This window comes from Glutamicibacter sp. (genome assembly GCF_032154645.1).
GTDB lineage: Bacteria > Actinomycetota > Actinomycetes > Actinomycetales > Micrococcaceae > Glutamicibacter.
Window position 1 is genome coordinate 1 of sequence record NZ_JALDXV010000007.1, and the last position, 57,671, is coordinate 57,671.

Genomic DNA, 57,671 nt, shown 5'->3' on the forward strand with positions numbered 1-57,671 from the left:
GCCCGGCGAGCTACCGAACTGCTCCACCCCGCGTCGGTAAATACAACATTACCAACCCGTAACGTCCAGTTCAAATCGAGAGTGCGTGGCGCTGGTCACCGAAAGCTACCGAGGGGCCAAACTGGAGCGATCCCATGCAGCACCTTCACCCGCAAAAGCCTGGTGGCAAAAAGAAAGGACGGAAGCGATTGCTTCCGTCCTTGCCACTTTCGTGGCGGGGAGAGGATTTGAACCTCTGACCTCCGGGTTATGAGCCCGGCGAGCTACCGAACTGCTCCACCCCGCGTCGGTAAATACAACTTTACCAATTGGAAAACTCCACCGCCACTTGAGATGACGTGTCCTTCATCACGGCGCAATCTTGAGTTGTTCGCCATCTTAAATTCAAACGGTTTCATCGGCGACTTCTTCGATGAGCTTATCACCGCGAATGATCCTACGACTTGGCATCGATTCGTCATCAAATACCGGCTCAGCCCTCTGGTAAGCATCCCAACGCCCAGACTCCAGAGATGCGAAAAGGACGGAAGCAGCTGCTTCCGTCCTTTTCGTTGGTGGCGGGGAGAGGATTTGAACCTCTGACCTCCGGGTTATGAGCCCGGCGAGCTACCGAACTGCTCCACCCCGCGATGACTAGTAAATTATTGCATCATCGCGGAGTGTAAAGCAAATCGGCATCCTGGCGTAGGACTCCCCTAGCCGTTGCCCCCATCGGTTGGAACCGCGGACTCGCTTGGTGCCTGGCTTGCGTTCTCCGGCGCAGGTGATTGATCATCGGCAGTCTTGCCGTTGATTGCATCGTCAGCTTCGGTTGCTCGCTTCAGAGCATCTTGGAGTGCTTCCTGAGACTTGCCGTAGGCTTCGAAGTCGCCCTTGCCCAGAGCTTCCTGTCCGGCCTGGATAGCGTTATTCGCGTCCTCCAGCGCCTTGCTCAGCTTCTCCTCTTCGGTCTGCGACGGTTGCTTGGTTTCATCCTCGCCGTCCTTCTTACCTGAATCACCGGTATCGTTCTCACCGGTGACGGCTCCGGAGTCGCCGCCGAAGACTTCGTCCAAAGCCTCCGACAATGTGTCAGCGAACCCGACCTGATCGCCGAAGGACACCAGGACCTTGCGCAAGGTTGGGTAACTGGTAGCGCCAGACGACTGAACGTAGACCGGCTGAACATACAGGATGCCTCCGCCGACAGGCAGCGACAGCAGGTTGCCGTTCTTCACCTCGGAAGCACCTTGACGCAGCAGGTTAAGTTCCGTCGTGACCTTTGTATTGGTATCGAAGTTCTGCTGCGCCTGACCAGGACCCGGAACAGCGGTATCCGTCGGTAGCTCCAGCAGCCTCAACTTGCCAAAGTCCTTGTCCTTCGTTCCTGCAACGCTGCCTGCATCTGCATTGGCCGACAGGAAGCCGAACATCACGTTGCGCTGCTGCCCGTTGGCAGATCCCGCCGGGATGAACGTCGAGGTCAACGAGAACGTCGCCTGGTCCTGGGTCGGCATCTTCAGGGACATGTAATAAGGCGGCTGCTTGACCTTGGACGTTGAAGTGGTCGGATCATCGGGAACCGCCCACTCGTCATTGCCCTGGTAGAAAGTTCCCGGATCGTCAACGTGGTACTTCGAGAGCACCTCACGCTGAACCTTGAACATATCTTCTGGGTAGCGAACATGCTCCATCAGCTCGGAAGACATGTCCTGCATGGGCTTAATAGTATTCGGGAACACCTTCTGCCAGGCCTTGAGCAGAGGATCTTCCGGGTCCCACGCGTAAAGCTTTACCGAACCATCGTAGGCATCAACCGTCGCCTTGACTGAATTTCGCAGGTAGTTCACCCGGTTATTCAACGCATTGATGTCCTGAGACGAGGTCAGCGAATCGGAAACCGCCGAGGCCAGCTGTTGCTGCTGCGCATATGGGAAGTTATTCGACGTGGTGTAACCGTCGATAATCCACTGCACGCGACCATCGACAATGGCCGGATAGGCGTTGGTGTCCAGGGTCAGGTACGGAGCAACCTTGCTGACGCGCTCCTTCGGGTCGCGATCGTAGAGGATCTGCGACTCGGAGTTCACATCATTGGAGAGCAACAAGTCAGTAGAAGCAAACTTCAGCGAATAGACAATACGGTTGAACATATTGCCCACGTTCGGGCCGCCGCTTCCCTGGAAGGTGTAGCGGGTATCCGGTGAGTCGCCGCTGGTACTCGGGCGGTCAAGTTCTCGATCGTCCCAGCCCTCGTCCGGACCGCCCACAATTGAATACTGCGGTGAATTTTCACCGAAGTAGATTCGCGGTTCGTATTTGTCATCATTGCTCAACGCGCCGGTGGTAGGAATGCCGCCAAGCATGAAGTCTGGGCGTCCGCCTGCCGCAACTCGGTTGCCGTAGGCTGCGACCAAGCCATATCCGTGGGTGTAGGAAATGTGCTGGTTGACCCATGTATCGGTCGGGGCAACATTGACCTCGCGGGCGGCGATGACCGTGTCCTCCACCTTGTTGTCCACCTTGTAGCGGTCGACGTTCAACGTATCGGCGAAGGTGTAGTAACCGCGGAACTGCTGAAGCTGAGCGAAGGCAGCCGATACCAAATTCGGATCCAGCAGACGGATGTTCGCCGTGGTTGCTGTTTCCTTGGCCAATGCGTTCTTCTCGGTATTTACAGTCGCGTCGTACTGCGTTACTTCGATGTCATCCAGGGCAAATGCCTGCCGTGTCATCTTAATGTTCCGGTCGATGTACTGGCTTTCCAGTTCACGCTGCGATGGGACTACCTGATACTGCTGTACCAGGAACGGGTAAATGCCTGCCGCAACAATCATGGTGACGACGAGCATAGCGGTCCCGATCAACGGCAGCCGCCAGCGGCCGGTAAAGGCGGCAATGATGTAGGTAATGGCAATCAGAACTGCAATGATTGCCAGAATCATCTTCGCGGGAATCACCGCGTGTACGTCTCGGTACAGCGCACCGGCGACGCGGCCGGACTGGTCGGTAAGGGTCTCGTATTGGCCGATCCAGAAGTTGACTGCCTGCAGAAGCAGGAACACGGCCACAACGATAGCTGCGTGGACACGTGCGGCCTTGCCGATCTTAATGCCGCCGCGTTCTTCAACTCGGATTCCACCATAAAGATAGTGAGTCAGCATGCCTGCAACGCCACTGAGCAGAACCACGGAAATGAGGAAGCCGTTGAGCAAGGCGATGAATGGCAACGAGAACATGAAGAAGCTCAGGTCAATGTTGAACTGGGGATCCGGGCTGCCCCATGCAGACTGGTTGAAGAACAACATGATGGTCTGCCACTGTCCGGCAACCGCAACTGCGGCGAAAATACCCACTACAAGTGGAATGCCAAACATCAAAAAGCGTCGAACTGGTTCCAGCTGGGACTGGTAACGAGACATCGAGCTTGGCTGGTGGCTGTCAGGTGCATACACCGGACGATGTTTGTAAGCCGAACGCATGGAGAACCACATAGGCACAGCCATCAGCACCAAAGCGATCAGGAAGATGATGATCTTCGCTACTCGTTCGGTCCAATAAACTTCAGAATAGCCAAGCTGGTTGTACCAGAGGATATCTGCGTAAAAATTGGACAAGAAAATAAACACCGCAACGATTATGACCACCGCAAATATGGTGATGGTCAGCGGTGAAACTTTCTTGCCCGAGGGCCTAGACGGTTGTTGTGGTTCGCGAGGCCGCGGCGGTGGCCCCCCGAACGGCGTATCCGATCCGTGTGACACTATCTATTCCTTACCTTTGATCCCTGACGCTTCATGAGGCGTCGGAACTCATCTACCAAATTCATTGAACTGCCATTACAAATTCCATTGGGTTCTGCGTACTTCGCATTCTTCCCACAGCGGACGGTAAAACCTATTTGCATGTCGTCATCCTGGCGGGGTTGGCTCCATTGGCAATGTCTTCCAAGGCCTGGCGCGCTTCCTTTAATGTCGAGACCTTAATGACGTTCAACCCTTCGGGAACACGTCCCACGACATCGGAGCAATTGTCAGCTGGGGCCAGGAAAATGGTGGCACCGCTTCGCTGCGCCGCAACCATCTTTTGTGCGATGCCGCCGATCGCTCCCACTTTGCCCTGCTGATCGATAGTTCCAGTACCGGCAACCTGATGATCACCGGCGATTGATCCTTCGGTGAGTCGATCAATAATTGCTAGGGAAAACATCATGCCGGCGCTCGGACCGCCGATGTTCTCAACACCAAACTTTACGTCGATCGGGAAGTCATGGCTGGTGTTCAACAAGACGCCGAGTTGCCTGTGCCCGCCCTCTCCGGGAGTAGTCGAGACCTGCACGTCCATTGTTTTGAACTTGCCGTTTCTATCTGGTCGTCCGATGGTTAAAGTGGAGGCTTTATCCCCCTGCTTATCTAGTTCCGCCTTCAGCTGTTCAAGCGACTCGATATCTTTGCCCTCGAACTTCAACAACCGGTCGCCGTTCTTCAGTACGTCTTTGTTTGTGTCAGTCGCGAACCCCGCAACGTCCAACCAGGTTTTGTAGTCATATCCCAATTCGGTCAAGGCTGCGGCAACAGCTTGATCCTGGGAGGAAACCATCTGGAAATCGTTTTGTTCAGATTGCTGGTCGGAGGTTACACCGCGGGGAATAACGGTTTCTTCCGGGGCAATATCCTTGGTGGGGTTGAAAAGTGCTTCGAGCACCACGGGAACGGTGACTCGATTATTTCCGCCGCCCTGAACGTAAACGGTCAGCATGTCTAGGACGCTTTCAGATTCATAACTTTTCGCACCGTCGATGGTAATCAGCTTCGTGCCATCAACTTCACCAAGCGTGTTGAGCACTGGGCCAGGTGAACGGATCACGAAATTCGTCGGTAGAAACATCATGATGCCAATCAAAAGCAGAGCGATGATACCCGCGTTCGTACGTTTTGCCCTCGCGGAACCGATGCTAGCACCACCGGAATCCACCGGACTGCTAGCTGAGATTATTGGTTCCTGTTCGTGCACGTGCCCTGCTCCTGACGAAAAAGTAGTTGCAGCAATGCCAATTCAGGCAAGGCTACTGTTAACCCTACTGAAGCCGAGCTGTGAATTTCATTAGGAACTCATGCGATTTGATGTGCCCAAAGCGAACTGTCGCTTTTGGGCCTATTAACTCAATGCTGTTCGCGGTACTTTTAACTACATGGCACAGAACCCTCCGAATAATCGACCTGACGACAACGACGACGAGAACACTCCGCAAGATCCTTTCTCTGCGATGTTTGGTCAGCTCTTTGGCGGCGGATTCAATCCAGATGACCTGCCTCCCCAATTGCGAGACGCATTAGGCGCGCAAGGAGATCCCGCCGCCATGCAGCGGATGATGCAGCAGGCACAGGCCATGATGTCGGCAATGATGAACAACAATGCCTCGGCTGGCCCAGTGAATTGGAAGCTTGCCTCCGACACGGCGCTGCAAGCCTATGCCAGCGATGACCCGGAGGTGTCAGTTGCCCGCCAAAGTGCCATTACCGATGCTTCCTACCTTGCGGACCTGTGGCTGAACAACGCCACTTCTTTCGAATCCGGTTCAATTCCCATTGAAGCTTGGACGCGTAAACGCTGGTATGACAAGACGCTGGCAACCTGGAAGAAGATTACCGAACCGGTCGCAGAATCTGTTGCCCAGGCGATCACTACGTCCATGAAGGACCAGATCCCTGAGCAGATGAAGGGAATGCTGGGCAACTCCGACCAGATGTTCAGGAACCTAGGCGCCAGCATGTTCGGAATGCAGCTTGGTTCCGCGCTCGGCGGTCTGGCCAAGGACGTACTCGGCGGCACCGACATCGGGCTTCCCCTCGCCGGTACCACCCCAGGAATTGTTGCAACTAACGTTGCAGCCTTTGGCGATGGACTGGAAATCCCAGAGCAGGAAGTTCTGCTCTATGTCATCTTGCGCGAAAGTGCGCATACCAGACTCTTTGATCGTGTTCCATGGTTGAGCTCCCAGTTGATTAGCGCCGTTGAAGCCTACGCCCGCGGCATCCACATCGACATGTCGCACATTGAAGAAGCTGTTCGAGACATCGATCCGTCCAACCCAGAAGCTCTACAGTCGATGTTGGGCGAGGGCCTGTTCAACCCGCAACGCACTCCTGCTCAGGATCGTGCCCTAGAAAACCTTGAATTGACCTTGGCTCTCATTGAGGGCTGGGTTGACCACGTCGTTTCACTGGCTGCACAGAACTTGCCATTCGCGGAGCATCTGCGCGAAACCATGCGTCGCCGTCGTGCTACCGGCGGACCTGCTGAATCCACGTTCGCGGCGCTGGTTGGCTTGGAGCTTCGCCCTCGCAAATTACGTGAAGCGGCGGCACTATGGGAGCACCTGCACGATGAACGCGGCATCGATGGACGAGACGCGGTCTGGGGCCACCCTGACTTGATGCCGACAGAGGAGGATCTGAGTGATCCGACTGGATTTACGAAGCGTCGCGAACTTGCCGCCCAGGAGTTCGACGATTTTGACGTTGCACTTGGCAAGCTTCTAGCTGGTGAATTCGACCAAAAGAATCCCGACGGTGCAGAACAGAATGATGATCCTGAGGATCCAAAAAACTAATTCCATATGAAAGCACTGATGGGTGTGGAACCTCGTTCCACACCCATCAGTGCTTTATACAGATTCGCTCAATTCCGAAGATTCGTCCTCCACGTCGTCAAATCCGGCTACCGACACAGTTTCACCTTGCTCATTGGCGTGGGCACGATATCCGGCACTAAATCCCGCAAGGAACTGGTCAGCCTCGACCCTGCGCTCGAAGCGGTTCAGCAGACGTTGAAATACTGGCCCGTGGCCGTCCCTGGGGGCAACCAGATGTGCCAATTCATGCACGAGCACATAGTCCTGCACCCATTCAGGAGTATGAAGCAAATTCGAAGAGAGCCGAATCGTCCGCTGGTGCAGGCTAGCCGATCCCCAACGTTTGTTCTGATTGGTGACCCATCGAACAGCAGTTGGACGAGCACGACCATCAAAATATTGATGATCCAAGCGCGTTGCCCTTTCGGCCAGTGCAACCTCATTCGACGTCGCTGCTTTGCGTGCCTTGGATTGGCGGTACTTCTTGATCATTTCATCAACCAGCATCCGCTCCGATTTTTCATCGAGTGTTGCGGGCACCTGGACAACTAGGCGGTCATCCCTCCACTGCGATGAAATCGTCTTCTTCCGCTTTGCCGAACGAACGATCCTCACTGGAATTTCATCGGCGGCTTGGAAATCGACACTGGTGGGTTGTGCTGGCATCTAAAATCCTTTGAGAACCGTTCTTGCAAGCGCTGCATATTGCTGCAACTGCCTATCCCCCATGCTCAGCGAGTAGTTCCAGAACGGCTTGCCCGTAGCGTTCAAGTTTGCTCCGTCCAACGCCGGAAATTTTCCCCAGCGCCTGCTCTGAGGTTGGACGGTGCTCTGCTATCGACATCAATGTCGCATCGGTGAAAATGACGAACGCGGGGATCGAATTCGCCTTGGCCACTTCTGAACGCCAGGTTCTCAACGATTCAAATAACGCCTCATCGTACGCAGCCGGACACGAAGCACAGCGTCGCAACTTTCGCTCTTTTGCACTGGTTAGGAACGAACCGCAGGTGTTACACACCGCCGGCGTCAGCTTTTGTTCGCGTCGTTTCGTCTGTGGCTGTTGGCGGCTGGAAACTTGTCGGGCCGATTTGATCCCGTCGAGGAACCTCGACGGGAACCTGTGTGCACGGCCGCCAGGAGTTCGAGCCAAGGACCACGAAAGGAAAAGACGAATACGTGCTCGGGTAATTCCGACATACAGCAATCGTCGCTCTTCATCGAAACCCGCCTGGTCTTTGGCATAGGTAATCGGCACCAGTCCGTCGCTCAGTCCCGCGAGGAATACGACATCCCATTCAAGACCTTTAGCAGCATGGAATGAAGCCAGAGTGACGCCATCCAGGGTTGGAGCATGCTGAATTGCAGCTCGTTCCTCCAACTCGCGGACAATATCATGCAAGGTGCACTTCTCATCCTGTGCCGTCTTGCCAGCGACCAGTTCATCGGCAAGCCGGACCAACGCGGACAGCGACTCCCAACGTTGGCGGACCGCTCCCGTCCCACCGCTAGGAGCGTTTGGTGAATACCCGTGCGAGGAGAGCACATCGCGAACCAGCTGCGTTACGTTTTCTTCCTGCGCCGATACTCCAAGTGCCGCACGCAGGGCAAGCATCCCTTCCTTGACTTCCCTGCGAGAGAAGAAGCGTTCGGCACCGCGCATAACGTAGGCGATCGAATTGGCGTTGAGCGCCTGTTCAAAGGCTTGAGATTGACCGTTGGTTCGGTACAGGACTGCAATGTCAGAGATATCTTGGCCCTGGCTGATCAGTTGTTTTATGCGTTGGGCAATTTCCTCAGCTTCATTCTCGTCATCGCTGCCCTCAAAGAATTCCGGCGCAGGTCCATGATCGCGCTGCGCGATCAGTTCTAGTGGTTCAGGCCAGGTAATGAACCTGTCTGGAACAGACGTTTCAATACGTCGCGTTGCAAGTACCTTGTTCGCTAGGGAAACTATTTCTGGCGTCGAGCGGTAGTCCCTAACTAGTTTGACAACTTTTGCCTCCGGAAAGCGGGTGCCGAAGTTTAGAAGGTAATCCGGTCGTGCACCGGTAAATGAATAGATGGTCTGGCTGGCATCTCCAACCACACACAGTTCATCACGAGACCCAAGCCATAGATCTAGCAACCGCTGTTGTAGGGGCGAGACGTCCTGATACTCGTCCACTACGAAATGACGGTACTGCTGACGAACGCTTGCCGCGACCTTCTCGTCTTCTTCCAGAATGGCGCTAGTCAGAAGCAGCACGTCTTCAAAGTCGATGACGTTGCGGTCGTCTTTGAGCTCTTCGTAGGTCTGAAAAATGCGCGCCATGCTCACCGGTGCCAACCCATTAGGCATTTCGCGACTTTCAACGATTTTTGCGTAGCTTTCAGGAGAATGCATGGACACCTTGGCCCATTCAACTTCGGCGGCCAAGTCCCGCACCATTGCACGATCGCTGGAAATCCGAAGTCGTCTGGCCGCTTCGGCGATAATTGGCGCCTTGTGCTCGACGAGGTTCGGGAGGCTGCCGCCAACTGCCTGTGGCCAGAAGTACTGCAACTGACGCAGAGCAGCGGCGTGAAAGGTCCTAGCCTGAACGCCCGGGGCACCAAGCTGACGCAGTCGGGTGCGCATTTCAGATGCGGCCCGGGTAGTGAAGGTCAGCGCCAAGACGCTAGTCGGGTTGTAGATTCCCGAATGTACACCGTGGGCGATACGGTGCGTGATGGCCCTCGTCTTGCCCGTGCCGGCGCCGGCAAGAATACATAATGGTCCGCGCAGGGTCTCTGCTGCCTGACGCTGCTCGGCATCCAGCCCCAATAGGAGGTCGTGGATGGGGGTGTTGGCAATCTGGCTCATCGGCCGGCAGCTTCCGGCAGTTCCTGTCCGTACCAGGATTTGATCAGGGCGTAGGCAATCGATACTCCGCGTGGAATTTCCAAGGACCCGGCACGAAGTTCAGCTTCAAGCTCTGCGCGGCTGAACCAGCGAAGGTCTCGAATTTCTGCCCCATCTGGTACCAGATCTGTGCTGAGCGCTTCGGCGCTGAATCCGAGCATGAGTGAGCGCGGCAGCGGCCAGGGCTGCGATCCCCGATAGGCCACGTCTCCGATGTGTACGCCAGCTTCCTCGAAGATTTCCCTGCGCACCGCCGATTCTAGAGACTCCCCTGCCTCGACAAATCCCGCAAGTACCGAGTACATGTGGGTACGGAAGTTAGCGTTGGCGCCCAGCAGGATGCGGTCTTGCTCATCAATAATCGAGGCGATGACTGCCGGGTCCGTTCGAGGAAATAGCTGATGACCGTTCGCTTCACAGCGTTGGTTCCATCCAGCAGCCGAGGGCTTCACCGGCGAACCGCACCGGGGGCAGAACTTTTCCGACCCAAGCCAGTTCGAGATGGCCTGTGCCTCGACGAAAAGTTCCATGTGGAGTTCGTTGAATAAGGTGAACCCTTCACGCAGTGAAATCCAGCGGGCGTCTGCGCCCAGTACGTAGTTATCCGAAAGGACGATGGCCAGAATGTAATTACGCGAGCGATGAGTTCCCAAAAACACTAAGGTCGTATCTTCTGTACGTTTCAACTCAGACCCTGGAACCAGATACAGCGCGTCGATGGTGGCGGCGGCGCCCAATTCACTAAGTAGCACAACACTCGTGGTTTCATCCTGTAACGCACGGGTAATCAATTCCGGGTTCTCTTGCTCCGTCAACGGTCGTTCAATCAATGATTGAGCAAAACTCAGCCCGGTAAGTGGTGAACGATATTTCTGTGCCAACGCCATACATCTAACCTAGTGCACTGTTAAGCCGCTTAACCTCCCAGCGCTCGGACTGTGCATAGATATGACGATGATTTTCGTCGCAACACTGGAAATTCCCAATGAATGCAGGGGACTCCCGTGCGTCATTCAACGATGAACCTTGGAATGTCGCATACGGTGGACATTGTGAAACGCACTGCTATGGAACTCGCCGCAATTGCCACCGCCGCTGTACCCGGGTTGTCCCCGGTGGGCTTTGCCGCGCTATCCGATGATGCAGAAGATTTTGATTCGGCACTGATCGTTGACGCGCAGAAACTGCGTTGGCGTGTACGCTCCCCTCGACACGATGAAGCAAGCATGCGATTGGAAGCCGAGCTGTCGGCACTGCGCGCATTTTCAGCCAAGGTCCGTGCAGGACTCCCCTTCGCGTTGCCGAGTGTGGCAGGAACTGTTCGTCAAGGTTCGCTGCGCACTTTTGTATACAAAGACCTGCCAGGCCGTGTACCAACGTTGGATGAATTGGTGGATGAAGGCAGTTCATTAGCCAAGGCGCTAGGCCAGTGCATGGCAGCAATTCACCAGATTCCGGACGAGTCGGTGGAGATCGCTGGACTTCCGACCTACACCGCAAATGAGGTCCGCCAGCGGAAGCTCAACGAACTGGATACCGCCGCAGCCACAGGTAAGGTCCCAAGCCGACTATTGCGTCGCTGGGAACACGCTATGGAAGACGTGGCGCTATGGCGGTTTAATGCGACAGTCGTCCATGGTGATTTTGACGAAGAACAGATCCAGATTTCCCACTCCAGCATTACTGCGGTCAAGGGTTGGACGGACCTGCATGTGGGAGATCCCGCAGATGACTTCGCCTGGCTTTCTGCCGTGGAGGATCAGAACTTCAGCGAGCGAGTTTTTGCCGCTTACGTCGAGGCACGCGGCAAGTCCGCCGACCCTCATATCATGCGCCGCGCTGCTCTGGCCGCCGAATTTGCACTGGCCCAGTGGCTGGTCAAGTCGATTGACAGCAAGGATTCAGAGCGCATTGCCGAAGCCGAGATGATGCTCAAGGAACTGGACCAGAACATTTCTGAATACGGTGGCCAGCCATTGTCAGTGGTCGAAGCCCCCCGCCCAATTAATGTTTCTACCCCGGAGTCTTTCGCACCGGCCAAGGAAGCTGCAGCGCAAGCCCCGCCGGAATCTGCCGCCAAGGTCGTTTCATTGCCAAAGCAGCAGAGCCCAACAATCAATACCTCGAAGGTTTCTGCACTCGGTGCCACTTCGAACGCTGAGGCTGACGCCGCGCTCAAGGCAAAGGAAACGTCGAAACAGCTGGACGAGCAAGGCCCGTCGGTCTCGAAACTCACGGACTCAAACTCAGCTGGTTCAGAGGCTCAAATGCCGAAGGTCGAGAAAATCGCTGTAAACGATGCTGCTACCAGCAAGCCAGCCGAAGACAAGGTTCAGAGCACCGAAACAGACAAGGCGGAAGTCTCGCCCTCCGATAATGAAACGAAGGACGAGTCCCCGAAATGAGTCGAACCGTTTAGGAGGCTAGGGAGCTGACGCTTCTTGGTCTCCTAGTCGTTCAAATGCCTCGGTAATCATCCGCTCAAGATCTTCTTCACTCGACAGGTGTTGTGCGTGGATCGTGATGCCAGCGGCCACGTAATAAAAGGCGGCCCCAATATTCTCTAGCGGGATTCCATGGAGTCTTGACCAGCCCAAGCGATACACGGCGAGCTGTACGAGCTTGCTTTTGAGATCCTTGCCCGAGGGTACTCGTCCAGTTTTCCAGTCGAGCATCAACCAGGTGCCGTCCTCCAGACGGAACACCGCGTCGATTCGCCCTCGAACAGCTACCGGTCCAACGCGTGTTTCCAGAGGTACCTCGACATACGCCGGCTGCAAATTGGCCCATTCGCTGTTGAGGAACGCTTCCTTCATCGATTCAAGATCCAAAGCATCATCAAGGTAGCTGTCTGCAGGTTCCGTGATGTCGCCAAGGTCCAGCATGGAAGTCTTTTCGTAGTAATCCTCGATCCAGGCGTGGAACGCTGTACCGCGGCGTGCAGCAAGACCTGGCCGACGCGGAACCGGCCGACGAAGGTTGGCCAACACTGCTTCTGGATCTTCGGCAAGCTCGACAAACATGGAAGCACGAACGTGCTCTGGCGGCTGCACATCCTGTTCTCGCTTGGCCAAAAAATCACGGTGCGCCAGCAAACGACGTGCTTCGGCAGCCCACTCCTGTCCCATGCTGGTGCGCGGTTCGTATCCATCGTCGACTTCCACCACGGCTTCGGCCATTTCTTCCAAGACCAACCGGCGCGAATAGGGCGCGGTCCCCTGAATGACGCCGCCGCTGATCTCTGGGCCGACCAAGGGGTCATAGGGCCACGTCGCCTCCAGCGGGGTCATTCTGCTCGGGTTTTGTTCCGGTGCATCTTCGTCATTAACCCATTCACCAATCTGTGCAGGCGGTTGCTCTCCAACAGTCAATGGCACCAATGCGTTGAAGAACAGCGAAGGTGGCGTTGGTTTGCTCCGACTTGCGGTCCAGATACTGCTGCTGCAAATCAGCAGGCTCTTGGCTCTGGTCAGAGCAACATAGGCAAGTCGTCGCTCCTCTTCAATGTGGTGGTCTTCGACCTCCGCATTGAACATCGATTCGGCTTCCATCAGCTCTTTTAATGCAGGTTGATCTGTATCCCATTGCGGCAGATCTTGGCTGTCGCCGCGAAGAGGCCACGGCAGCGCTTTATCACCGCTGGTCCAACGGTCTGATTTGCTGCCCGGGAACACCCCCTCGTTCATCGACATGACCGCGACGTTGTCCCATTCCAAACCCTTGGATGCATGAATCGTCAGCAGCTGCACCGCCTGCGGATCTGCATCTTCACCCGGTAGCGGTAGCCCTTTCTCCTTTTCTACAGCTTGTTCCAGCCACATCAGGAACCCCGCCAATTCAACCCTTGGCGCGTTGCGACAGTAGTCTCGGACCACATCGGCAAACGCATCCAAATTTGCTCTCGATTTTTCGGGCTCAATCCATGGCCGCGCGGCCACTTCGATGTCCAGATTCATGGCGCGCTCAACTTCACGGATCAACGTTTCAAGATCGTCGTTGGCAATCAAACGTAGGGCTGCCAACTCATCTCGCAGGGCAATCAACCGCTGGCGTCCCGCATCACTTAATGTTCTTCCCTCACTGCTTTCCCAACCCTCGGAGGGGAGGAAGTCCAAGGCCTCGATGAGGCTTGCAGAATCGTTGAGTTCTGCCCTGAGCATTTCGAAGTTCTCGTCCTGCGGGAGCGGCAGTTCCGGCTGGTTCAGCGTTGAGTTCAGCGCGCGGGTCCGTCGGCGCTCAAGCTGCCGGGACCAGTCGGCAAATGCCGAAAGGTCGGCGGCGCCCAGCCTCCACCTGGCACCTGCCAGCAGGCGCATCAGCTTGTCGGAGCGCAGCGGGTCAACCAAAACATGCAAGGTAGCTACCAGGTCGGTCAGCTCGGGAGTATTCAACAGCCCGGAGAGTCCAACGAATTGGTACTCGATACCTTTTTCTTCCAAAACTTCCGCCATGGCGGTGAGCTGGTTGCGATTGCGAGATAGCACGGCACTGGTTTTCAACGAACCGTCAGGGTTGGTTCTGCCCGCTGCAACGATTTGTTCGGCAATCTTCTGTGCTTCATCGCGCACCGTGGCGCAGCGGTTGAGCACGACCATTCCCGCTTGAGCGAATGCGGAAGGCTCAAGCGGTTTGACCGAGACCGGACCGCTGTTCCGTTGCCGTGCACCTGCAGTAATGGCATTTGCAGCGTCAAGCACATGAACAGTATTGCGCCAGGCGACGGTCAGGTGGTTGACGTGGGCTGGTTCCCGCCCTGTTTCATGAACGATCGGAAATTCTTGCGGGAATCGGAATAGCTGACCAGCACTGGCGCCTCGAAAGCCATAGATCGACTGATTCGGATCTCCCACGGCAGTCACCGGGTGTCCCTGGCCGTAAAGCTGGGAAAACAGCACCATCTGCGCATGAGAGGTGTCTTGAAACTCGTCTAGCAAAACGATCTTGTGGCTGGCCTTCTCGGCGAGCGCGGCTGCTGGTACTTCTCGGGCGATCTTGGCCGCATAGGCCACTAGGTCGCCGTAGTCCATGACACCGAGCTTCTTTTTTGCTTTGGCGTACTCCTCGGACAGTTCGGCAATTGTGGCTCGGGAAGCCAGCTTGTCCAGCAGTTTGAGTGCCGCTTGGGTGGGGTTCTTCTGCTTTTCGATGTCCATTGGCAGGGTACGCAGTCTCACCAGCAGGTCTTCGATCCATTGGTGTGCCTGCGGCGCAGCAACAAGATGCTCGGATGATTCTGAGCTGAAGGAGACGATCGCATCGATCAGCGTACTGGTGGCGCTGTTTAGATGCTGGTAGTCGCCGGTGTAGCTTTCAAGCACCGAATGGGCCAGCTGCCACGATTGGGCGGCTCCGAGCAGGGTGCTGTCTTCTTCCAGCCCCAGGCGGAGACCGTGGTCTTGGACTAGGGTGTTGGCGTAGGAATGGTAGGTAGAAACCACCGGATCGAGGAATTCTCTAGTCTCTTGATCACTGAGGAGTCCCGCCGCTACCAGCTGGGCGATTTTTGCACGGATGCGGATGGACAGTTCTCCGGCGGCCTTGCGGGTGAAGGTCACACCCAAAATTTCTTCCGGGCGCACCAGCTGGTTGGCGACGAGCCAGACGACTTTGTCTGCCATGGTTTTGGTTTTGCCAGACCCTGCGCCGGCGATCACCAGCATCGGCTCTAGCGGGGCCGCGATGATTTGCGCCTGTTGTTCGGTCGGCGGGAACTTTTCGCCCAGTGCTTCGGAAAGCTCTTGCGGGGTGTATTTGATCTGGCTCATCGTTCGGTGACCTGTCGTCCTTGTTCACATATCGGGCAGATTTCGGGCAGTGTGCAGCTACCCATCAGTCCCCCTGTTCCTGCCACATGTCTGGCGGTGAATTCCGTATGCCCCATAAGTTCGGCAGCTTCGATGATTAATTGGCGCGCCCAGTCTTCTTGATTGAGCGCCGGCTGTTCTCGCAGTGCTGGGCTCTTGGTCGAGGTGCCGACATAGACCAGTGAAGCTCCTGCCGGGTCATCGGATAGCCCTTCCGACTCCGCGAGGTCGCCCAGTGCTCCGAGCTGAATCGCGGTTTGATACACACCAAGCTGCGGGTGCTGAAGCACATCGTTCTTGCTTGGAGCGCTGGCACCGGTTTTCAGATCGACGACCGTAACCTTTCCCTGGGCGTCTGCCTCCACTCGGTCGATAATTCCACGGATTTCAACGTCAGGTCCATCGTTGGGGACGCTGACATTGAACTGAAGTTCACGGGCAATCAGGCGGCGCCCTTCCTGCCGCATGGCAACACAGTATTGTGCGAACTTCTTGAGCATCTGCGTTGCGCGGTCGAAGTCCCGTTGCCCTTCCCAGTTCTCCAGCTTTTCAAGTTCGGGCCATCGTTCCTCGAGGATCGCCTCGTATTCCGAACCACTGGCGTCCGGATGTTCTTCGGCGATTGAATGGATGAGCGTGCCTAAGGAAGCCGCGAAGTCATGGGCTGCGGTACCGCCGGCGCTCTGTACAAACCAGTTCAGCGGCGACTTGACTAGGGTCTCCACCTTGGATGGGGATACTCTTCGCGGATGTCCTTCGGCGACGACCGGTCCGTCGCTGCTTGGTTCCAGCAGGCCCCACCACTGTGATGGATCGGCTCCCCTGACGCTGCGTTCCTGGCCTGCGAGAGTGCGCAAAACATGGGTGGCGTCCTGGTAGAGGTCTGCAGGATCGAACTGTACCGGGGGCTGGGCGACACCGAGGCTCGCTGCTTTGGCCTGTTCAGCGGTACGACGGAGCTCGGCAACAAGCGTCGGTAGGGCTCGAATGCGCGGTACCGCTGTCAGTTGCCGCCCTTGCTCATCCGGCGGCTGCACCAAATCGAGGAAGGAGGAAGGCTGCGAGTCCTCATTATCCACTGCTGTACAAATCAGTTGTTCGCCAGCACGAGAGACCGCATTGGAAAAGCTGCGCAGTTCATCACTGCGAATTTGGCGGATCAAGTGGGTCGGCGTGCGCGTTGCAAGGAATTCAACGCCGTGTTCCACCGCGTCGCCCAGGGCGTTGGACCCCAACAGTTCGCCGCGTAGACGCAGGTTGGGCCAGGAGCCTTCCTGCAGCCCGGGAATGAACACCACTGGCCATTGTTTGCCGGCTGCGGCCGCGGTTGTCAGTACAGTCACCATTTGATTTCCAGCTGCACGGCTGGCCAGCGAATCCATCGGGAGTTCCTGGGTCAAGATGTGCTGTACGAACTGTTCGACGCTGGCACCTGGCAGTTGATCAACGAAGCGTTCGGCCGCCTGGAACAGCGAAAGCACCGCATCAAGATCGTGGTCTGCCCGCCGTGAGGTATTTCCGGTACCCAGCGCTTCCTCACGCCATACAGCTGAACGTCCTGAGGCCTCCCACAGCACCCATAAAGCAGTTTCCGGCGTTGCGGTACCGGTGGCGAGCTCTTTTTTCAGCGCACCGTACATTTTCAGCAGTCGTTGCAGGCCAAAACCAGGCTTGCCAAGATCTGCGGCGAGGTCTGGCTCTTCCAGACAGGCTTCAAGTAGTTCTTGGCTTGAGCGCTTGCCGCCGTTGGCGGCTTCCTGCTGGCGCAAGAGCTGGCGAAGACGCCGGATTTCAAGGGCTGTACTCATCCCATAACGAGAGAGCAGCAAACTGTGCATAAGCAGCGGATCATCGCTGACCGAGTCGGCAAATGCCAGCTGGAGCAGGTCAAGTAAGGGTCGCACCGCTCCTTCATCCTTGAGAGCAATTTCGGCAGGAGGTACCTGTACTGCGATGCCCTGGCCTTCGAGGAATCGGCTCATGGACCTGACTTGCGAACCGTTGCGTACGACTACTGCGATGTCAGACAGTTCTCGCCCCTCAAAAAGATTGAATTGCACGATGCGCTGAGCAATAAACCTCTCCTCCAGGGTTGAGTTTTCAAAACACAGCGATAGCGCGAGTCCTTGCTCTCCCTCATTGGATGAAACAACCGCGCGCCCCTTGGTGCCGGCTGACTGGGGAATGCGCTGGACCACGCGCTGCCAAGCCAGCGTGACGGCGGGGGCCATCCGGTGCCCCGTAGTCATCTCGATGACTCGGGCGGAATTTCCACTGCTGTAACGCTGGCTGAAGCGGTGCAGCTCATCGGCTCGAGCACCGCGGAATCCTTGAACAACACTGTCTGGTGCGGCGAACGCCACGAACGGGCGATCCCTGCCTAATAATTCCAGCAACCGGTGCTGCGACAGCGTTGCTTCTTGAAGGTCATCGACCAAAATCAAGGACAGCTTGTCGTGCTCCTCATAAAGAAAATTCTGGTTCTCCTCAAGAAGTTGTGCGGCCCTGGTGATCAGCCCTGCCGGGTCGAAGGCCTCGGCGTTACCCAGATCCAGAAGGTCACGATATTCCTGATAGAACAGCGCCGCGGCGACCCACTCTTCACGTTGCGTGCTGACTCCATAATCTGCAATATCTCCGGGATCCAACCCCAGTTCAGAAACTCGGTCAAAGAACTCTCGGAGTTCTTTGCGGAATCCCCGGGTTTCCACCGCGAGCTCGAGTTCGGCTGGCCAGCCGGGCCCCGGGGTCAGTCCCTGGGCATGCCCTTCAAGCAGACTGCCGATCAGCGTATCTTGTTCTGGTCCCGACAGCAGGCGGGGGGCACGCTCGATAAACGGCAGCAAGCCAGCAACGCGGGCCCGTCGGATCAAGTCGAAGGCATAGGCCGACCAGGTTCGCACCACCGGTTCGGTGAAGGTCCGCTGAGCCCTGCGACTGAGCTCATCGCGAATTGATGCGGCACTCAATCGGGTGGGTGCGATGATCAGCAAGGACAGCGGATCGGCCCCGGCGTCTAGGTGGGCCACCGCCGTATCAATGAGTGTCGTGGTTTTTCCGGTGCCTGGCGCGCCGAGGACCAAGACGGGGGCCTTCGACTGTTCAAGTCCGGCAACCAGTTCATCGTGGCTGACCTCGGTTTCCAACACTTCATCCATGCTCATAGTTGATCACCTGCTTCCCACATTTCAGCGTTGCCCAACGCGAGGCGCAGCCGATCAATCTTTTCCCATTGCGCAGCGGTGGGAATCCAACGCTTGGCGTTCATGCTGACCTTGCGATCCGGCGCCGCTATTGCCTCGCGCTCCCAATGAGTGCGGGCCACGGCTTCTAGTTCGGGAGCGATGGAACCGTTGGAGCGGATAATCCTCCACCATGGCGTCCCCGTCGGCGCACGGCCCATGGCCTTTCCAGCCTGGCGGGCTCCCCCGCTGCCAAGCAGTTCGGCAACATCCTTATAACTGAGAACGGATCCCGGCGGAACCATCTGCGCAAGTTGATGCACGGCATCCACGTAGTCAATTGGTATTTCAACCGATTCCTCGCTCATGGTTCTATTCTGCCAAGCCAATAGCGGCGTTCCACAATTGGCGCGTCTGTTCTTATCCTGTCCTGAGCTGGTTGTAGCGTTGAGATATGACTGAATGGCATAAGGGCCTCGCCGTAGGCTTTGATCTGGAAACTACCGGCGTGGATACTGCTACCGCGCGCATCGTCACCGCCTCGGTGGTGCTGCTCGACGCTGAGGGGACAATCGTCAATCAGCGCGAGTGGCTGGTTAATCCGGGCATCGAAATTCCGGAAGCAGCCACCGCCGTGCACGGAGTCTCCACGGAGAAAGCCCGGGCGGAGGGCAGCCCCGCTCCCCAGGCTGTTCGCGAAATTCTCGGACTGCTCAATTTTGCCTCCGAGCAGGCCCCGCTGATCGCTTTCAATGCGGCCTATGATTTTTCGGTCTTGTACTCCGAGGCCCTGCGCTACGACATGCCTCCGTTCATCCCCGGCAACGTCATTGATCCGTTCATCATCGACAAGCAGGTAGATAAGTTCCGCAAGGGCAAACGCACCTTGGCTGCTGCGTGCGAGCACTATGGCGTGGTACTTGAAAATGCCCACACTTCTTTTGCCGATGCGGTCGCCTGCGTGGCAGTTGGCCGAGCCTTGGCCGAAACCTACCCTCAGCTTCAAGTAGATCCGCAGATTCTTCACGGTTGGCAGATCGGCTGGGCTCGCGAACAGGCAGAAAGCTTCCAGTCGTACCTGCGCAAGAGCAAGCCTGAAGCGGTAGTCGACGGTGCCTGGCCTATCAAGGACAGCTGAAATACGAAGGAGTAAGGCACTTCACACTCTCCTGCGAGCTGTAACACAAGGTGCGATTTAAGTCATTCATTCATTTTTAGTCGTAATATCACGAAGCATATTCGGTTGCCTGCGTAATATCACCCAGTTTTAGGTCTGATGAACTTAGAATAAGGGCCATTCGGGCGATTTTGTTCGATGATGATTGAATAGAGGGTACTCTCTATACCCTTGAGAATCTGAAGGAACACGCCTAGTGATCACAGTTAGTGACCTGCGCAAGGTCTACCGCCAGGGAAACAACGATGTTGTTGCCCTGGCAGGAGTAAGTCTTGAAGTCCCCACCGGGAAAATTCACGGCATCGTCGGACATTCTGGTGCTGGTAAATCCACGCTTGTCCGTTGCTTGACCTTGCTAGACCAGCCAACCTCCGGAACCGTTGCCGTCAACGGCAAGGAACTGACGAATGTCAGCTCTTCGGAACTTCGCGACGCTCGTCGTCGTATCGGCATGGTGTTCCAGCACGCTAACCTCTTCGATTCTCGGACCACCGAAGAAAATGTCGGCTACCCGTTGGAGCTCACAGGGACGCCAAAGAACGAAATCAAGGCCAAGGTGGCTCAGCTGCTTGAGCTGGTCGGCCTGGCTAAATTCGCCAAGGCTTACCCATCTCAGCTTTCCGGCGGTCAGCGCCAGCGCGTGGGCATTGCCCGTGCGCTGGCTACCGATCCGGATGTGCTGCTGTGTGATGAGCCAACCAGCGCCCTGGATCCCAAGACCACCGATGAAATTCTGGAGCTGGTCAAGCAGTTGCGTGATCGGTTGAACATCACCGTGCTGATCATTACCCATGAAATGCACGTGGTGAAGCAGGCATGTGACTCGGTTTCTCTTCTTGAAGGCGGAAAGATCGTAGAGCACGGCGAGATTGCCGCTGTCATCGCCAATGCGAATGGACGCCTGGCAAATACCTTGCTCCCACTGCCTGGCGATGCGCCGCGTGCCGCCGGGGAAGGTGCGATTTTGGATCTGCTTTACACCGGGGATCAGGCAACCGAGCCTGTTATCTCCTCGGTAGCCCGCACCTTCAATATTGATGTGAATGTGTTGGCCGGCTCGGTGGAGCAGATGAGCGAACAGCAGTACGCCCACCTGCGCGTGCAGCTTCCGCTTGATGCCGACGTCGCCGCAATTGTTGATCACCTGAAGTCGAATGGTATTGCCGTGACCGTGAAGGGAACCAAGTAAATGTTTGATTTCCTCACCCCGACGGTCCAGAAGGCCATGCTCACCGCCACCTGGGAAACCATTGAAATGGTTCTCATTTCTGGGGTGATCACCGTAATTGTGGGCCTAATCCTTGGTATCTTGCTGCACGTCACGGGCAAGGACGGGCTCTCCCCTGTTCGCTGGTTGAACTTCATCTTGTCCGGAATCATCGTCAATATCACCCGTTCGATCCCGTTCGCGATCTTGATGGTGGCATTGATTCCATTCTCTGCATTCTTGGTTGGCACTTCGCTTGGCCCGATCGCCGCGACCGTGTCCCTGACCATCGGCACGGTTCCGTTCTTCGCTAGATTGGTTGAGACCGCCCTGCGCGATGTATCTTCCGGCAAGGTGGATGCCGCCTTGGTCATTGGTTCTACCAAGATGCAGATCATCCGCAAGGTGATGGTCCCCGAAGCAATGCCCGGCATTGTTGCGGCTGTCACCACCACCGTCGTCACGCTCATCGGCTACTCGGCCATGGCAGGCCTAGTCGGCGGCGGCGGTTTGGGTCGTATGGCGTACACCTACGGTTACACCCGCTTCAATCCGGAAATCATGATCCTAACCATCATCATCATGGTGATCATGGTGCAGCTGGTTCAGATCATCGGCGACTGGATCGCCCGCAAGGTCGACCACCGCTAACCAATTCGAACTTCCACCTACTCGACTGGTGGCTTCACGGCAGCCTCCTCGGACTGCCAATTACTCTAACTCGCATCCGTGCCTCACGGCTCGACCAAAAGGAAACAAGCAATGCGCAAAAAGCTAGCTCTTGCACTGACCGGTGTTGCCACCGCTTTCGCCCTGACCGCTTGCGGCGGCAGCTCCACCACTGCCGACCCTTCGGCATCCGCTACCCTGGACCCAGCAAACCCCACCGTCATCAAGGTCGGCGCCAGCCCGGTTCCGCAGTCTGACATCCTCAACTTCATCGATCAGAACCTTGCCAAGGATGCCGGCATCGACCTGGACGTTGTAGAGATCGACGACTACGTCACCCCGAACACTTCGCTGGCAGACGGCTCCCTGGACGCCAACTACTTCCAGACCGAGGCATACCTGAAGACCGAAACCGAAGAAAAGGGTTACAAGTTCGCCCACGGTGCAGGCATCCACGTTGAACCAATGACCGTCTTCTCGAAGAAGTTCGACAAGCCTGAGGATGTCACCGAGGGTGCCACCGTTGTGCTGAACAACGACCCAGTCAACCAGCTGCGCGGCATGCGCGTCCTGGAGTCGGCCGGCCTGCTCAGCAACCTGGCCGACGATGACTCGGTGCTCACCGTGCAGGACGACAAGGCAAAGAACCCTAAGGGCCTGAAGTTCACCGAAGTCAACGCAGAGCAGGTTCCCCAGTACTACACCAAGGATGATTCCGTGGACCTCGCGGTCGTCAACGGCAACTTCATCGTTCAGGCGAAGCTGAACAAGGATGAAATCCTGGCTCAGGAGTCCGGTGAGAACAACCCGAACGCCAACTTCCTGACCTGGCGCGAGGGCGAAGAGACCCCAGCTATCAAGAAGCTTGACGAGCTGCTGCACTCGGACGAGGTTCGCGACTACATGAAGAAGACCTGGACCGACGGAAGCGTTATCCCAGCGTTCTAATTTCTAGAACTCCAAGCTCCTGCGGGCCCCGGCATTGCGCCGGTACCCGCAGGAGTTTTCGTTAATTCTGTACACACGGCTTGATCGGTTGTTGGCGAACCAGCATCCGTTGATTCTCGAAGCTACCTCACTATAGAAATATTCGAGCCGAATTCAACCGATGCCCCATTCACTGGTTCCAATCCAACTCGGAGCGGTCCGCGAGCCGCCGGGGCCACATTATTGGGAAACCACAGTCGCTCGCGTTGGACAACGATCAGCAGACCATCGTGGCTCCCCAACGATGCAAAGGTCGCCGAAAGATTGTAAAAGATCGGGATATTCAGTTCCCGCGATAGGGTCGCGACCGCGTCTAAGACATCGTCGACGCCGATGCCTACTTCACTGATGGATAGCATTCGCGGCTTGCCGCTCCCCTCCTCTGCGGCCCCCGCATCGGCGTCCCGGGCGATGAGTTCCAAGATGATGCCCTCGGGCCCAAGAAAATACACCGACCGGGAGTTCCATTCGGTGCCGCCGTAGAATGTGTCTTTCCCGCCAACTGGAAGCAGTTCGACTCGCTCTGCTAGCCACGCATGCGCCCTTTCGAATTCCGAGGGCAGGATTCCAAAGGCAAGGTGGTGCACCCCAGCAAATTCTTCGCCCTGGGTAAGGAACAGCCTGCTTGAACCGATGGTGATTGCTGCGCCGTCCGCACTGGAATCAACGGGACATAGCAAGATGTCCCGGTAAAACGCAGCCGCCTTTGCGACGTCGCTGACGGTTATCGATACGTTGTCGATCTTCATTATTCCGCTGTGCCTCCTACCTTGTCCGGATGAATTGCATCATGGGTGCACAGTAGCTTAATGCCCGTTGTTGAACTAATAGCGGGCTTCGTTACGTCGTTGACTCCCTCCATGAGCGGAAAGGGAGCGTGATGCAAACCGCTGCGAACTTCCTGACGGGAATAAGGCGGTTGGCCATTTGGAAATTGATGGTGGTTTCGCTGTATCACGGGGACCTCGCAAGCCTGTTGAGCATCATGAAAGACATCGATCCACACGGAATCGATATCGAGAAACCAATACAACTAACTGCAGTTAGCTTGAGGTCAAGACCAGCCCGTTGAACTTCTAAATATTTCGTTGAAGATGTTTCGCGTTGAGAACCCACGGCAGGTTATTACAGCTCAGGGGCCCACGCGATATACGCGTGGGCCCCTGAATTGTCTTGCTGAACTTGTACTTAGGCCTTGGCGGCGGCCGCGGCCTTGGCAGCGGCTGGAAGCGCGGCGAAGATCTTCTCCATGGCTGCATCGTCGTGGGCTGCAGAAACGAACCATGCCTCGAACACGCTAGGCGGCAGGTAGACGCCGGAATCAAGCATCGAGTGGAAGAACGGTGCGTAGCGGAAGGCTTCCTGCCCCTGTGCGTCGGCGTAGTTGTGCACGCCCTTTTCAGAGGTGCCGAAGGCGACGGAGAACAGGGTGCCTGCACGCTGGATGGAGTGGTCAAGGCCCTCAGCGGTGAATGCCTCGATGATTGCTTCCTGTAGCGCATCTGACTGCTTGGTCAGGTGGGTGTAGACCTCGTCGGTGGCATGGGTCAGCTGGGCGATGCCCGCAGCCATAGCCACCGGATTGCCGGAGAGTGTGCCCGCCTGGTAGACGGGTCCCAGCGGCGCCAGGTAGTCCATGACCTCGGCGCGGCCGCCCAAGGCGGCGGTCGGCAGGCCGCCGCCGATGACCTTGCCGAAGGTGTAAAGGTCGGCGTTCCAGCCTTCGATCTTCCCGGTCAAACCCCAGTAGCCCGAGGAGGAGGCACGGAAACCGGTGAGCACCTCGTCCACAATCAGCAGCGCGCCGTGCTTGGCGGTGGTGTCCTTGAGGAACTTGTTGAAGCCCTCGCCCGGGGTCACCACACCCATGTTGCATGGTGCGGATTCGGTGATAATGGCTGCAATGTTTGCACCGTGCTCAGCGAATGCCGCTTCGACTGCTGCGCGGTCGTTGTACGGCAGCACTAGGGTTTCGGCCGCGGTGGCCGCGGTGACTCCTGCGGAGCCCGGCAGGGCCAGGGTGGCAACACCAGAACCGGCATCGGCCAGCAGCGAGTCAAGGTGGCCGTGGTAGCAGCCGGAGAACTTGATGATCAGCTCGCGGCCGGTGTAGCCGCGGGCCAGGCGCACGGCGGTCATAGTGGCCTCGGTGCCGGTGGAGACCATGCGTACGCGCTCCACCCCGCCCATGCGGTCCTTGATCAGCTGGCCCAGCTTTGCCTCATCCGGGGTAGAGGCACCGAAGGACAGTCCGTGGTCTACCGCGGCGTGCACGGCTGCCTGAATCTCGGGATGCGAGTGGCCCAGCAGCGCCGGACCCCAGGAGCAGACCAGGTCCACGTATTCCTTGCCGTCGGCATCGGTCAGGTAGGCGCCCTTGGCACCGACCATGAACGGTGGGATGCCGCCGACCGAACCGAAGGCGCGCACCGGGGAGTTCACCCCACCTGGCATGACCTCGCGGGCCTGGGCGAAGAGCAGTTCTGAGTTGGACATGAAGTCTATTTACCTTCCTTGAGCCAGCCGGCGACCTCGGCTGCGTAGTACGTAAGAATCTGTTCGGCGCCTGCGCGCTTGATGGAGAGCAGCGATTCAAGCACCGAGGACCTGCGGTCGATCCAGCCATTGGCGCTGGCGGCCTCGATCATCGAGTACTCTCCGGAAATCTGGTAGGCGGAGACCGGGACCGGGGAAATGTCGGCGATGTCGCGCACGATGTCCAGGTAGCTCATGGCCGGCTTGACCATGATCATATCGGCGCCCTCAGCGATGTCCAGCTCGGCCTCCATGACAGCTTCGCGGCGGTTGGCCGAGTCCATCTGGTAGGTGCGGCGATCGCCGGTCAGCTGCGAGTCCACCGCTTCGCGGAATGGGCCGTAGAAGGCGCTGGCGTATTTGGCGCTGTAGGCCAGGATCGCGGTGTCCTGATGGCCGGCCTCGTCTAGGTACTGGCGGATGACGCCGATCTGGCCGTCCATCATGCCCGACGGGCCGAGCATGTGGGCTCCTGCCTGCGCCTGGGCCACAGCCATCTGCCCGTAGATTTCCAAGGTGGCGTCGTTGTCAACGTTGCCCTTGGCATCCAGCACGCCGCAATGGCCGTGGGAGGTGAATTCGTCCAGGCAGACATCGGACATGACGACCAGCTCGTCGCCGACCTCCGCGCGAACTGCCTTGATGCCTTGATTGAGGATGCCTTCCGGATCGATGCCGGCGCTGCCGTTCTCGTCGCGGTCCTCGGGGATGCCGAAGAGCATGATCCCGCCCAGGCCCTTGGCTGCGGCGTCATTGGCGGCGGCCTTCAACGTATCCATGGTGTGCTGGTAGACACCCGGCATGGAGCTGATTTCCTTAGGCTGGCTCAGGCCTTCACGCACGAAGACCGGCAGGATCAGCTGGCGGGCGGCCAGCTCATTTTCTGCCACCAACCGGCGGATGGCAGGATTCTGCCGCAGTCGGCGCGGACGATGCTGTGGGAAACCCATGGCTTCTTCTCTCCAGTTTCTTCTGACAGGTATATACAAAGTTTAGTTGGATGCACGCAGCAGCTTTGCCGCGGCGGCCGCGATCCCCCGGGGCCCGGGGTCCTCCGCCACCGCGTGAACCGGCAACGCCAGGGCACGCAGGGCTGCGGCCGTCGGTTGGCCGATGGCAATGGTTCTGCACTGCGGGGGCAGGCTTGCACCCGCCAGTTGGACGAAGCGCCGTGCAATGCTCGGGGCGGTGAACACGATCAGATCCAGTTCACCGAGCACCGCCGGGATTTGCTCCGGGGCGATGCTTTGGATCCCCTCGGGCGCCGGACGCCGGTGCACTTCCCGCGCCGCCGGGGCGTGGACCGTGCGGTAGGCGACGGCCTCGGTGACGAACACCTGCTGCTCGGCAAGTCCCTGGGCAAGCGTGGTGCTGGCCAGGTCGCCGTGCGGATAGAAGATCTTCGCACCTGCTTCCGGCCGCCAGCCAGCAAGCATTCCCTCCGCCGACTGCACCCGCGGTCTGAAGGCAGGGTCCAACCCCAAAAGCTCTTTGGCTACCTGCGCGGTCTTGGTTCCCACCACTGCCAGCTTCAGCTCCGGACCCAACTGGCGGCAGTCCAACAGCTGCGCCAGCACGTAGACGGTGTTGGCGCTGGTCACCACCAGCCAGTCGAAGGCGCCGGCGCGAAGCCGTTGGCAGGCCGCCTCAAGTTCCGCGGTGTCCTCCGGCCAGATGGCCGCAATGAGCTGGGCACACCGCGAGGTGATGCCCAGCCGAGTGAATTCCCGTACCGTGGCCGCGGCTCGCGCCGCATCGCGCAGGATCAGTGCGTTGGCGCCCATTGCGGCGGCTAGGCCAGCCCTGCAACGACTGCGGCGCCGTCGGCCAGCATCTGCGTGGCAAGCTCCCGGCCCAGTTCCATGGCGGAGGCAACATCACCCAGCGCCGTCCTGGCGCTGCGGCGCATGACCTCGGAGCCGTCCGGGTTGCAGGCCACCGCGTCGAGGATCAGTTCCTGGCCCTCAACCCTGGCCAATGCACCGATCGGTGCAGCGCAGCCGGCCTCTAGGGTTGCCAACAGCGCTCGCTCGGCCTGAACCTGAAGCCGGGTGTGCAGGTCGTCGAACTGTTCTAGTGCGGCGTCCAATTTCTCGTGGCCGGTCCCCGCAGTGCGGGTTTCAAGGGCCAACGCACCCTGGCCCGGGGCGGGCAGCATGATCCCCGGATCAAGGTATTGCGTGATGTGCTTCTCCAGGCCCAGTCGGCGCATGCCTGCGGCGGCCAGGATTACCGCGTCAAGGTCGCCCTGGGTGGCGCGCCCGACGCTGCCGTCATCCAGCGTATCCCCCACGCCCTTGACCCGGCCCAAGCGGGTGGGCACATTGCCGCGGATGTCAACGATCTGCAGGTCGCTGCGGTAGGCCAGCAACTGGGCCGCACGGCGCGGCGAGCCGGTGCCGATCTTCGCGCCCTCGGGCAGCTGGTCCAGGGTGAGCGCATCGCGGGAGCACAGCGCGTCGCGCACATCCTCGCGCTGCGGGATGGCAGCGAGCACCAGCCCCTCGGGCTGGGCGGTGGGCAGGTCCTTCAGCGAGTGCACCGCAAGGTCGCAGCCGGCATCCAGCAGGTGCTGGCGCAGGGCCGCGGCGAACACGCCGGTGCCGCCCAAGGTGGCCAGTGAACCGGTCACTACATCGCCCTCGGTCTTCACCAGCACGGTCTGAACCTCAAGGCCGGAGATCTGCGCCAGCGCATCGGCGGCCCACCCGGTCTGGGTGGTGGCCAGTGCGCTGGCGCGGGTGCCTACGCGAAATGTTTCGCTCATGCCTGCGGCACTCCCACTTCGGAGTCCACGGCGCCGATGGTCGGGCGCAGGGTTCCGTCAAGTGCCGCCTTTTCGCAGCAGCCAGGGCGGCAGACGTCGAACCATGGACCGCCCTCGACCACCGAGCAGCGGCCCCCGCGCAGGGCCTTGCCATCCGCGCCTGCCAGGCGCTCCTCGACCAGGTCGATCAGTCCGGAGACGAAGGCCTGGTGGGTGCCGGGGGTGGACACACGATCGAAGGCCAGGCCCAGCTCCGCGCAGGTGTCCTTGGCCTCGGTGTCCAGATCCCAAAGCACCTCCATGTGATCGGAGATGAAGCCGATCGGCACCACGACGACGCCGTCCACGCCTGCGGCGGCGTCTTCCTCCAGCGCATCGTTGATGTCGGGTTCCAGCCACGGGGTGTGCGGGGCGCCGGAGCGGGACTGGTAGACCAGCGAATGCTCCAGGCCCGCGGCTTCCTCCACATTGGCCAGGATGTAGTTGGCCACCGCGCGGTGCTGCGTGGTGTACAGGTTCTCATCCAGCGTGGCGCGGATGGCCTCCGGGCCGGCGGCGTTGGCGTCGGACATCGGGATCGAGTGCGTCACGAAGACGATCTTGATCCGTCCCTCGGCCTTGCCGGCGGCCGCAAGCTGTTCGCGGACTGTGGCCAGCGAGGTGCGCAGCCCGTCAACGAACGGGGTCACGAAGGCAGGGGTGTCGAAGAACTGGCGCAGCTTGTCCACTTCCACCACGCCCTCCAGGTTCGTGGCGCGCAGGCCCATGCCCAGATCCTCGCGGTACTGGCGGCAGGCCGAGTAGCCGGCGTAGGCGCCGGTGCCCATGAGCAGCACCTTGCGGTGGCCGTCGGCGGCCATCTGTTCAAGGGTGTCGTTCACGAATGGATGCCAGTTGCGGTTGCCCCAGTAGATCGGCAGGTCGATGCCGCGGGCTGCAAGCTCGGCTTCCAGCGCCGCCTTCAGCGCGCGGTTTTGGGCGTTGATCGGCGAGACGCCGCCGTTCTTGCGGTAGTGCACCGCCACTTCTTCCAGCCGCTCATCGGGGATGCCGCGGCCGCCGGTGACATTGCGCAGGAACGGGATGACGTCGTCCTGGCCCTCTGGTCCGCCGAAGGACGCCAGAAGGATCGCGTCGTAGGCCTTGGGCTCCATGCGGCCGTGCTCGTCGTAGCCGGTGCGCGGGTCGAAACTCTGGGTCACTGCAGTACCTCAAGTGCCTCGGCGGCGGAAATGCGGCGCCCGGTGTAGAACGGGGTTTCTTCGCGCACGTGGTGGCGCGCCTCGGTGTAGCGCAGGTGGCGCATCATGTCGACCAGGTCGATCATGTCGTCGGCCTCAAGGCAGATCTGCCATTCGTAGTCGCCGAAGGAGAAGGCAGCCACGGTGTTGGCCAGCACGTTCGGGAACTCGCGGCCCAGGATGCCGTGGTCGCGCAGCATCTTGCCGCGGGCCGCAGGGTCGATGGTGTACCAGTCGTGCGAGCGGACGAACGGGTAGACGGTCATCCATTCCTTGGCTGCGATGCCGCGGGCGAAGGCCGGCGAGTGGTCCTTGGCGAACTCGGCCTCACGGTGAACGGCCATGGTGGAGTAGGCGATCTCGGTGCCTTCCAGCAGCGCCGAACGGCGGATCTGGCGCATCGCGGACTGCAGCAGCTCGGCCGCCGGGCCGTGGACCCAGATCATGATGTCGGCGTCTTCGCGCATGGCGGAGACATCGTAGATGCCGCGCAGGGTCACGCCCTGTTCTGCAAGCTTTTCGGTCAGCGCGTCGAACTCGGTGGCAGCGGCAGCGGAGCGCTGGACAACCGCCGAGCGCTTGAAGATGGTCCACAGGGTATAGAAGAAGGTCGGATTTTCACCAGCGTTTTCGCGTTCGCGAATGACTGGTGAATTGTGCTCCGGTGCGTTGCTCACTTACTGTCTCTCCTTGATCAATTGATCTGAATTCGGTCTTAAAGTCTTTAGCTGGCGCTGATGGCTACCGCACCGCGGGCGTGGTTGATGACCCGAGCCAGCCCGGTGCCTGCCAACCAGGCACCAACCACGTCGAGGCCGTGAATTTCTGCGGTTGCGGCGCGGACCTGGCTGCGGCGTTCGACTGCCGCAGTTCCCTGCAGCGGAACCATGTCGCTGAAGCGCGAGACCGCGCTGCCCAGGACGTCCTCCGGCTGCAATTGAACACCCAGAATCTTTGAGGCGTCTTTGATAGCCTCCTCGATCAGTGCCGCGTCGTCCCCGCCGGCTACCAGTTCGTCCGCTTCGCCGATGCGGCCGTAGGACAGGCGCACCACGTGAGTTCCCGGTCCGCTCTGCTCCCCCAACCACGGCCATTTAGCACTTGAATGGGTCAGCGCCTTGGCGTGCACCGGTGCGTTGCGGGCCACCAGTACCCCCGAACCGCGCGGAGCGTCGTCAAGCTCCGGCTTGTCAACCACCAGGATGGCTAGGGCGATCGCGTTGGACTGGTTCTCGGCGGCGATCTGCTTCACTTCGCCGAGCAGTGGATTGAGCAGCGCAAGGGCCGGCTGCGCCTCGGTGGCGATGACCACCCGGTCGGCCTTGAGCTCCTGGCCCAGGGTGTGCACGGTGAACGGCTGCGCCGCAGCCTTATCGCGGGTGATCGAGGTGACCGGCGAGTTGCGCACCAGCAGCACCCCTGCCTTGCTCAACCGTCCGGTCAAGGCTTCGATCAGCGTGTACATGCCGCCGTCAAGGCCCGCCACGCGGGAGCCGGCCGGGGCCGAATCCTGCAGCGCGGTCACGGCACGGGCCAGGGAGCCGGTTTTCTGCATGGCCTCGCGCAGTCCCGGCGCGGCGGCGTCGATATCGATCTGCGCCGGGTCCGTGGAATATACGCCGTTGACCACCGGGGCCACCAACTCGTCAAGCACCGCCTGGCCCATGCGTGAACGCACCACTTCGGCCAGCGACAGTTTTTCGGTAGCCCATTTCCTGCTCATCGGGGTGATCAGGTCGGCGGCGGCGCGGACGGTGGCGGCGCGTCCGATGATATTGCGCACCTCATCGGTGCGCACGGTGCCGGGGATGCCCAGCAGCGCGGTGGCGGGCAGCGGGTTGGCCAGCAGCTTGTCGTTCTCCGCGTGGATCAGCCAGGCGCGCTCACCGGAGGTCTGTACGATCGCTTCGCCCAGGTCGAGCTCGTCGAGGTAGTTGGCGACGCTGCCGCCGCGGACCGCGAAGGACTCCGCCCCGGCGTCGAGAAGCAGACCGTCCACCTCGGTGCGGCGCACGCACCCGCCGAAGCTGTCGGCGGCTTCCAGCACCGTCACCCGGTAGCCGGTTTGGCGCAGGTCGCGGGCCGCCACCAGTCCTGCCACGCCGCCGCCGATGACAATCGCGTGGGGCGCTATGGCCTCCGACTGCTTGGCGGCGGCGCGCTTGTGCACCTGTGCCTCGGTGGCTGCACGCACCTTCTCAAGCAGCCGCAGTGCATGTGCCGCAGCATCCGTGGCAATGTCTCTGCGGACCTTCGGCCCAGGGGCCTGGGATTCCGCCGCCGGCTGGTTTTCGCTGCGCTGGTCCTTGATCACGTACCGATGCACCTTCTACCTTTGAGTTTTTGTTGCTGCCTGTAGTTCCTAGCTTAGTCCGCTGGTCCTACAGCGAATGAATGAGCTCGACCACCTTGGTCAGCACCGCGGGGTCAGTGGTCGGCGGAACTCCGTGGCCCAGGTTCACCACATGGCCGCGCGCACCTTCACCGGCGGCAACCACCTGGCGCACATGGGCTTCGAGCACCTCCCACGGTGCGGCAAGCAGCGCCGGGTCGATATTTCCCTGCACCGACACACCGGTGCCCAGTCGTTCGATGGCGGTGTCCAGCGGGATCCGGTAGTCGACGCCCACGGTGTCCACACCCACGTCGCGCATCGCGGTGAGCAGCTCGCCGGTGCCGGTGCCGAAGTGGATCAGCGGTACGCCGAGCTCGCGGACGAAGTCCAGCGCGCGCGATGAATAGGGTGCGACGTACTTCTGGTAGTCGGGCAGCGAGAGCGAACCGGCCCAGGAGTCGAAGAGCTGTGCGGCGGAGGCCCCGGCCTCTACCTGTGCGCGCAGGAACTTGCCCGACGCGTCGGCGGCCCATTTCATCAATCCGTCCCAGACCTTGGGGTCGGTGTGCATCATGGTGCGCGGGCCCAGGTGGTCGCGGCTTGGCTTGCCCTCCACCATGTAGGCGGCCACGGTGAACGGCGCGCCGGCAAAACCGATCAGCGGGGTGCTGCCCAGTTCGGCGACCGTCAATGCCACCGCCTGGCGGATCGGTTCCAGCGACTCATCGGTCAGCTCTGGAAGGTTCGCCACCTGTTCCTTGGTGCGGATCGGGGTGTCGAGCACCGGGCCAACTCCCGGGACGATGTCTACGCCGATGCCCGCAAGACGCAGCGGGATCACAATGTCGGAGAAGAAGATGCCCGCGTCGACCTTGTGACGCCGCACCGGCTGGAGAGTAATCTCACTTGCCATGGCTGGGTCCAGGCATGAATCAAGCATGCTCACACCTTCGCGCAGCTTCATGTACTCGGGCAGGGAACGGCCTGCCTGACGCATAAACCACACCGGGTGGTGGGACGGCTTGCGGCCGGTCAAGGCCTGGATCAACGCGGAATCTTGGGTACGTCCATCGATCATCGGATGGTTCTGCGACAGAGTCATGCTTCAATTCTGCCAACTGTTGCTCGCAAAAGCCCATTTGACGCCAACTTGTTCACGCAATGGTGAGCCATATGACCCCTCTCAGACCTGCTGTCTTAGGCAAACCTGCGTTGTTTTACAACCCATAGAAGATTATTCTTGGGACATTGTGGTTTTCTTTTCTCTTGTCGCATCGCATTCGCAGCTCGACCTTGAGACCGTGGCACAAATTAGCGCCTCGGCCAGCGGGCTGGCCGCTGCCTCCGTTAACGACTCGACCGCCATCAACGGCGCGGTCGTGTTGGCTACCTGCAACCGTTTTGAGGTGTACGCAGACGTCGAGAACGTCGAGGATGCCGCCGCGCACCTGGTCAACCAGCTCGCAGACAGTGCAGATCTGCAGGCAGATTTCCTGGCTCGGCAGCTCACCGCGCTGGAAGGCGACTCGGTCATCGAGCACCTGTTCTCGGTGGGTGCCGGACTTGATTCGGCGGTAGTCGGCGAACGTGAAATCGCCGGACAGGTCCGCCGGGCGCTGACCCAGGCTCAACAGGAAAAAACCACCACCAGCGGCCTGACCAGACTCTTCCAAAACGCCACCCGCGCCGCCAAGGACGTGGGCACCAATACCAACCTAGGATCCCAGGGCAAGTCGGTCGTTGCAGTGGCGCTCGACCTCGCCGAAGAACTGACCGACGAAAACACCGCCTGGGCCGAACAGGACGTTGTGCTCTTCGGCACCGGATCCTACGCCGGAGCCACCATGGCCCTGCTCAAGGAGCGCGGCGTCGAGCGCATCTCGGTCTATTCCAGCTCCGGACGCGCGGCCGAATTCACCGCCAAGCGCGGCGGCTTTCCACTGACCGAAGAGCTGCTCCCCCAGGCCCTGCGCGAGGCCGACATCATCGTTGGCTGTTCCGGCGGCGGACACCGCCTTGACCGCAGCTTCCTTGAACAGGTCAGGGTGAAGAACCATCCACTGGTGGCCATCGACATGGCCCTGTCCCATGACTTCGACCCGGCGCTCGTGGAAATGGCCGACGTCAACCTGATTACCCTTGAGTCGGTGCGCATGGCGGCCCCCACCGATCAGGCGCTGGCGGTTCACGCCGCAAGCCGGATCGTGAAGAAAGCGGCCAAAGAGTTCTCCAATGCACAGCGCGAACGCGAGGCAGACTTCGCCATCGTCGCCCTGCGCCAGCACACCAAGGCGGTCTTGGATGCCGAAGTTGCCAAGGTCCGGGCGCAGCACGGCTGCACCGCCGCCGCTGAAGAAGTTGAACTTGCCATGCGGCGCATGATGCGCCAGCTGCTGCACATCCCCACCATGCGCGCCCGCGAATTGGCGGCCGAGGGACGTACCGCTGACTATGTCGCTGCCCTTGAAACCCTGTACGGCTTGGAACTGAACGAGCCCGAAGAGCCCAAGGCGGCGCCCCTGCCCGCCGAATGCCCAGCCGACGCAGAGACCCGGTCCGCGTAGCCTTCCACGAAACTTTCGTGACGAATTCCACATTATTCGTGAAGCGTGGAATACTACTTGCAAGTAGGCCCCGTAATCCGCGAAATGCAAGATGACGTGGACGGGGCCGCGAAGCAGGTGGAAAGGTCGTAGACGTCATGGGTGAAATAGAAACGCTCAAAGGCAAACGCACACAACGGATGCCACGAGAAGCGCGTCGCCGACAGCTTCTACAAGCAGCCCATCAAGTTTTTGTAGCCAACGGCTACCACGGGGCATCGATGGATGAAATCGCCGAGGTTGCCAAGGTATCCAAGCCAGTGCTCTATCAGCACTTCCCGGGCAAACGCGAGCTCTACCTGGCGCTGCTCGATTCCCACCTTGCAGATTTCAGCAAGCAACTCGATGACGCAATCCGCTCCACCAGCGACAACCGACAGCGCGTCTTCGCCACCATCAACACGTACTACCGGTACATCAAGAGCGAATCCCAGGCCTACCGGCTGATCTTCGAATCGGATGTACTTTCCGATCCGCTGATCGCTGCCCGCATCGAAGAGTTCAACAACAACTTGGCGACGTCGATCTCGCGCGTGGTGGTTGAGGACACCGACCTGAACGAGGAGGAGGGGCTGCTCGCCGGTCGTGCACTGGCTGGCCTCTCGCAGGTATCGGCACGCTACTGGGCCACCACCGACGACGCGGTGGACCAGCACACTGCGGTGGATTTGATTTCCCGTTTAGCTTGGCGCGGAATTTCTCAGTTCCCCAAGGAAAAGTAGCTAAGTTAAAGACAGAGAGCCCTCGAAGCAGGGCGCAGCATCTTTGGAGAGGATCACCAAGAATTATGGAAATCCGCATTGGCATTGCGAATGTTGCCCGCGAAGTCGTACTAGAGTCCGAGCTGAGCAACGCAGAAGTCAACGAACAGGTTGCCAAGGCTATTGCCGAGGGTTCGGTACTCTCGCTCAAGGATCCAAAGGGCCGCGAAGTTCTTATCCCAGCCGCAGGCATCGCCTACGTTGAGGTCGGTCCCGAAGAGGTCCGCCGCGTCGGCTTCGCACAGTAGCAGCAGCTGCCGCAATACAGACAAGAGTCATCGGCTGATGACCACCGACCGGTGGTCATCAGCCGATCACTTTTTTAGTGCCTACGAAGCTGAACAGCTCGAGGATTCCTTCGTTGTTACCTCATGAGCCGCCGGATCCTGCGATAAGCTCAAGCTCACCGGTGCATCTGCCAAGCGCTAGAGTGCTGGTGCTTGGGGTTCCACCTAAACCGTAGAGGTATCGCGTTGGCTGAAAGGCAGGAGGCAGATGATCGAACGAAGCATTCGTCGTCCGCAGAACGTCCCCACCCCGGACCTTGCGGCGCTACTGCACGAACTTGAGGCAGAGTTTGATGTGCCCGCAGACTTTGCAGCAGAAGCACTTCACGCAGCGGAACGGGCTGTCGAAGACCTTGAGCTGCCCGAGAACGACGACACCGATATCCCCTTCTTCACCATTGACCCGCTCGGCGCCACCGATCTCGACCAGGCGATGTATCTGGAACGGACCGATTCGGGGTACCTGGTCCACTACGCAATCGCCGACGTCCCTGCATTTGTTGAATTGGGCGGCATCCTCGATGAGGTCTCGCGCCGGCGCGGCCAGACCTTTTATTTGCCGCAGCGCAAAATCACGCTCTATCCCCCGCTGATTTCCGAAGACCAAGGCTCCCTGCTTCCCGAAAAGCTGCGCAGGGCATTTCACTGGAAAATCTGGTTGGATCCAGACGGCTCCCTGGACAGGGTCGAGCTGACCCGTACTACGATTCGTTCACGGGCCCAATTGGATTATGAATCGGCTCAGGCGCAATTCGATGCGAACCGTGGCGGCGAACAGCTAGCGCTGTTGGCGGAAATCGGCACCGCACGCCTCACCCAGGAACGCCTGCGCGGCGGGGCGTCGCTGAGCCTGCCGGATCAGGAAATCGAACCAGACGGTCAGGGCTATAAGCTCGTGAGCCGCACGCCCCTGCCGTTGGAAGAATTCAACGCACAGATCTCTTTGGTGACCGGCATCGGCGCCGCCCGGCTCATGCTTGCCGCTGGTGTGGGTATCCTGCGCACCATGCCAGCGCCGGATCCCAAGGATCAAGAAGCCTTCCGTGTGCAGGCCTCCCTGCTCGGACGCCCGTGGCCTCAAGACCTCAGCTACGGCGAATACCTGCACGCCCTGGAGCTGGAGGATCCAAAACAGCTTGTCATCATGCATCGGGCGGCTTCGCTGTTCCGCGGGGCCGACTATCAAATCATCAACGGTCAAGATGAAGCAGAGCTCATTCAGGCGGCATTGGCCGCTCCCTATACGCACACCACCGCCCCGCTGCGCCGCCTGATCGATAGATTCGCGCTGCTCACCTGCCATCTCATCTCCACCGGGACGCCGATCCCCGGACAGCTGCGCAGCGCCATGGCCGAGCTGCCAGAACTCATGCGAGCAAGCTCCGCCGCAGCCAACCGAGCCAGTCGAGCTGCTGTTGACCTGCTTGAGGCGTACACCATGCAGCACCGCGTCGGCGAACAGTTCGAGGCGATCGTGCTTTCAGGTTCAGCGGCCAACGGCGATTCAACCACGGGCAACGGCAAATCCAAAGCAGGGCAGTTGCAGTTGGTCAGCGAGCCGATCACCGGCAGCTTCACGGGTGCGGGCGAGCCGGGAACGTTGGTGAAGGTGAAGCTTGTTCTGGCTGATCCCAAGAGAAGAAAAATTCATTTCGAAGTTGTGGCTTCGAACTGACGAACAGTTGATTTCAAGCTGAACCAGTTATGCTGTCATTATCACTAAATAGGATGCCCGATCGCACAGGGCTGATATAACGACCAGTTACCTGATGACTTCCCAGCGGTCATCTTCAAGCGACGTCCACCGAATCAGGCGCGTTGCGTGCACAAAGCGATCGGCTCCGCTGGACCCGCACCGCAGGCTATGAGGCCCGGTGCCACAACGAAATGAGAACTCAGAGATCGTGAGCGAAACGACGCTAACGGCAGATGCTGCCGATACCCCCGATGAGAACACCGCCACCCAGGCGCCGCAGCAGAGCTTTGCAGACCTCAATGTCCGCGAAGACATCGTCGCTTCCCTGCTCGAAGCGGGAATTGAATACCCCTTCCCGATCCAGGCGCTGACCCTTCCGGTGGCCCTGGGCGGCAACGACATCATCGGCCAGGCCAAGACCGGCACGGGCAAGACCCTCGGCTTCGGCATACCCGCCCTGCAGCGCGTGATCCGCGAGGGCGATGCCGGCTACGAAGGCCTCGAACACCCGGGAGCCCCGCAGGCGCTGATCGTTGCCCCAACGCGCGAACTGGCCATCCAGGTCGGCGCCGACCTTGCTGTGGCTTCAAAGCATTCGGGCATTCGCATCACCACCATCTACGGCGGCCGCCCCTACGACGAGCAGATCGCGGCCTTGAAGGCCGGCACCGATGTGGTCGTGGGCACCCCGGGGCGTTTGATCGACCTGAACCGCCAGCGCATGCTCAACCTGAAGCAGGTGCGCACCGTGGTTCTTGACGAGGCCGACGAAATGCTGGATCTGGGCTTCCTGCCCGACGTGGAGCGCATCCTTGCAGCGCTGCCCCCGGTACGCCAGGCAATGCTCTTCTCCGCCACCATGCCGGGCGCCGTGATCACCATGGCCCGCCGCTACATGTCCCGCCCGACGCACATCCGCGCGCAGGATCCGGAGGACGACGGCTCACTGACCAAGCGCAACATCCGCCAGCTGGTCTACCGCGCGCACAACCTGGACAAGGACGAGATGGTGGCCCGCCTGCTGCAGGCCGAGGGCCGCGGCAAGACCATCATCTTCACCCAGACCAAGCGTTCGGCGGCCAAGCTCTCCGATGAACTGGTGGACCGCGGCTTCAACGCCGGCTCGCTGCACGGCGACCTCGGCCAGGGTGCGCGCGAACAGGCGCTGAAGGCCTTCCGCTCCGGCAAGGTCGAGATCCTGGTAGCCACCGATGTGGCGGCCCGCGGCATCGACGTGGACGACGTCACCCACGTGGTGAACCTGCAGTGCCCCGACGATGAGAACACCTACCTGCACCGCGTCGGCCGTACCGGCCGCGCCGGCAACACCGGCACCGCGGTGACCCTGGTGGACTGGGACGATGTGCCGCGCTGGTCGCTGATCAACAAGGCCCTGGGCCTGAACGTGCCGGATCCGGTGGAGACCTACTCCTCATCGCCGCATTTCTTCGCTGACCTTGAGATCCCGAAGGGCACCAAGGGACGCCTGCCGCGCGCCAAGAAGAGCGCCGCCGCGGAGGGCGACGGCTCGCCGCGCGAGTCCTCCCAGCGCACCCCGCGCCGCCGCAACAACTCGCGCAGCCGCACCCGCACCGTGAACGGTGAGAAGCAGAACCGTGAGGATGCTTCAACGCAGGGCGGCGACCGCCACGGACACTCGAAGGGTAAGCAGGACCGCCCGGCCCGCGAGGCCGAGCGCCACCGCGAATCCCACCGTTCGGGCGAACAGTCGGGCTCAGCTGAAGAGGGTTCGGCGCAAGCACGCCGACGCCGTCCCCGCCGACGCACCCGCAGCACCGAAGGCGGAGCGCAGGACTAGCCTGCGTCCCCATCCGTATTTTTGAAAGGATCGAGTCCCTACGGTGCTTGTTCAACCCCAAGATCCACCGTTGTCTTCACCGGAAGACGGCGCTGAACCCTCGGTGTCGTCCCCGGCTGAAGAGAACACTGTGTTCTTTGGCGATAATATGTCTGTCCTTTCCGCCCTCCCGGATCAAAGCTTCACCTTGATCTACGTGGATCCGCCGTTTAACACCAAACGCAAGCAGACCCGTTCGGAGCGCACCATGGTGCGTGCCGAGGAGGGCGAGGGAACCCATGTGGGTTTCAAGGGCCGCAGCTACACCACCGAACTCGGCTTGGAGCGTTCCTACCATGACAGCTTTGACGACTACCTGAGCTTTATTGAACCGCGGCTGCTCCATGCCCACCGGTTGTTGGCAGAGGACGGCACCCTGTATGTGCACCTCGATTACCGCGAGGTGCACTACGTCAAGGTGCTGCTCGATCAGATCTTCGGCCGCGATTGCTTCCTGAACGAACTGATCTGGGCCTACGACTACGGTGGACGCGCCAAGAGCCGCTGGCCTTCAAAGCACGACACCATCTTGGTGTATGTGAAGAATCCGAAGAAGTACCACTTTGATTCGGCGGAGGTCGATAGGGAGCCGTATATGGCCCCGGGGCTTGTCACCGAGGAAAAACGGGCCAAGGGCAAGCTGCCCACCGACGTTTGGTGGCATACCATCGTCTCCCCCACCGGTAAGGAAAAGACGGGATATCCGACGCAGAAGCCCGAGGGCATCCTGCGCCGGATCGTCACAGCGTCCTCGCGCCAAAACGACTGGGTGCTCGATTTCTTTGCCGGCTCGGGCACCACGGGTGCAGTGGCCGCGAAGCTCGGCCGCAACTTTGTGCTGATCGACCAGAATCCTGAAGCCATCGAGGTCATGCGCCAGCGCCTGCCTGAGGGCACAAGGTACATCGAATCCTAGAGCAGGGCCCGGCTTCCGGTTCCCTGCTCCACAATCCGTTCAAGCATCTTCGGCTCGGTGAGATTCTCACCGAGCCGATTGAGCTTTCCGGTGCCGTGGTAGTCCGATGATCCGGTGACAATCAAATCGAAGCGCTCGGCCAGTTCAAGCAGCTCGTTCTTGCCCGCCTCGGTGTTGTCCCGGTGATGCACCTCGACCCCGCCCAGACCCGCCTCGATCATCTCGTGAAAGGTCGAGTCGGGGACGACCCGACCACGCAGGGATGCCTTGGGATGGGCGAACACCGGTACGCCGCCGGCGGCGCGCACCAGCCGCACCGCCTTGGCGGGTGAAATCGCCGGATGCGACACATAGTAGCGCGAGCGGGAAGAGAGCATATTGGCAAAGGCCTCATTGCGGTGCGCGACGACTCCCGCAGATACCAGGGCGTCGGCAATATGGGGGCGGCCCACGGTGGCTCCCGGCTGGCAGTGCGCCGCCACCAGGTCCCAGGAAATCGGATAGTCTTCCGCGAGTCGTTCGACGATGCGCTGGGCGCGCACAATGCGAGAATTGCGGGAAATTTCAAGTTCGTCCAACAACAGCTGGTAATTGGGATCCTGCAGGTATGACAGCAGGTGGACGCTGATCCCGTGCTGATCCTGGCAGGTGATTTCCATGCCGGGGACGAAGCCAATGCCAAGCCGCTTCGCAGCATCTCGTGCCTGCTCCCAGCCGCTGGTCTGATCGTGATCGGTCAATGCAACTACATCCAGGCCGGCCGCCGCGGCGGCGGCGATCAGCTGGGCTGGTGTTTCCGTGCCGTCGGAGACATTTGAATGAGTGTGCAGGTCGATACGCATACTCTAGGTTATCCTGAGCGCTGATTCTTTGGCGGCATACAGCAGATGGTGACACACTGGAAGCTATGACCAATCAAGTTTCATCGCCTTCGGGCAGCGACCAGCCATTGGAAGACCGAGTGAATAACCGTTCCCAGCGTCCTACCTCTGAATCTTTCAAGCAGTTCATGGCCTCCTCATGGGCCGCTGATACCTCCCAGCTTCCCGCCGAAGACCCGGCAGCAAGCTATGCAGCAGCCCGCCGCGCCAAGCTGTCCTCGGCTTTCCCGGGCGAACGTCTGGTCATCCCCGCCGGCCCGCTGAAGGTCCGCTCGAATGACACCGACTACCGCTTCCGCCCCCATTCGGCCTTCGCGCACCTCACCGGCCTGGGCGTTGACCACGAGCCCGACGCGGTGTTGATCCTGGAGCCAACCGACGACGGCGCGGGCGACGGCGGCAGCAACCATGCAGCCACCTTGTACTTCGCACCGATGGCCGGCCGCGACAGCTCGGACTTCTACCTTGATTCCCGCTCCGGCGAATTCTGGGTGGGCCCGCGCCCTACCCTGAGCACCATGTCCGCCCGCACCGGCATGCCCACCGAATCCCTGGAGCAGCTGGAACTTGCGATCACCAAGAACTCCGGCCCGCAGGCCCTGGGCGGCACCCGCATCCGCCTGCTGCGCGCGGTGGATTTGAACGTCGAGGCGCTGGTCGACACCTCGCGCATCAACACCAGCCAGGACCTTGAGGCATCCGACGCGCTGGACAACCAGCTCTCCGAATTCGTCTCCGAACTGCGCCTGATCAAGGACGCCTATGAGGTGGCAGAGCTGCGCAAATCGGTCAACGCCACCATCGTGGGCTTCGAGGACGTAGTACGCAGCCTGGACAAGGCCGTCGCCCACGAACGCGGAGAACGCGTCGTCGAGGGTGCATTCTTCGCCCGCGCCCGCCTTGAAGGCAACGACCTGGGCTATGACACCATCGCCGCCTCGGGCAACAACGCCACGATCCTGCACTGGATCCGCAACAACGGTGCCGTCAACGAGGGCGAGGTGCTGCTGCTGGATGCCGGCGTGGAGGCAGACTCGCTGTACACCGCTGATATCACCCGCTCCATCCCAGTTTCCGGCAAGTACACCGAGGTCCAGCGCCGCGTCTACGAAGCCGTGCTCGACGCAGCCGACGCCACCTTCGCCGCGGTCAAGCCGGGCCTGAAGTTCCGCGACCTGCACCAGATCGCCACCCGCGTACTGGCCGAGCGCCTGTCCGAGTGGGGCATCCTGCCGGTATCTGTAGAGGAAGCGATGGATCCCGAAGGCCAGCAGCACCGCCGCTGGATGCCGCACGGCACCAGCCACCACCTGGGCCTCGACGTGCACGACTGCGCCCAGGCGCGCAGCGAGCTGTACCTAGATTCGGTGCTGGAAGAGGGCATGGTCTTCACCATCGAGCCGGGCCTGTACTTCAAGAAGGAAGATCTAGCGATCCCCGAAGAGTACCGCGGCATCGGCGTGCGCATCGAGGATGACATCCTGGTCACTGCCGACGGCGCCGAGTCGCTCAGCGCAGCCCTGCCGCGCACGGCGGACGACGTCGAGGCATGGATGGCACAGCTGCGCGGCTAGCAGCAGCTTCCAGCCGCAGGCAACGGTCGGCCACCCAGCACGGGTGGCCGGCCGTTGCCTGTTTAATCGCGCCACGCAGTAGATACAGCCCAGGCCCTCAGCAATCTGCTGAGGGCCTGGGCTGGTCGTGAATCTGCGGAAGGGAAGCTAGGCGTCCTTGTTGCCCTGCTCATCCTTTGTCTCGGCCTGTTCCGGGGCATCTGCCGGGGCTGACGGCGCGGAGGCCGGCTGGCTGACGGTTGGTTCTTCCTGGGCAAGATTCGGGGCGGGCCGCGCCTGGTTGTCCTGGGCTGCGCCCTCCTGAGCAGGCTGAGCAGGCTGAGCAGGCTTGGCCTCCGGGGCTTCGGCAGGGGTGGTCTCCACGCGGACTCCGTAACGCGGGCGGCCGTCCGGCAGGTCGGGGAACTGGCCGTTCGGGCCGTCCTTCTTCGCTTCGGGCTGCGCCGGAGCGGCGGTCCCCTGCGCCGGGGCGGCCGGTTGTGCCGGCGCCTGCTGCGCCATCGGCTGCTGCACCGGTGCGCTCGGCATCGGCTGCTGCGGGCGCATCGGCAGCTGGGAAGCCAGCGTGCGGGCGGCCTGCGCGTGCTCAAAATCGACCACTACGTCAAAGCTGGTGGCGACGAATTGGCTGGAGGAAGCGAAGTCGCGCTTGCCTCGACGGGTGGAGTAGCTGATCACCCCGGCGATCATCCAGATGGCCATGCCCAGACCGACGGCCGAAAGAATCTGGTAGACACCGTTGTTGCCGCCGGTAAACAAGGACATGAGAAGGCCGACGAACAGGCCCATCATGGCACCCTGTGCGGCGCCGGCCAAGGCAACCTTCGGATAGGAGAGCTTGGCAGTCACGCGTTCAACCGTGCGAACGTCATTGCCGACGATGGTCACCGAAGCCACCGGGAAGTCGTTGTCGGCAAGGTAGTCGACAAGCTTCTGGGCGTCGAGGTAACTGGTGTAGCGACCCAACAGCTCACCGCGTGGCAGTCCGTTGGCGCTGATCGAATTTACTCCTTGTGGCGAGGTCATACTTATATTGTGCATTGGATTGCTGTGATTGCGCCCAGTTGTGAAGCCGGGATCACTGTGGGCGAAAGAAACCTTGGCATCATGTGTCCCTGCGCACCGCAACTATCGGCTGTGCACGATAACCTAGAAGGGTGAGCGCTCAAGTGTCTAAAATCTTCGTCGCCCGTCTGCTCGGGCTTGACGTCTTCGACCCCTTGGGCGACCGCCTAGGACGCTTACGCGACGTCGTGGTGGTCTCCCGCGGCCCCAAGAAAGCCCCTGCCTGTGTCGGTTTGGTGGTGGAAGTCCCCGGAAAACGCCGAGTCTTCGTTCCGATGACCCGCATCCAGTCCATGGAGTCCACACAGATCATCTGTTCCGGCCTGGTGAATATGCGCCGTTTCCAGCAGCGCGGCCAGGAGACCCTGATCGTTGCCGAAATGTTCGACCGCGTCATCACCTTCGTGGACGGCAGCGGCAAGGGCGTCATCGAAGACATCGGCCTGACCCAGACTCGCCGCGGCGACTGGGAGATCAACGAGTACTACGTCCAGCGCGGCGAGGCCAGCACCTCGCTGCTGGGCCTGCGCAGCCGCAAACGCGACAAGGTTTTGGTGTCTTGGGATGACATCCGCCACGGCCAGCGCAGCGAACCGCAGGCGGCAGATACCTTCGTGGCCACCCACGATGACATGAAGGCCGCCGACTTCGCCGACGCCCTGCATGAAATGAATGAAAAGCGCCGTCTTGAAATTGCCGCGCACCTGCAAGATGAGCGACTGGCAGATGTGCTTCAGGAACTCCCCGACCGCGAACAGGTACAGATCCTCTCCGCGCTGGGCCTGGAACGCGCCGCCGACGTGCTGGAGGAAATGGATCCGGACGACGCCGCCGACCTTTTGGCCGAGGTGTCCGAGGAAACCAAGCACCAACTGCTGGATTTGATGGACGAGGACGAGGCGAAGGACGTACGCCGACTGCTGGCCTATCCGGAAGGCACCGCCGGTTCGATCATGACACCCGTCCCGGTGATCCTCACCCCTGAATCCACCGTGGCGGAAGCCCTGGCCTCCGTGCGCCTGGAGGAACTCTCCCCCGCGCTGGCATCAACCGTCTTTGTGGTTCGCCCGCCCCTGGAAACCCCGACCGGCCGCTACCTGGGCCAGGTCCATATTCAGGCGCTGCTGCGTACGGCCCCTCCCAATCCCTTGGGCGACATCTTGGATACCGAGCTGGAGCCGATGTCAGATCTTGCAGACATTCAAGAAGTGGTCCGCCACCTGGCCACCTACAACCTCACCAGCGTTGGGGTAACCAACAAGGAAGGCCGGCTGGTCGGCGCCATCACGGTTGACGACGTGCTCGATCACATCCTTCCCGACGATTGGCGTTCCCAGGACGCCTAAAACTTTCGAACCGCGCTAGCGGTTCGCCCTCCCTGCCCAGGTGCGGGGCATGCAATGCAGAGAACAGCAGCAAAGGAGTTCACCGGTATGGCTGAACAGCGCAAGACTAGTGGCTTGGACACTCCCCTTGCAGCCCGTAAACGCTTCTGGCCGAAGTTCTCCCCCGACCCGGACGCCTTCGGGTCCACCACCGAGAAGTTCGCCCGGTTCATGGGCACCCCGCAGTTCCTGCTCTACATGACGGTGTTCTGTGCCTTCTGGCTGATCTGGAATACCTACGCCCCGGTACAGTGGCGCTTCGACGATGCGACCATCGGTTTCACCGCCTTGACCCTGATGCTCTCCCTGCAGGCTTCCTACGCCGCGCCGCTGTTGCTGCTCGCGCAGAACCGTCAGGACGACCGTGACCGTGTGGCCCTGACCGAAGACCGGGCCCGCGCCGAACGCAATCTTTCGGACACCGAATACCTCACCCGTGAGCTTGCGGGCCTGCGCCTGGCACTGCGCGATGTAGCCACCCGCGACTATGTCCGCTCCGAGCTGCGCAATGTTTTGGAAGAGCTGCTGGAAACAGCCGACGGTGAAGAGCTGAACCTCCGGGCTAAACGTAAGAACAAGGGCGGTACTCCGCAGACCGGGCTGATCGAAGTGGTGCAGCCTGGCCAAGGTACTAATCGAAAGAATGACCAGAAGTGAGCGCAGCTGAGCAGATTTCCCATGACCGGCTGATTCAGGCGCTGAACTCGGTCATCGACCCCGAACTTCGCAAGCCCATTACCGAGCTGGGCATGGTGGCGGATGTCGACGTGCAGGATTCCACCGCGGCGGCCAAGATCCTGCTGACGGTGGCCGGATGCCCCCTGCGCACAACCATCGAGAACGATGTGCGCGAGGCACTGCTTGAACTAGACGGCGTCGAGCAGGTCACGGTGGAATTGGGTGTCATGGATCCGCACCAGCGGGCAGCACTGCGCGAGCAGCTGGCAAGCCGCCGCACCCCCTTCTCCGACCCCGCCTCGCTCACCCGCGTCATCGCCGTGGCCAGTGGCAAGGGCGGCGTGGGCAAATCTTCGATCACCGCGAACCTAGCCACCGCGCTGGCCGCCCAGGGCCTGAAGGTGGGATTGATCGACGCGGATGTACACGGCTTCTCCATCCCCTCGCTGATGGGCATCACCCAGAAGCCCACACGGGTGGACGACATGATCCTGCCTCCGGTGGCCCACGGGGTCAAGGTCATTTCCATCGGCATGTTCTTGGATTCTAATCAGCCGGTGATCTGGCGAGGTCCGATGCTGCATCGCTCCCTGGAGCAGTTCCTTTCGGATGTCTACTTCGGCGATCTAGACTTTTTGTTCCTCGACCTTCCACCTGGCACCGGAGACATGGCGATTTCAGTCTCCCAGCTGCTGCCCAATAGCGAACTGCTGGTCATCACCACCCCTCAGTCGACCGCCACCGAGGTGGCAGAGCGTGCGGGGACCATTGCGCTGCAGACCAAGCAAAAGGTCATCGGCGTCGTGGAAAACATGAGCTACCTGCAGCTTCCGGATGGTTCGCGCATGGAAGTCTTCGGTTCCGGCGGAGGAGAGAAGCTCAGTGAGTCTCTCAGCGCGCAGCTGGGCTACCCGGTGCAGTTGCTTGCCCAGCTTCCATTGGAAGAGTCGGTGCGCGTGGGTTCAGATCAGGGCTTGCCCGTGGTCCTGAGCAACTCCGTGGCTCCGGCGGCGCAGGCGCTGCAGGATCTGGCCGCCCGATTGGGAAGTCAACCCCGCGGATTGGCCGGACGTTCACTACCCCTTTCGGTGTAGCTGGCAGATCTTAATACAGGAAAATCCCGTCCACGTGGACGGGATTTTCCTGTATTTAAGTGTGGAGGCAGATTCTAGGTGGCCTCATTGTCAAAGGGCGCAGCCTCGTTGACCGCCAGTGGAGCCTGGGTCAAAGCTTGAGTCGCAATGGCTGTGCGCACCGGCGCCGGCTCGGGCTTGCCCTTGGCTGCATTCAAAGCGTCGTCAAAATCGTCAACGAGCGCTTCTTTGATGATGCGTCGCGGATCGTATTGCCGTGGGTCAAGCTTGCGCCAATCCATGTCGGCGACCTCGTCGCCGACTTCTTCACGCAGTTGCTCCTTGGCACCATTGGCCATGCGGCGAACTTCTTTAACCAAATTCGCCAGTTTTTTGGCATACTCGGGAAGTTTCTCGGGGCCAAGAATGACTACCGCGAGGATGGCGAGAATAATAAACTCGCCACCATTTATACCTAGAAAATCCACGTAATTAAGATTACCTTGTCCAAATCAAACAGGCTAAGCCGGAACGCCTCAGCGCGTCGAAATACTACCCCTGTGCAGCAACACGTCGGCCGAGCGGCAGCAGCGGCAATGAAGTGGTTTTCGGTGCCCGAATCGCAGGATTCCGGTGCGCCAGTGCATCCCGGAGCATCGCGCGGCCGCGGTGGATACGCGAGCGGACGGTACCTAATTTCACATCAAGGATTTGTGAAACTTCCTCATATGAGAAGCCTTCAAGATCGCACAAGACGATGGCCGCGCGGAATTCTGGACTCAGTGCCTTCAGCGCCGCCTGCACATCGACATCAAGGTTGTTGAATTCAAAGTAGCGTTCGGGAGAAGGGGCGGTACCGGGCATCCGATCTTCTGCACCTTCGGCGAAACGATCGAAGCGGATCTTGCTCTTGCGCCGCGCCTGATCCAGGAAAAGGTTAGTGGTGATGCGGTGCAGCCACCCGCCCATCGTTCCAGGGGTGTAACCGTCCAGGGCGTTGAATGCACGAACGAAGGCCTCTTGGGATAGGTCTTCGGCGTCTTGGCGGTTGCCGGTCAGCCGGTAGGCCAACCTGAATACCTGTCCACCGTGTTCATTAACCATCTGATCCCACGACGGCACGGTGGTTTCCGGGTGCGTCAGGGTGGCAGTTGAGCCATTTCGTGTGCTGTTCACACTTAAATTATGTTCGTCCAAGCTGAGTTACAGCTAAGAATCGCCTGCGCAGCGGTTAGCAACCACGCCTTTGCGACGAACCGAAGTACGATTGATGTGTCCCGTTACGCACGATTTCAAGGACTTATCCTCAATGCCTTCGATGAATTCAGATCTTCTTGCGTCCTGGAGCTTTAGCCAGACCCAGGTTCATGAGAAGGAATCTGTCGCACCCCTCCGTGAACGTTCAGCAGATTTGGGGGTTCAGTGCATCGATCCTGCGGGACGATCAATGCTGCAGCTACTGTGCACCCTGCACAGGCCGAAGAACATCGTTGAAATCGGTTCGGGGGTAGGCGTTGCTTCCTTGGCGATGCTTGAGGTGCTGGGACGTGAGTCCACGCTGACAGCAATCGAGTCCAGCCTTGAACATGCCAACGCCATGCGCCAAGGTCTGCGCGAGGCCGGCGTCCCTTCAGCTCAGGCGCGAATTATTCATGAACGTGCGGAGAACGTCTTAGCACGCCTCGCGGATCACGCCTACGACATGGTGCTCATCGATGCTGGCGGAGAGCTGCTGCTTGAATATGTGGCCGAGGCCAAGCGGCTGATTGGCCCTTCCGGGGTCATCATCGTGAACAATGCCTTCGACCATCACAAATTACCGAAGCCAGCGGTGCGCCAAGCTTCGACCGTCGCTACTCGCGATGCATTGCGGATGCTGCGTGAAGATCCGCGCCTCATCACTCACCTGCTTCCCAGCGAGCAGGGGCTCTTCGTCGCTTCGCTGTTGCCAGCGGGCGTCCGCCGGTAGCATGGGGCAAACAAAAAGGACCGACGATCGTCGGTCCTTAATGGTGCAGCCCTTGAACTGGGCTGAGGATCATAGCTAGTCGGTAACCTCAACCAGGCAATTGCGCAGTTCGGTCGCTTCATCGTTGTTCAATTCAACGACAAGACGTCCACCGCCATCGATTGGCAGACGCAAAATCAGGCTTCGCCCTTCCTTGGTGACTTCCATTGGACCGTCGCCCGTGCGTGGCTTCATCGCAGCCATGTAAGCTATTCCCTTCGTCTATCGATTGTACGCAGCGCATAAATTTACTACGCGAACAATCTATTGCCTGGTTCTACTTCAATCTTATTATGTCTCTGAGTAGGGACCACTTACCTCTTATTATTGCTAATTTTGATCAGTGTCGCTAATCACACGCCGTGAACTCAGCTCACGAATTTCATTTTCGAGTCGGGTGATCTCCGCGGAAAGCACGTCCAAGGTATCGTCGACCTGGTCGCAGCGATAGCCCCTCAGGCCCAGTGAGAACTTCACTCGCTCGATGTCGGCTGCCCGAGGATGTTCCGGCAGCAGTACCGGCGGCAGGGAAGCCTGAGGCTCCGCCAGGCCCACAATCGGTTCCGAGACCACCTCGAAATGCCGACCCGAGTCGCTGATTTTTTGGTGCCGGGTGAGCAGCAACGCGGCGGCGCCGATCACCAGCAGGGCGAGAACAATAAGTAAGAATGGCACAGTATTATCTGCCTGCTAGTCGTTCGGCAGCCGCCTCGTTCATCGCTTTGAATACGATATCCACCGCTTCGTCGGGATCGTCGGTCAGCGTGAAGAGATCAAGATCTTCGGGAGAGATGCAGCGCTGCGTCGCCACGGTGTTTCTCAGCCACTGGACCAAGCCGCCCCAATACTCGGTGCCCACCAGAACAATGGGGAATGAGGTAATCTTCTTGGTCTGCACCAAGGTCAATGCTTCGAAGAGCTCGTCGAGCGTTCCGAATCCGCCGGGAAGCACAATGAAGCCCTGGGAGTACTTCACAAACATGGTTTTGCGCACGAAGAAGTAGCGGAAGTTCATCCCCTTGTTAACCCATGTGTTCAACCCGGTTTCAAAGGGAAGTTCGATGCCAAGCCCTACTGACAACCCATCCTTATCCGCCGCGCCCATGTTCGCAGCTTCCATGGCTCCCGGGCCGCCTCCGGTGATCGTGGTGACCCCGGCTTCCGCAAGACGCTGGCCGATGCGGTAGGCCTGTTTGTAATACGGGCTGTCGACGTCGGTCCGGGCGGATCCGAACACGGCAACGGCTGGTCCGGTGTCGGACATTGAACCAAAGCCGGAAACGAATTCGGATTGAATGCGTAATACGCGCCAGACATCGGTATGAGTGACGTCCTCTTGAGGGCTCTCCAGCAAGTAGTGGTCCAGCTGGTTTTCGGGCTTCTTCCCGGGCCAGCTGGCCTCTATATGCAGCTTGCGTCCGTCATGAGCGTTTTCTTCACTCTTTCGCTTATGAACCATAACTTCACTCTATCCGTTGAATCGATGATTTCAGGTCAAGTACGAAGTCTTGATTACGGAACAATTTCATAACAACTCACTGTGACCTGCTAGAAGTCTCGCGTTGCGCAGGTCACATCAAGTATTGTCTAAGCCATGAACAGCGATCATCAGGCAGAAGCATCTTCAGGCGGGCCAATTGTCCGTCTGGCTGGGGTCAATAAGCACTATGGGACGCTTCACGTCTTGAACGACATCAATCTGGATGTCGCCAAAGGCGAGGTCGTCGTGATCTTGGGACCTTCCGGCTCGGGCAAATCGACCCTGTGCCGAGCCATCAATCGATTGGAAACCATCGACGAAGGAACCATCACCATCGATGGCAAAACCCTTCCCGAAGAAGGCAAGGCACTGGCACGGCTGCGTGCAGATGTCGGCATGGTCTTCCAGTCATTCAACCTCTTCGCTCACAAGACGATTCTTGAAAATGTGACCCTCGGTCCCATCAAGGTCAAGGGCATAAAAAAGTCGGCGGCTGACAAGCTTGCCATGCAGCTGTTGGAACGGGTGGGTGTGGCAAACCAATCGGCCAAGCTCCCGGCGCAGCTCTCCGGCGGCCAGCAGCAGCGTGTCGCCATTGCCCGTGCACTGGCAATGAAGCCGAAAGTCATGCTCTTCGACGAACCAACCAGTGCGCTGGACCCGGAAATGATCAACGAAGTTCTGGACACCATGGTGTCGCTGGCCCGCGAAGGCATGACCATGCTCGTCGTGACCCACGAGATGGGATTTGCCCGCAAGGCAGCGGATCGGGTGATCTTCATGGCCGACGGGCAGATTGTCGAACAGGCCACCCCGGAAGAATTCTTCACAAACCCCCAAAGTGCGCGTGCCAAGGACTTCTTGAGCAAGCTCATTACCAACCACTAAGCATCATCACCGCTTCTTACTAGGAGGAACAATGCGGAAGAATCGTTTTGGAGCATTCGCTGCAATGGCTGCAGTGGCAGCGCTCACCCTGACCGCCTGCGGCGGTTCGGACTCTGGCTCCGAATCCAGCGCCGACAGTGACAGCGTGCGCATCGGCATCAAGTTCGACCAGCCGGGCCTCGGCTTCAAGGACGGCGACAAGTACACCGGTTTTGACGTTGACGTCGCGCGCTATGTAGCCAATGAACTGGGCTACAGCGAAGACAAGATCGAGTTCGTATCCGCCCCATCGGCAAACCGTGAAACCCTCTTGGAAACCAAGCAGGTTGACATGATCTTCGCTACCTACACGATCAACGACGCCCGCAAGCAGCGCGTTGCCTTCGCCGGCCCGTACTTCATCGCCGGCCAGGACCTGCTGGTTCGCGCAGATGACACCGCCATCACCGGCAAGGAATCGCTGGACGGCAAGAAGCTGTGCTCGGTGACCGGTTCGACCTCCGCCGAAAACGTGAAGAAAGACGTTCCCGGTGTGAACCTGGTTGAGCAGCAGGGCTATGCGGACTGCCTTGGCCTGCTGGAATCCGGCAGCATCGACGCCATCACCACCGATGACATCATCCTTGCCGGCCTTGCCGCCACCCCTGCCAACAAGGGCAAGTTCAAGGTGGTAGGCAACACGTTCTCCGAAGAACCATATGGTGTGGGTCTGAACAAGGAGAACGACAAGTGCGAGGCCATCAACACGGCGATCAAGAAGATGATCGACTCCGGCGAATGGAAGAAGGCCTTGGATAAGAACACCGAAGGCACCGGCTACAAGCCATCGGACCTCAACCCGCCGACCAAGTATGAAGCCTGCAGCTAATCCTTAGCACGTTCCACAACTACCGGTGCTGCACCTCGGTTCACCCTCAAGGTGCAGCACCCTTAGTTTCCAGCTCATCGATCCACCAAGGAGAATAAGCCGTGGAAGGCTACCTCAGTCTTTGGGAAGAATACGGTGCGCGCATCATGGAGTCCTTCTGGACCAACCTGCAGCTCACCTTCTGGGCGTTCCTAGCTTCAGCACTTTTGGGCACGATTTTGGCGATCATGCGTATTTCGCCGATCCCCAGCCTGCGCGCCTTTGGCACCGCCTACGTCAATATCTTCCGAAACACCCCACTGACGATTATCATGACCTTCGGTGTCTTGGTGCTTTTCGGTGTTTTTCAACTTCAACTCTCCGATGACTTCCAATTCAATTTTTTCCTGATTGCCATCATCGGTCTGACAATCTACCACGCAGCATTCTTCTGTGAAGCAATCCGCTCCGGCGTGAATACCGTTCCCCTGGGCCAGGCCGAGGCGGCCCGAGCCATCGGCCTTGGCTTCCTGCCGGCAGCCCGTATGGTGATCCTGCCGCAGGCATTCCGCGGCGCCGTGGTCCCCATCGGCAATGTATTGATCGCCCTGATCAAAAACACCACAGTTGCCATTGCCGGTTCGGTGGCCGAAATTTCCGGTCTGATGAAAACCATGATCGAGTACCGTGCCGATCAAGGCATCTTGATCTTCCTGACCGTAGCGATGATGTTCGTCATCATCGTGGTACCTATCGGCATGCTGGTGACCTGGCTGTCGAAGAAGCTGGCGGTGGCACGATGAGCGCACCTACTCGTTCAGTCCTCTTTGACGCCCCGGGGCCGAAAGCCCGCCGGCGCATCCTCATCATCAATATCATCGCCATTCTGGTGTTCATCGGCCTGTTCATCTATCTGCTCAAGGGCTTGCAGGCCGCCGGAGAGCTGGCACCCGAAAAATGGGATGTCTTCCTCGAAAGCACCATCTGGTCCAACTTCCTGTTGCCCGGACTTGAAATGACATTGAAGGCCGCGGCGATTTCGATCGTGACTTCGCTGCTCTTCGGTTTTATCTTCGGCATGGGGCGCCTGACGCATAACAAGATCATCAACGGTGTCAGCACCGTCGTGGTGGAATTCTTCCGCGCGGTTCCAGTCCTACTGATGATGCTGTTCCTGTGGATCATGCTCGCCAACAGCGGATGGATCGAATCCCAGCAGTCACCGTTCTACGCGGTAGTCATTGGCCTGACCCTGTACAACGGTTCGGTGATCGCCGAATTGATCCGTTCAGGTGTACACAACCTGCCCAGGGGCCAGCGCGAAGCCGGCATCGCCATTGGCCTGACCCATGGCCAGAGTCTTCGGATCATCGAGATCCCGCAGGCATTGACGGCCATGCTGCCGGCATTGATCAGCCAGTTCATTGTGATCTTGAAGGACTCGGCGCTGGGCTACATCATCAACTTCAACGAACTGTTGTTCAACGGCAAGTTGGTAGGAACCGGCAACTCGAACATGCTTCAAGCACTGGTGGTAGTTGCCGCGATCTTCATCATCCTGAACTTCGCACTGTCAAAACTTGCGTCCTGGGTATCCAGCCGACTGAGCTCTCGTTCCAAGGGGTAGGAACGCCGTATAAAAATGTGGGGAGCAGTTCAATATGAACTGCTCCCCACATTTTTGTGCTGTTTTCGGCTACTTGCTCAACCACGCCTGTAAGGTGGCAAGACAGTCGCGCACTGCCTGCTGCGGCACATGCTCGTCATCTGAATGCGCCAGCAGCGCATCCCCCGGACCGAAGTTCACTGCTGATATCCCTAGGGCGGAGAATCGTGCAACGTCGGTCCACCCGTACTTGGGCTTCGGTTCTTCTCCGAGCACCGCAATCAATTCGGCGGCAATTTCTTGATCCAGCCCTGGGCGGGCGCCATCGGCGCCATCGGTGCGCACCACATCGAAACCATCAAAAAGCTCGCGAACCACGGCTTCTGCCTGTTCCAGATTCTTGTCTGGTGCAAAGCGGTAGTTCACTTCGACTTCGCAGTAATCAGGGATGACATTGCCTGCCACTCCCCCGTTAATCCTTACCGCGTTCATTCCTTCGCGGAATTCCAGCCCCTCCACGGTGATGGTTCGCGGTTCATAGGCCGCCAACCGACTGAGCACCTGGCTCGCATCATGAATCGCGTTGTGTCCCATCCACGCTCGAGCAGAGTGAGCCGCCTGTCCGTGGGTGCGAACTAGGAACCGGCTGGTGCCATTACAGCCGCCTTCGACCGTGCCGTTGGTCGGTTCCAGAAGTATCGCAAAGTCCGCGCCGAGCAACTCGGGATTGTTGCGCGCCAGGCGGCCCAGGCCGGACTTCTCTGCTTCAACCTCTTCGTGGTCATAGAAGATGAAGGTGATGTCATGCTTCGGATCGGTCAGCAAGGCAGCCAGTGCCAACTGAACTGCCACACCGCCCTTCATATCGGTGGCACCACGACCATAGAGCACTCCGTCAATGACCTGAGACGGTACGGTGCCCTTGGATCCTTCGGTGCGCGGCAGCGGCACCGTGTCGATATGACCAGCCAAGACGACCCGTCGTTCTCGCCCAAGGTTCGTTCGCGCAACAAGTGCGTCTTCATCCCGGTGCACCTGCAGGTGTTCCAATTTGCCCAGCGCGGCAAAAATGAGATCCGCCAGTTGCTTCTCATTACCGGAGACCGATTCGACGTTCATAATCTCTTCGGTCAACACTGCAACATCTTGGCGCAGGTCTAGTTCATTCATCGGGGCCACTGTCCTACGTTTGGAGCTTCACTAGCTTGTCATTTTTAAACGTTACCGTGATCTGAAACGTTAAGATCAGTGTATGACTTCAGAAACTGTGACAGCATCTAGTGACTCATCTGTACGTTTGGCTTCCGGTCACGGGCTTGCCACAATCGCCTCCGACGGCACCGTACTCGACGTGTGGTACCCGGCCCCGGTGCTGGGTGAATTGACCGAGCATTCGGAGGTTGCAGCGGAACTGTCGGCAGCAGCTGCCGATGACGACGCTCGTGGAACCACCCAGAAGCTGGTATCCCTCACCATCAACCTCGATGTTGCGCCGGCCGACACCGCCGATGTGTGGCTGCGCCTGCACCTGCTCTCCCACCGTTTGGTCAAGCCAAATAGCATCAACCTCGACGGTATCTTCGGCCACCTGGCGAACGTGGTGTGGACGAACTTCGGTCCTTGCCATGTCGAAAACTTCGAGCTCACCCGACTCAAGCTGCGTGCCCGCGGCAACGTCGATGTCTTCGGTGTCGACAAGTTCCCGCGCATGGTCGATTATGTGCTGCCTTCCGGCGTGCGCATCGCCGACGCCGACCGCGTCCGCCTGGGTGCCCACCTGGCCGAGGGCACGACCGTCATGCACGAAGGCTTCGTCAACTTCAACGCCGGAACCCTGGGCACCTCCATGGTTGAGGGCCGCATTTCGGCTTCGGTAGTTGTGGGCAACGGCTCCGACGTTGGCGGCGGTGCATCGATTATGGGCACCCTCTCGGGCGGCGGCAAGGAGCGCATCGTCATCGGTGAGCGCGTCCTGCTCGGCGCCAATGCCGGTGTCGGAATCTCCATCGGTGACGATTCAGTGGTGGAAGCTGGCCTCTATGTCACCGCCGGCACGCGCGTGAGCGTTGACGGCAAGCTGGTCAAGGCTCTAGACCTTTCGGGTGTACCGAACCTGCTCTTCCGCCGTAATTCGGTGACCGGTGCAGTGGAGGCATTGCCCCGTGCAGGCCAGACAGTTGAGCTGAACAGCGCGCTGCACGCCAACTAGTCGCAACTTTTCATCGAGAATGCCGGGGAACTTTTCAGTTCTCCGGCATTTGTCTGCTCATCGACTATTCGGGAAAGATGATCGTCACCATGGGCTGTATGAAACCCTGGAATGACTTCGAATCCCTCAACAAAGAGGAACTTGCAAGGATGGTGGCCCCGCCGGTCAGCCAGGCTCGCGGCTCCTTAAGCGGAACGTCGATAATGTGAATCTGTTTTTGTTCTACCTCTGAGGCGTGTTCCACGCCTCGTTCAATGAGGATCTGTTCAATCTCATCCATTCGTTTTGGAATGTAACTGTTACTGTTCGTCTCAAATTCCTGTGCGTGCTGCTGGGCGAATAATGTTGTCTGCCCGTAGTGGGAACGTGCCAACCTCGCCAATTCTGGATACCCCTCGTTCTCCAACCAGTCAAGCAGTTCGGTGCCTGTAGCTGGCGATGTCGGGGTGCGGCCGACGGCGAGCGAATCCCACCAAGAACTCCATTCTTGTTTGATCTGTCCATGGGCCAGATGCGGGCTTGTTCTTTCCTTGACCTCTGAAGCCAATTTGGAGTTAGGGCCCAACTCCGCAGGATTCACCCCCGCTAGCTCCCGCAAGTACAAGGCCATGAGCAAATGCGGATCTGTATACATGGTCAACGACCAATTAGTGCCACGACGAAAATACATCCAAACCACCTGACTCGCCGGAGGGTCTACATCGGCCCTCTAATCCTTAGGATACGCCTGATTCAGGGTTAAAACAGCGTTGGGCGGGGAACCCACTTTCGTGGATTCCCCGCCCAATCACAAGGATTCTTACAACTCGACCAAACTTAGACGCCCGGGTAGTTGCGTGCGGATTCGCCCATGTACAACTGACGCGGGCGGCCGATCTTGGTTTCCGGATCCGAGATCATTTCGCGCCACTGCGCGATCCAACCTGGCAGGCGGCCGATCGCGAACAGCACGGTGAACATCTTCTCCGGGAAGCCCATCGCGGTGTAGATCAGACCGGTGTAGAAGTCCACGTTGGGGTAGAGCTTGCGCGAAATGAAGTAATCATCGCTCAAGGCCTTCTCTTCCAGGCTCATCGCAATGTCCAGCAGTTCGTTGTTGCCCTGCTTGGCCAACAGATCGTGTGCGGTCTTCTTGATGATCTTTGCGCGAGGATCGTAGTTCTTATAGACGCGGTGGCCGAAGCCCATCAGGCGTACGCCGTCTTCCTTGTTCTTGACCTTCTCCATGTACGCATCTGGAGAAATGCCCGATGCCTTGATCTCGCGCAGCATCTTCAGCACAGCTTCGTTGGCTCCGCCGTGGGCAGGGCCCGAGAGTGCGTGGATGCCGGCGGACACCGACGCGAACAGGTTGGCGTCCGAGGAGCCAACTAGTCGAACGGTGGAGGTCGAGCAGTTCTGCTCGTGGTCAGCATGCAGGATCAGCAGCAGGTCAAGCGCCTTGACCATTTCCGGGTCCAGCTCATAAGGCTCCGCAGCGGTGCCGAAGCATAGGCGCAGGAAGTTCTCCACCATGTTCATGGAGTTGTCCGGGTAGAGCAAAGCCTGGCCGATGGACTTCTTGTGAGCGTAGGCGGCTAGTACCGGAAGCTTGGCCAGCAGGCGCAGTGTGGAGCGTTCCACCTGGGCGCTGTCCTTTGGATCCAGCGAATCTTGGTACCAGGTCGACAGGGCCGAAACTGCCGAAGACAGTACCGGCATCGGGTGGGCGTCGCGAGGGAAGCCGCCGAAGAAGCTCTTCAGCTCTTCGTGCAGCAAGGTGTGGCGGCGCAGCGAGTTGTCGAACTCGGTCAGTTGACCTGGGGTCGGCAGTTCACCGTTGATCAACAGGTAAGTGACCTCGGTGAAGTTCGAGTGCTCTGCCAGCTGCTCGATGGGGTATCCGCGGTAGCGCAGGATGCCAGCGTCGCCGTCGATGTAAGTGATCGCAGACTTGGTAGCTGCGGTGTTCATGAAGCCTGGGTCGTAGGTAACATTCCCGGTGGTCTTCAAAAGTGGCGCTACGTTGAAACCGTTGTTGCCTTCAGCTGCCGGAATGACCGGCAGTTCAAGGTTAGATTCACCAAAATGTAGCTGTGCAGACGTTGTGTCTGTCATTGCATCTCCTAACCGGAAAGCGTGTAGTTCCGAAAGGTCAGTCGTCACCGTAGAACATACCGCGCTTTTGCCCTTTTCTGCCAATCAGCGTGTCATCTTCAGAGGTTGACGGAAGAATTCAACCGTTCAACGGCCGCAGCTATCCTTTCGTCGCTCGCGGTCAGCGCCACCCTGACATGCTGCTCCCCCGCGGTGCCGTAAAAGACGCCGGGACCTGCAACTATTCCGAGCCCTGCAAGTCGCTGGATGGTGGTGAAGCTCGGCTGGTTCTCGGTGCACCACAGGTACAGGCCCGCGACAGAGTCCTCAATGGTTAGACCGAAATTCTGGAGGGCCGGGCGCAGCGCTTCACGGCGTG

General features: G+C 59.4%; 50 protein-coding genes and 2 tRNA genes (1 of these 52 running past the window's edge). 22 read left to right on the forward strand and 30 right to left on the reverse strand.

Annotation, left to right across the window (positions count from 1 at the left end; translation table 11 throughout):
* Nucleotides 1-212 precede the first annotated feature (212 nt).
* The 4 genes from RUH64_RS07710 to RUH64_RS07725 all read right to left on the reverse strand — a co-directional run bounded on the left by RUH64_RS07710 (nt 213) and on the right by RUH64_RS07725 (nt 4,992).
* A tRNA-Met gene (locus tag RUH64_RS07710) sits at nt 213-286 on the reverse strand.
* 266 nt (nt 287-552) lie between these two features.
* A tRNA-Met gene (locus RUH64_RS07715) sits at nt 553-629 on the reverse strand.
* Between the two features lie 66 nt (nt 630-695).
* Nucleotides 696-3,743 (reverse strand): UPF0182 family protein, encoded by a 3,048-nt coding sequence (locus RUH64_RS07720; protein ID WP_313812611.1) that lies wholly within the window; start codon nt 3,741-3,743, stop codon nt 696-698.
* A 133-nt stretch (nt 3,744-3,876) separates the two neighbouring features.
* A complete protein-coding gene (locus RUH64_RS07725; RefSeq protein WP_313812613.1) occupies nt 3,877-4,992 on the reverse strand; it encodes a S16 family serine protease in 1,116 nt (371 codons plus the stop codon).
* Nucleotides 4,993-5,170: 178 nt separating this feature from the next.
* On the opposite strand from RUH64_RS07725, the gene RUH64_RS07730 reads away from it, so the two are divergent.
* Nucleotides 5,171-6,592, forward strand: a complete 1,422-nt coding sequence (locus RUH64_RS07730) for a zinc-dependent metalloprotease (protein ID WP_313812615.1) — start codon at nt 5,171-5,173, stop codon at nt 6,590-6,592.
* 54 nt (nt 6,593-6,646) lie between these two features.
* On the opposite strand, the gene RUH64_RS07735 is transcribed toward RUH64_RS07730, so the two are convergent.
* The 3 genes from RUH64_RS07735 to nudC form a co-directional block, all read right to left on the reverse strand.
* Nucleotides 6,647-7,153, reverse strand: coding sequence for a M48 family metallopeptidase (locus tag RUH64_RS07735; protein ID WP_313812617.1), 507 nt, complete (start codon nt 7,151-7,153; stop codon nt 6,647-6,649).
* Between the two features lie 178 nt (nt 7,154-7,331).
* The gene (locus RUH64_RS07740; RefSeq protein ID WP_313812619.1) at nt 7,332-9,458 is read right to left on the reverse strand and encodes an ATP-dependent DNA helicase UvrD2; all 2,127 of its coding nucleotides are present in this window, start codon (nt 9,456-9,458) and stop codon (nt 7,332-7,334) included.
* Complete coding sequence (gene nudC, locus RUH64_RS07745) at nt 9,455-10,384, reverse strand: NAD(+) diphosphatase (RefSeq protein ID WP_313812620.1); 930 nt, start codon at nt 10,382-10,384, stop codon at nt 9,455-9,457. Before nudC ends, RUH64_RS07740 begins: the two co-directional genes overlap by 4 nt.
* Nucleotides 10,385-10,549: 165 nt before the next feature.
* Here nudC and RUH64_RS07750 point away from each other — a divergent pair, with 165 nt between their 5' ends.
* A complete protein-coding gene (locus RUH64_RS07750; protein ID WP_313812621.1) occupies nt 10,550-11,902 on the forward strand; it encodes a phosphotransferase in 1,353 nt (450 codons plus the stop codon).
* Nucleotides 11,903-11,920: 18 nt separating this feature from the next.
* Here the strand turns inward: RUH64_RS07750 and RUH64_RS07755 are convergent, their stop codons facing one another.
* The 3 genes from RUH64_RS07755 to RUH64_RS07765 are packed head-to-tail and all read right to left on the reverse strand — an operon-like array spanning nt 11,921 to nt 18,851.
* Nucleotides 11,921-15,262, reverse strand: coding sequence for an ATP-dependent DNA helicase (locus RUH64_RS07755; protein WP_313812622.1), 3,342 nt, complete (start codon nt 15,260-15,262; stop codon nt 11,921-11,923).
* The gene (locus tag RUH64_RS07760; RefSeq protein WP_313812623.1) at nt 15,259-18,465 is read right to left on the reverse strand and encodes an ATP-dependent DNA helicase; all 3,207 of its coding nucleotides are present in this window, start codon (nt 18,463-18,465) and stop codon (nt 15,259-15,261) included. Before RUH64_RS07760 ends, RUH64_RS07755 begins: the two co-directional genes overlap by 4 nt.
* Nucleotides 18,462-18,851, reverse strand: coding sequence for an MGMT family protein (locus RUH64_RS07765; protein WP_313812625.1), 390 nt, complete (start codon nt 18,849-18,851; stop codon nt 18,462-18,464). The genes RUH64_RS07760 and RUH64_RS07765 overlap by 4 nt, the downstream gene beginning before the upstream one ends.
* An 86-nt stretch (nt 18,852-18,937) precedes the next feature.
* Between RUH64_RS07765 and RUH64_RS07770 the strand changes: the two genes are divergently transcribed.
* From RUH64_RS07770 to RUH64_RS07785, 4 genes are all read left to right on the forward strand, one after another.
* Nucleotides 18,938-19,621 (forward strand): 3'-5' exonuclease, encoded by a 684-nt coding sequence (locus RUH64_RS07770; protein ID WP_313812626.1) that lies wholly within the window; start codon nt 18,938-18,940, stop codon nt 19,619-19,621.
* A 235-nt stretch (nt 19,622-19,856) separates the two neighbouring features.
* A complete protein-coding gene (locus tag RUH64_RS07775) occupies nt 19,857-20,849 on the forward strand; it encodes an ATP-binding cassette domain-containing protein (protein ID WP_313812627.1) in 993 nt (330 codons plus the stop codon).
* Nucleotides 20,850-21,518 (forward strand): methionine ABC transporter permease, encoded by a 669-nt coding sequence (locus RUH64_RS07780; protein WP_313812628.1) that lies wholly within the window; start codon nt 20,850-20,852, stop codon nt 21,516-21,518.
* A gap of 111 nt (nt 21,519-21,629) precedes the next feature.
* A complete protein-coding gene (locus RUH64_RS07785) occupies nt 21,630-22,484 on the forward strand; it encodes a MetQ/NlpA family ABC transporter substrate-binding protein (protein WP_313812629.1) in 855 nt (284 codons plus the stop codon).
* 122 nt (nt 22,485-22,606) lie between these two features.
* Here the strand turns inward: RUH64_RS07785 and RUH64_RS07790 are convergent, their stop codons facing one another.
* The 9 genes from RUH64_RS07790 to hemE form a co-directional block, all read right to left on the reverse strand.
* Nucleotides 22,607-23,272, reverse strand: a complete 666-nt coding sequence (locus tag RUH64_RS07790; RefSeq protein WP_313812630.1) for a hypothetical protein — start codon at nt 23,270-23,272, stop codon at nt 22,607-22,609.
* A gap of 439 nt (nt 23,273-23,711) precedes the next feature.
* Nucleotides 23,712-25,019 carry a glutamate-1-semialdehyde 2,1-aminomutase gene (gene hemL, locus RUH64_RS07795; protein ID WP_313812631.1) on the reverse strand — a complete coding sequence of 436 codons (1,308 nt, stop codon included), beginning with the start codon at nt 25,017-25,019 and terminating at the stop codon, nt 23,712-23,714.
* Between the two features lie 5 nt (nt 25,020-25,024).
* Nucleotides 25,025-26,008, reverse strand: a complete 984-nt coding sequence (hemB, locus tag RUH64_RS07800) for a porphobilinogen synthase (protein WP_313812632.1) — start codon at nt 26,006-26,008, stop codon at nt 25,025-25,027.
* Nucleotides 26,009-26,050: 42 nt separating this feature from the next.
* Complete coding sequence (locus RUH64_RS07805) at nt 26,051-26,842, reverse strand: uroporphyrinogen-III synthase (protein ID WP_313812633.1); 792 nt, start codon at nt 26,840-26,842, stop codon at nt 26,051-26,053.
* An 8-nt stretch (nt 26,843-26,850) separates the two neighbouring features.
* Nucleotides 26,851-27,825 carry a hydroxymethylbilane synthase gene (hemC, locus tag RUH64_RS07810; RefSeq protein WP_313812635.1) on the reverse strand — a complete coding sequence of 325 codons (975 nt, stop codon included), beginning with the start codon at nt 27,823-27,825 and terminating at the stop codon, nt 26,851-26,853.
* Nucleotides 27,822-29,027, reverse strand: coding sequence for a ferrochelatase (locus tag RUH64_RS07815; protein WP_396275997.1), 1,206 nt, complete (start codon nt 29,025-29,027; stop codon nt 27,822-27,824). The genes hemC and RUH64_RS07815 overlap by 4 nt, the downstream gene beginning before the upstream one ends.
* Nucleotides 29,024-29,710 carry a hydrogen peroxide-dependent heme synthase gene (gene hemQ / locus RUH64_RS07820; RefSeq protein ID WP_313812799.1) on the reverse strand — a complete coding sequence of 229 codons (687 nt, stop codon included), beginning with the start codon at nt 29,708-29,710 and terminating at the stop codon, nt 29,024-29,026. Before hemQ ends, RUH64_RS07815 begins: the two co-directional genes overlap by 4 nt.
* 80 nt (nt 29,711-29,790) lie before the next feature.
* Complete coding sequence (hemG, locus tag RUH64_RS07825) at nt 29,791-31,380, reverse strand: protoporphyrinogen oxidase (protein WP_313812637.1); 1,590 nt, start codon at nt 31,378-31,380, stop codon at nt 29,791-29,793.
* Between the two features lie 67 nt (nt 31,381-31,447).
* Nucleotides 31,448-32,503, reverse strand: a complete 1,056-nt coding sequence (hemE, locus tag RUH64_RS07830) for a uroporphyrinogen decarboxylase (RefSeq protein ID WP_313812638.1) — start codon at nt 32,501-32,503, stop codon at nt 31,448-31,450.
* 148 nt (nt 32,504-32,651) lie between these two features.
* On the opposite strand from hemE, the gene RUH64_RS07835 reads away from it, so the two are divergent.
* From RUH64_RS07835 to RUH64_RS07860, 6 genes are all read left to right on the forward strand, one after another.
* The gene (locus tag RUH64_RS07835) at nt 32,652-33,965 is read left to right on the forward strand and encodes a glutamyl-tRNA reductase (RefSeq protein ID WP_313812639.1); all 1,314 of its coding nucleotides are present in this window, start codon (nt 32,652-32,654) and stop codon (nt 33,963-33,965) included.
* Nucleotides 33,966-34,102: 137 nt separating this feature from the next.
* A complete protein-coding gene (locus tag RUH64_RS07840; RefSeq protein ID WP_313812640.1) occupies nt 34,103-34,726 on the forward strand; it encodes a TetR/AcrR family transcriptional regulator in 624 nt (207 codons plus the stop codon).
* A 65-nt stretch (nt 34,727-34,791) separates the two neighbouring features.
* Nucleotides 34,792-35,013, forward strand: coding sequence for a DUF3107 domain-containing protein (locus tag RUH64_RS07845; protein WP_313812641.1), 222 nt, complete (start codon nt 34,792-34,794; stop codon nt 35,011-35,013).
* 247 nt (nt 35,014-35,260) lie between these two features.
* Nucleotides 35,261-36,727 carry an RNB domain-containing ribonuclease gene (locus RUH64_RS07850; protein ID WP_313812642.1) on the forward strand — a complete coding sequence of 489 codons (1,467 nt, stop codon included), beginning with the start codon at nt 35,261-35,263 and terminating at the stop codon, nt 36,725-36,727.
* Nucleotides 36,728-36,956: 229 nt separating this feature from the next.
* Nucleotides 36,957-38,567, forward strand: coding sequence for a DEAD/DEAH box helicase (locus RUH64_RS07855; protein ID WP_313812643.1), 1,611 nt, complete (start codon nt 36,957-36,959; stop codon nt 38,565-38,567).
* A gap of 148 nt (nt 38,568-38,715) precedes the next feature.
* Complete coding sequence (locus tag RUH64_RS07860; RefSeq protein WP_313812644.1) at nt 38,716-39,522, forward strand: site-specific DNA-methyltransferase; 807 nt, start codon at nt 38,716-38,718, stop codon at nt 39,520-39,522.
* On the opposite strand, the gene RUH64_RS07865 is transcribed toward RUH64_RS07860, so the two are convergent.
* Entirely contained in the window at nt 39,519-40,364 is an 846-nt protein-coding gene (locus RUH64_RS07865; protein ID WP_313812646.1) for a PHP domain-containing protein, read from the reverse strand. The two genes, RUH64_RS07860 and RUH64_RS07865, sit on opposite strands and share 4 nt — an antisense overlap.
* Nucleotides 40,365-40,429: 65 nt before the next feature.
* Between RUH64_RS07865 and RUH64_RS07870 the strand changes: the two genes are divergently transcribed.
* Nucleotides 40,430-41,977 (forward strand): aminopeptidase P family protein, encoded by a 1,548-nt coding sequence (locus RUH64_RS07870; protein WP_313812647.1) that lies wholly within the window; start codon nt 40,430-40,432, stop codon nt 41,975-41,977.
* Between the two features lie 147 nt (nt 41,978-42,124).
* Here the strand turns inward: RUH64_RS07870 and RUH64_RS07875 are convergent, their stop codons facing one another.
* On the reverse strand, nt 42,125-43,003 hold the full coding sequence (locus RUH64_RS07875; RefSeq protein WP_313812648.1) for a general stress protein: 879 nt from the start codon (nt 43,001-43,003) through the stop codon (nt 42,125-42,127).
* Between the two features lie 131 nt (nt 43,004-43,134).
* Here RUH64_RS07875 and RUH64_RS07880 point away from each other — a divergent pair, with 131 nt between their 5' ends.
* The 3 genes from RUH64_RS07880 (at nt 43,135) to RUH64_RS07890 (ending at nt 46,199) form a co-directional block, all read left to right on the forward strand.
* Nucleotides 43,135-44,388 (forward strand): magnesium transporter MgtE N-terminal domain-containing protein, encoded by a 1,254-nt coding sequence (locus RUH64_RS07880; RefSeq protein WP_313812649.1) that lies wholly within the window; start codon nt 43,135-43,137, stop codon nt 44,386-44,388.
* Nucleotides 44,389-44,475: 87 nt separating this feature from the next.
* On the forward strand, nt 44,476-45,084 hold the full coding sequence (locus tag RUH64_RS07885; protein ID WP_313812650.1) for a DUF1003 domain-containing protein: 609 nt from the start codon (nt 44,476-44,478) through the stop codon (nt 45,082-45,084).
* Nucleotides 45,081-46,199: a P-loop NTPase gene (locus RUH64_RS07890; protein ID WP_313812652.1), complete on the forward strand. Its 1,119-nt coding sequence runs from the start codon at nt 45,081-45,083 to the stop codon at nt 46,197-46,199. The genes RUH64_RS07885 and RUH64_RS07890 overlap by 4 nt, the downstream gene beginning before the upstream one ends.
* Nucleotides 46,200-46,273: 74 nt before the next feature.
* Here the strand turns inward: RUH64_RS07890 and RUH64_RS07895 are convergent, their stop codons facing one another.
* Both RUH64_RS07895 and sigE read right to left on the reverse strand, forming a co-directional pair.
* On the reverse strand, nt 46,274-46,666 hold the full coding sequence (locus RUH64_RS07895) for a sec-independent translocase (RefSeq protein WP_313812653.1): 393 nt from the start codon (nt 46,664-46,666) through the stop codon (nt 46,274-46,276).
* A gap of 64 nt (nt 46,667-46,730) precedes the next feature.
* Nucleotides 46,731-47,354, reverse strand: coding sequence for an RNA polymerase sigma factor SigE (gene sigE / locus RUH64_RS07900; protein WP_313812655.1), 624 nt, complete (start codon nt 47,352-47,354; stop codon nt 46,731-46,733).
* Nucleotides 47,355-47,487: 133 nt separating this feature from the next.
* Here sigE and RUH64_RS07905 point away from each other — a divergent pair, with 133 nt between their 5' ends.
* Entirely contained in the window at nt 47,488-48,147 is a 660-nt protein-coding gene (locus tag RUH64_RS07905; RefSeq protein ID WP_313812656.1) for a class I SAM-dependent methyltransferase, read from the forward strand.
* Nucleotides 48,148-48,222: 75 nt separating this feature from the next.
* On the opposite strand, the gene RUH64_RS07910 is transcribed toward RUH64_RS07905, so the two are convergent.
* The 3 genes from RUH64_RS07910 to RUH64_RS07920 form a co-directional block, all read right to left on the reverse strand.
* Nucleotides 48,223-48,390, reverse strand: coding sequence for a DUF3117 domain-containing protein (locus tag RUH64_RS07910; RefSeq protein ID WP_313812659.1), 168 nt, complete (start codon nt 48,388-48,390; stop codon nt 48,223-48,225).
* A 126-nt stretch (nt 48,391-48,516) separates the two neighbouring features.
* The gene (locus tag RUH64_RS07915; RefSeq protein WP_313812661.1) at nt 48,517-48,861 is read right to left on the reverse strand and encodes a DivIVA domain-containing protein; all 345 of its coding nucleotides are present in this window, start codon (nt 48,859-48,861) and stop codon (nt 48,517-48,519) included.
* A gap of 4 nt (nt 48,862-48,865) precedes the next feature.
* Entirely contained in the window at nt 48,866-49,645 is a 780-nt protein-coding gene (locus RUH64_RS07920) for a TIGR00730 family Rossman fold protein (protein WP_313812663.1), read from the reverse strand.
* A 135-nt stretch (nt 49,646-49,780) separates the two neighbouring features.
* On the opposite strand from RUH64_RS07920, the gene RUH64_RS07925 reads away from it, so the two are divergent.
* The 4 genes from RUH64_RS07925 (at nt 49,781) to RUH64_RS07940 (ending at nt 53,028) form a co-directional block, all read left to right on the forward strand.
* The gene (locus tag RUH64_RS07925; protein ID WP_396275998.1) at nt 49,781-50,554 is read left to right on the forward strand and encodes an amino acid ABC transporter ATP-binding protein; all 774 of its coding nucleotides are present in this window, start codon (nt 49,781-49,783) and stop codon (nt 50,552-50,554) included.
* 31 nt (nt 50,555-50,585) lie between these two features.
* Nucleotides 50,586-51,422: a glutamate ABC transporter substrate-binding protein gene (locus tag RUH64_RS07930; RefSeq protein ID WP_313812664.1), complete on the forward strand. Its 837-nt coding sequence runs from the start codon at nt 50,586-50,588 to the stop codon at nt 51,420-51,422.
* A 101-nt stretch (nt 51,423-51,523) separates the two neighbouring features.
* A complete protein-coding gene (locus RUH64_RS07935; RefSeq protein WP_313812666.1) occupies nt 51,524-52,204 on the forward strand; it encodes an amino acid ABC transporter permease in 681 nt (226 codons plus the stop codon).
* Nucleotides 52,201-53,028: an amino acid ABC transporter permease gene (locus tag RUH64_RS07940; protein ID WP_313812668.1), complete on the forward strand. Its 828-nt coding sequence runs from the start codon at nt 52,201-52,203 to the stop codon at nt 53,026-53,028. The genes RUH64_RS07935 and RUH64_RS07940 overlap by 4 nt, the downstream gene beginning before the upstream one ends.
* 69 nt (nt 53,029-53,097) lie before the next feature.
* On the opposite strand, the gene dapE is transcribed toward RUH64_RS07940, so the two are convergent.
* Nucleotides 53,098-54,177 carry a succinyl-diaminopimelate desuccinylase gene (gene dapE, locus RUH64_RS07945; RefSeq protein WP_313812670.1) on the reverse strand — a complete coding sequence of 360 codons (1,080 nt, stop codon included), beginning with the start codon at nt 54,175-54,177 and terminating at the stop codon, nt 53,098-53,100.
* Between the two features lie 82 nt (nt 54,178-54,259).
* Here dapE and dapD point away from each other — a divergent pair, with 82 nt between their 5' ends.
* On the forward strand, nt 54,260-55,216 hold the full coding sequence (gene dapD / locus RUH64_RS07950) for a 2,3,4,5-tetrahydropyridine-2,6-dicarboxylate N-succinyltransferase (protein ID WP_313812672.1): 957 nt from the start codon (nt 54,260-54,262) through the stop codon (nt 55,214-55,216).
* Nucleotides 55,217-55,280: 64 nt separating this feature from the next.
* Here dapD and RUH64_RS07955 read toward each other — a convergent pair whose 3' ends face one another.
* From RUH64_RS07955 to dapC, 3 genes are all read right to left on the reverse strand, one after another.
* On the reverse strand, nt 55,281-55,850 hold the full coding sequence (locus RUH64_RS07955; protein WP_313812674.1) for a hypothetical protein: 570 nt from the start codon (nt 55,848-55,850) through the stop codon (nt 55,281-55,283).
* Between the two features lie 182 nt (nt 55,851-56,032).
* The gene (locus RUH64_RS07960) at nt 56,033-57,313 is read right to left on the reverse strand and encodes a citrate synthase (RefSeq protein WP_313812676.1); all 1,281 of its coding nucleotides are present in this window, start codon (nt 57,311-57,313) and stop codon (nt 56,033-56,035) included.
* A 98-nt stretch (nt 57,314-57,411) separates the two neighbouring features.
* Nucleotides 57,412-57,671 carry the 3' portion of a succinyldiaminopimelate transaminase gene (gene dapC, locus RUH64_RS07965; RefSeq protein ID WP_313812677.1) on the reverse strand. Its footprint extends 856 nt past the window's final position, so only the last 260 of its 1,116 coding nucleotides appear in the window; its start codon lies beyond the right edge, outside the window; the stop codon is at nt 57,412-57,414.

Excerpts from the sequence above, each read along its gene's own strand:
- RUH64_RS07780 (WP_313812628.1), top strand. The coding sequence starts at position 20,850 with ATGTTTGATTTCCTCACCCCGACGGTCCAGAAGGCCATGCTCACCGCC.
- RUH64_RS07755 (WP_313812622.1), bottom strand. The coding sequence starts at position 15,262 with ATGAGCCAGATCAAATACACCCCGCAAGAGCTTTCCGAAGCACTGGGC.
- RUH64_RS07920 (WP_313812663.1), bottom strand. The coding sequence starts at position 49,645 with ATGGTTCATAAGCGAAAGAGTGAAGAAAACGCTCATGACGGACGCAAG.
- RUH64_RS07955 (WP_313812674.1), bottom strand. The coding sequence starts at position 55,850 with ATGTATACAGATCCGCATTTGCTCATGGCCTTGTACTTGCGGGAGCTA.
- RUH64_RS07930 (WP_313812664.1), top strand. The coding sequence starts at position 50,586 with ATGCGGAAGAATCGTTTTGGAGCATTCGCTGCAATGGCTGCAGTGGCA.
- hemB (WP_313812632.1), bottom strand. The coding sequence starts at position 26,008 with ATGGGTTTCCCACAGCATCGTCCGCGCCGACTGCGGCAGAATCCTGCC.
- RUH64_RS07905 (WP_313812656.1), top strand. The coding sequence starts at position 47,488 with ATGCCTTCGATGAATTCAGATCTTCTTGCGTCCTGGAGCTTTAGCCAG.
- hemC (WP_313812635.1), bottom strand. The coding sequence starts at position 27,825 with ATGAGCGAAACATTTCGCGTAGGCACCCGCGCCAGCGCACTGGCCACC.
- RUH64_RS07865 (WP_313812646.1), bottom strand. The coding sequence starts at position 40,364 with ATGCGTATCGACCTGCACACTCATTCAAATGTCTCCGACGGCACGGAA.
- RUH64_RS07860 (WP_313812644.1), top strand. The coding sequence starts at position 38,716 with ATGTCTGTCCTTTCCGCCCTCCCGGATCAAAGCTTCACCTTGATCTAC.
- RUH64_RS07870 (WP_313812647.1), top strand. The coding sequence starts at position 40,430 with ATGACCAATCAAGTTTCATCGCCTTCGGGCAGCGACCAGCCATTGGAA.
- dapD (WP_313812672.1), top strand. The coding sequence starts at position 54,260 with ATGACTTCAGAAACTGTGACAGCATCTAGTGACTCATCTGTACGTTTG.
- RUH64_RS07910 (WP_313812659.1), bottom strand. The coding sequence starts at position 48,390 with ATGGCTGCGATGAAGCCACGCACGGGCGACGGTCCAATGGAAGTCACC.
- RUH64_RS07805 (WP_313812633.1), bottom strand. The coding sequence starts at position 26,842 with ATGGGCGCCAACGCACTGATCCTGCGCGATGCGGCGCGAGCCGCGGCC.
- RUH64_RS07845 (WP_313812641.1), top strand. The coding sequence starts at position 34,792 with ATGGAAATCCGCATTGGCATTGCGAATGTTGCCCGCGAAGTCGTACTA.
- RUH64_RS07850 (WP_313812642.1), top strand. The coding sequence starts at position 35,261 with ATGATCGAACGAAGCATTCGTCGTCCGCAGAACGTCCCCACCCCGGAC.
- RUH64_RS07785 (WP_313812629.1), top strand. The coding sequence starts at position 21,630 with ATGCGCAAAAAGCTAGCTCTTGCACTGACCGGTGTTGCCACCGCTTTC.
- RUH64_RS07740 (WP_313812619.1), bottom strand. The coding sequence starts at position 9,458 with ATGAGCCAGATTGCCAACACCCCCATCCACGACCTCCTATTGGGGCTG.
- dapE (WP_313812670.1), bottom strand. The coding sequence starts at position 54,177 with ATGAATGAACTAGACCTGCGCCAAGATGTTGCAGTGTTGACCGAAGAG.
- RUH64_RS07885 (WP_313812650.1), top strand. The coding sequence starts at position 44,476 with ATGGCTGAACAGCGCAAGACTAGTGGCTTGGACACTCCCCTTGCAGCC.
- nudC (WP_313812620.1), bottom strand. The coding sequence starts at position 10,384 with ATGGCGTTGGCACAGAAATATCGTTCACCACTTACCGGGCTGAGTTTT.
- hemE (WP_313812638.1), bottom strand. The coding sequence starts at position 32,503 with ATGACTCTGTCGCAGAACCATCCGATGATCGATGGACGTACCCAAGAT.
- RUH64_RS07960 (WP_313812676.1), bottom strand. The coding sequence starts at position 57,313 with ATGACAGACACAACGTCTGCACAGCTACATTTTGGTGAATCTAACCTT.
- RUH64_RS07790 (WP_313812630.1), bottom strand. The coding sequence starts at position 23,272 with ATGAAGATCGACAACGTATCGATAACCGTCAGCGACGTCGCAAAGGCG.
- RUH64_RS07760 (WP_313812623.1), bottom strand. The coding sequence starts at position 18,465 with ATGAGCATGGATGAAGTGTTGGAAACCGAGGTCAGCCACGATGAACTG.
- RUH64_RS07875 (WP_313812648.1), bottom strand. The coding sequence starts at position 43,003 with ATGACCTCGCCACAAGGAGTAAATTCGATCAGCGCCAACGGACTGCCA.
- RUH64_RS07770 (WP_313812626.1), top strand. The coding sequence starts at position 18,938 with ATGACTGAATGGCATAAGGGCCTCGCCGTAGGCTTTGATCTGGAAACT.
- RUH64_RS07840 (WP_313812640.1), top strand. The coding sequence starts at position 34,103 with ATGGGTGAAATAGAAACGCTCAAAGGCAAACGCACACAACGGATGCCA.
- RUH64_RS07765 (WP_313812625.1), bottom strand. The coding sequence starts at position 18,851 with ATGAGCGAGGAATCGGTTGAAATACCAATTGACTACGTGGATGCCGTG.
- RUH64_RS07925 (WP_396275998.1), top strand. The coding sequence starts at position 49,781 with ATGAACAGCGATCATCAGGCAGAAGCATCTTCAGGCGGGCCAATTGTC.
- hemL (WP_313812631.1), bottom strand. The coding sequence starts at position 25,019 with ATGTCCAACTCAGAACTGCTCTTCGCCCAGGCCCGCGAGGTCATGCCA.
- RUH64_RS07730 (WP_313812615.1), top strand. The coding sequence starts at position 5,171 with ATGGCACAGAACCCTCCGAATAATCGACCTGACGACAACGACGACGAG.
- RUH64_RS07940 (WP_313812668.1), top strand. The coding sequence starts at position 52,201 with ATGAGCGCACCTACTCGTTCAGTCCTCTTTGACGCCCCGGGGCCGAAA.